Here is a 56,628-nt window from a genome sequence, read left to right as displayed (position 1 = left end):
GGATCGGCATCAAGCCGAACTTCAGTGGTGCTCTCACCGAGAATTCCACCGGCACGTTCCACGTGATCGGTGTCGGGCCGGATGGCGCGCGCAAGGCGATGCCGGGCCTGACGTGGAAGCTCATGAGCGTTGAGCGGCAGTACCAGTGGTATCGCGAAGGTACGGCGTGGCGCTACGAGCCCATCCTGTCGACCAAGCTTCTGTCGAACGGCACGGTCGATGCCGGGACTGATGGTGGCACGGTCAGCGTTCCCGTCACCTGGGGCCGTTTCCGGCTGGAGGTTGCGGGTCCCGGCGGCGATCCCGTTTCGAGCGTCGAGTTCGATGCCGGCTTCTACGTCGCGGCGACCTCCACCGAGACGCCCGACGGCCTGGAGATCGCTCTCGACAAGAACAGCTACAAGGTTGGGGAAACCGCGACCCTCAACGTCTCGCCGCGATTTGCCGGCGAACTGCTGGTCACCGTCGGTTCGGAAACCCTGATCGCCACCAAAACCGTTTCCATTCCCGCGACCGGCGACAAGATCGCTTTGCCGATCACTGAGGCGTTCGGTGCCGGCGCCTATGTCACGGCGACGCTTTATCGGCCGGGTGACGCGCAGGAAAGCCGGATGCCGATGCGCGCCATCGGCGTCAAATGGCTGTCGGTCGATCCAGCCGAGCGCAAGCTCGACGTGTCCCTGACACTGCCGGATAAGACGCTGCCGCGGCAGACGCTGAACATCCCCGTGACCGTTGCCGGCGCCGGTGTCGGCGAGGAAGCCTATGTGACGCTTGCCGCCGTCGATGTCGGCATTCTCAACCTCACGCGCTACCAGGCGCCGGATCCCGATGGCTGGTACTTCGGCCAGCGCCGCCTCGGCCTCGAGATCCGCGATCTCTACGGCCGCCTGATCGATGGCTCGCTGGGCGCGACCGGACGTCTGCGCACCGGCGGCGATGGCGGTGCCATGGCGCTGCAGGGCAACCCGCCCACGGAAAAGCTGGTCGCCTTCTTCTCCGGTCCGGTCAAGCTCGATGCCGAGGGCAAGGCCATTATCGGTTTCGACATTCCGCAATTCAACGGCACCGCGCGCGTCATGGCCGTGGCCTGGACGAAAGCGGGCGTGGGCCATGCGAGCGCCGACGTCGTCATCCGCGATCCTGTCGTCGTCACCGCCAGCCTGCCGAAGTTCCTGGCGCCCGGCGACAGCGCCGAACTGCGCCTCGATATCGCCAATACCGATGCCCCGGCCGGCGATCTCACGATCACGGTCGAGGCCGATCCCTCGCTCTCCGTCGATATAGCGTCGCTCGCCCAGAGCTTTGCCATTCCGGCCGGCTCGAATATCGATGTGACCCTGCCGCTGAAAGGCGTGCATCCGGGCGATGGAACGTTTACCGTCAAGATCGCCGGGGCCGATGGATTGTCGCTCGACCAGACGCTGTCGATCCCTGTCCGGCCCGCCTCGCTTCCGGTCACCACGCGTCTGCCGGTCGAGCTGAAGCCCGGCGCGAGCCTCGTCGTGGACGAGGGCCTGCTTGCGGAAAGTCAGCTGCGCGGCGCGTCCGTCAGCCTCAGCGTCAGCAGGGCTGCCGCCTTCGATATCCCGGCGCTTCTGATGGTGCTCGACCGCTACCCCTATGGCTGCGCGGAGCAGACGACGAGCCGCGCTTTGCCGCTTCTCTATCTGAGCGAACTCTCTGCCCAATCCGGTCTTCCCGAAGACGGCGACGTGCGCACGCGTGTTCAGGATGCCATCCACCGAGTCCTCTCTTACCAGTCGTCGTCGGGCAGCTTCGGCCTCTGGGGTCCCGGTTCCGGCGATCTCTGGCTCGACAGCTACGTGACCGAGTTCCTGACCCGCGCTCGCGAAAAGAACTTCGACGTGCCGGAGCAGGCCATGGTGCAGGCGCTCGACAACCTGCAGAACTCGCTTTCCTACGACGTCAACGTGACCGAGCAGGGCAATGGCATCGCCTACGCGCTCTATGTTCTCGCCCGCAACCGCAAGGCCGCCATCAGCGACCTGCGCTACTACGTCGATACGAAGCTCGGCGAATTCCCGACGGCCCTTTCCAAGGGTCACCTGGCTGCCGCCCTCTCGCTTTATGGCGATGCGAACCGAGCGGAGAGCGTGTTCTCGCAGGCAGCGACGATGTCCGAGGATGCGAAGATCTCGGAGCTTGCCCGGTCGGACTACGGCTCCGCCCTTCGCGACGATGCGGCGGTTCTGACGCTTGCGGCTGAAAGCCGCCCTGTCCCGACCATCATTCCTGCGCTCGCAAGGAAGGTCGCGGCCGCATGGGACCGCACATCAACCACCAGCACCCAGGAGCAATTGTGGATGCTGCTCGCCGCTCGTGCCGTGTCGGGCGGAGATGAAGGCCTCGCCTTGACGGTGGACGGCGTGGTGTCATCCGGCGCCTTTGCTGCCCGCAAGACCGGCGACGAGATCCTTGCCCGTCCCGTCACCATCGCCAATGCCGGCAAGGAGCCGGTAACGGCGACGGTGACGACGGTTGCCGCTCCCGCCTTCCCCCTACCGGCCGGCGGCAACGGCTATGCCATCGAGCGGACCTACTACACGCTCGACGGCGAACCCGCGAATGTCAGCCAAGCCCGCCAGAACGAACGCTATGTCGTGGTGATCAAGGCGACCGATCTCAACCCCGGCCCGGCCCGTATTCTCGTCACCGACCTTCTGCCCGCCGGGTTCGAGATCGACAATCCGACGCTGGTGGACAGTGCCAAGCTGTCGAATTTCGAATGGCTGGGCGAAATGCAGGCGGCCCATAGCGAGTTCCGCAGTGACCGCTTCGTCGCCGCCTTCGACCATGCCGCCGGCGATACGAACGAGATGACGGTTGCCTATGTCGTGCGTGCCGTCACCCCCGGCACCTACGATCATCCCGCGGCAACGGTCGAGGACATGTACCGCCCTCAATTCTCCGCGCGCACGGCAACGGGCCGCATGGAGGTTCAGGCGGTCGAGTGATGCGTCCGTCGTTGCGCCCATCCGTCCTTTCTGGCGGTCTCGTCCGAACGTTCGCCGCCGGCCTTGTCGGCGGCGGCATTCTGGTTGGCCTTGTCGTCGGCGTCGTGTTTGCTATCGATGCGGCGGATCACGCCTATCCGCCACCGCTCGAAGGACCGGCGCTTTCGACCTCGGCCGAAATGGTCGATCGCGATGGCCGGCTGTTGCGGGCTTTTGCGACCGCCGATGGCCGCTGGCGCCTGCGGACCACGGCGCAGGATGTCGATCCGCAATTCGTCCGCATGCTCATCGCTTACGAAGACCGGCGCTTTGCCGAGCATGGGGGCATCGATGTCCGCGCGCTCGCCCGCGCTGCCGTGCAGTTCGTCACCCACGGCCGCATCGTTTCGGGCGCCTCGACGCTTTCCATGCAGGTCGCCCGCCTGATCGAGCCACGCGAAAGCCGTTCGATCGGTGCCAAGCTTCGACAGATAGCCCGCGCCTGGCAGCTGGAGCGCCGGCTGACCAAGGCGCAGATTCTCGACCTCTACCTCACGCACGCGCCCTATGGCGGCAATCTGGAAGGCGTGCGCGCGGCAAGCCTTGCCTATTTCGGCAAAGAGCCGAGGCGGTTGACGGTTGCGGAGGCGGCGCTTCTCGTCGCCCTGCCGCAACTGCCCGAGCGCCGGCGTCCCGACCGGCACCCAGAAGCGGCGGAAGCCGCGCGTGCCCGCGTGCTGGAGCGCGCCGCCGTTGCCGCTGTTATCGGCGAGGGCGAGGCGGAGCGGGCAGCCGTCACGCGTGTGCCCGAAAGCCGTCGACCGCTACCAACGCTCAGCCCGCACCTCGCCGAAACCGCACGTCGCAAGGCGCCGGCCGCACCCACGCTTCATACCACGCTCGTCGCGCCCGTTCAGGCTGCGCTGGAGGCGGTGGCGAAGAGTGCGGCCGAGCGCGCCGGTCCGCGCATCTCGGTCGCCATGGTCATGGCGGACGCCGCGACCGGGGAAATTCTCGCGGAGGTGGGATCGGCGGATTACCTCGATTCGAGCCGCAAGGGCTGGATCGACATGACCCGCGTGCCGCGCTCGCCGGGATCGACCCTGAAGCCCTTCATCTACGGACTGGCCTTCGAAGAGGGGCTGGTGTCGCAGGAAACGGTGATCGAAGACCGGCCGGCCGACTTCTTCGGCTACCGCCCACGCAATTTCGACATGACCTACCAGGGCGACGTCACCATCCGGCAGGCGCTGCAACTGTCGCTGAACGTCCCGGCCATCCGGCTCCTGGATGCGGTCGGCCCATCCCGCTTGATGCTGCGTATGCGGCGCGCGGGCATCAACCCGATCCTGCCGCCGCAGGAGACGCCGGGCCTTGCCATCGGGCTCGGCGGTCTCGGTGTAACGCTGCGCGATCTGGTGCAGCTCTATGCCGGACTTGCCAATGAGGGCCGGCCCGTGCGGCTCGGCGACGGGGTCGACTCGGTGCCCGGGCCCATCGCCGGCGAACCCATGCTGGACCCGGCCGCGACATGGCAGATTGCCGATATCCTCTCCGGCGTCCTGCCGCCGACCGGCAGCGCCCGCCGTGGGATCGCCTACAAGACGGGCACGAGCTACGGCTACCGCGATGCCTGGTCGGTCGGATATGATGGCCGGACGGTGCTCGGCGTCTGGGTCGGGCGCGCCGATAACGGCGCCGTGCCCGGCATCACCGGTTATGCGACGGCGGCACCGGTCCTGTTCGAGGCCTTTGCCAAATCGGGCATTGCGGGCTTACCGCTGCCGCGCGCGCCGGCTGGCGCCGTGCGTATCGCGGCGCAGGACCTGCCGATTAGCCAGCGCCGCTTTTCCATGACAACGAGCGGCCTCCTGCGCGCCAACATCCGCGAAGCCGCACCGCAGATCGTCTATCCACCGGAGGGTGCGCGCGTTGATCTCGGCAAGGATGTCGCCGGCGTGCCGCTGCCGCTGATGCTGAAACTTCAGGGTGGACGGGCGCCATTTCGCTGGCTGGCCAATGGCCGACCGCTGGCGGATCTCACCCGGCGGCGCGTCAACCAGTGGGTGCCGGATGGTGCCGGCTATTCCACGCTGACCGTCATCGACGCTGCGGGCCGGGCCGCCAGCGTTCGCGTGTTCCTGCAATAAACCCAGAGCCACGACCCTCAGGTCGAGAACTCGAGCCTGCTGCTCTCTCAGTTCTTTTCGTCAAGTGCCTTCAAGACGCGCCGCAGCAGCTCCTCTTCCTCAAGGACCCCGTGACGATAGAGCGTGAGGACAAGAGCTGCGACAGGGTTGCTGGCATCGCTGTCAGGCGCGATCTTGCGCTTCTTGCGAGCAGCGTCGTAGACGCGCTGACAGAGATCGACATGCTCGGGCAGCATGGGTTGGTTACGCCAGGACATCGGTTCAGTCTCTTCTCTTTACGGCTGCTGGTCGAAGGGCAGCCAGTTCAGACATTTGGGATATGGCTCAGAGGAAAATAGGGCTGTTTGAGAAAAAGTGTAAAACCTCATTTGGTCGGTTTTACGGAAAAACAATGGCTCTCGTGAAAAAAAGGAATGTGTAGAGCGCAAGAACTCTCCAAACGCACGCAGCCTCTAAACGAGAATGCGCCTTGAAGAGGCAGCGAAGAGTCCTGTGTTTTTACGAAGCTGCTCCCGCTCCATACTACAACCTTCACGACATATTGAAATAGCCGGGGAGAACGTTACCTCACAAACGGAGGATAGCGCGTAGAGGCGGCGCCCTGACGAAGGCGAGCGACATAAGGCTCGCGCCGTCTTCAGGGAAGACGGTTTACGCCTCATTCGCCAACAGAGGCTGCTGCATGGCAGCCGGGAGCACGTCATGCTGGGTTCGTATGTTTTTCAGGAAGGCACCGTCATCACGCCGACGGAAATGGATATGCTCTTTCGCGTCTTCCAGCGCCTCTGCGATCATCGCCAGATTCCCAGTACCGGCCCGAAGGCGGAAATCGAGGCTGCCTATCTCGTGGCCCTGTTCAGCGATGGCCTGAACACGGAGGAGCTCCTGTGGAGCGTGGTTGCCGCGGAGGCGTGAGGCCGCCGCCGCAGGAAAACGTCCGCTGAACCGCGTCTATCCGCGTTTACGGTCGCAAAATCAGGCCGAAGGTCCCCGCCGGGCTGCTGCCTTGATGGCCGCTTCCAGCCCGTCCGCATCATAAGGTTTGCGCAGCAGCACTGCATCCGGCGGCGAACCGTCCGGTGCCCGGTCGTTACCTGTTGCAAAGACGATGCCGAGCGCGGGGTTGATCGCCAGCGCTTCCGCGGCAAGTTCTGCGCCCGATGCGTCGGGAAGGCCGAGATCGGTCACGAGCACATCGACCGATGCGCCGGCAAGCTTCTCCCTCGCCTCCTGCGCATTGCCCGCTTCGATGACGGCATGGCCGAAATTCTCGACGAGCTCCACGGTGTTGGCCCGGATCAGCGGATCGTCCTCGACGACGAGAACCGTCAGCGGTGCCGGCGCGGGCGCGGGCGTGACGATCGGCGCAGGCAAGGCCGTCGTGGCCGGGCCGGGTGGGACAGTGCCGGCGACCCGCGTGTTCACGGCGGAACGCTGTTTCTGATTGGCGATGACATGGCGGATTTTGCGCGCCAGTGCTTCGCGGGTATAGGGCTTGGAGAGAAGCTCCACGCCTGCATCCAGCCGTCCGCCATGGACGATGGAGTTCTCCGTGTAGCCCGAGGTGAAGAGCACGGCGATATCCGGCAGGCGCTCCTTGGCCTTGCGCGCCATGTCAACGCTTTTCAGCGGTCCGGGCATGACGACGTCGGTGAAGAGCAGGTCGATGGCGAAGCCGCTTTCCACCACGCTGAGCGCATTCTGCGCATTGGTCGCCTTCAGCACGCCGTAGCCGAGATCGCTCAGCATCTCCACGACCGTGTTGCGCACCTCGTCGTCATCCTCCACCACGAGGATCATTTCCGTTCCGCCGACGACGGGTCCGGACTGGATCGTCACCTCGCGGTCTTCGCTGGCCGTGGCGCGGGGCAGGTAGAGCTTGACCGTCGTGCCGTGCCCGACCTCGCTGTAGATCTTCACATGGCCGCCCGACTGCTTGACGAAGCCGTAGACCATCGACAGGCCGAGCCCGCTGCCCTTGCCCTCGGCCTTGGTGGAGAAGAACGGTTCGAACACCTGTTCCAGCACTTCCGGCGCAATGCCCGATCCCGTGTCGCTGACGGACAGCACGACATACTGGCCCGCCTCGACCTCGGCATGGTTGCGAACATAATCGTCGTCGAGATAGGCATTGCCCACCTCGATCGTCAGCTTGCCATTGCCCTCCATGGCGTCGCGCGCATTGATCGCGAGGTTCAGCACCGCGTTCTCGACCTGCACCGGATCGACGAATGTGTTCCACAGTCCGCCGGCGACGATGGTTTCCAGCTCGATGGCCTCGCCGATGGAGCGCCGCAGCAGATCGTCCATGCCCGACATGAAGCGCCCGACATTGATGACCTTCGGCTCCAGCGCCTGCCTTCGGCCGAAGGCCAGAAGCTGGCTTGCCAGCTTGGCGCCCCGGCTGACGCCGGCCAGCGCATTGGCGACCCGCCGCTCGGCGCGTTCGTTGCCGGCCACGTCTTTCGCAAGCAGCTGCAGATTGCCCGAGACGACCTGCAGCAGATTGTTGAAATCATGGGCGACGCCGCCGGTGAGCTTGCCGATCGTCTCCATTTTCTGGGCCTGTTGCAGCGCCCGCTCCGCCTGCCGCCGCACGGCGATCTCTTCGCCGACGCGGGCCTCCAGCGTCTCGTTGAGCAGACGCAGCTGCTCCTCGGCGCGCTGGCGGTGGCGGACCTGGCGCTCCAGATGCACGGCATGCCGGCGCAGTTCGTCCTCGGCCTGCCGCTGCTCGCTGATATCCGTGTGAACGCCGACCCACTCAGTGATATCGTCCTGCTCGTCGAAGATGGGCACGCCGCGAATGGCAAACATCCGCCAGACGCCATCATGCCGCCGCACGCGATGTTCCCAGATGAAGGTGCGCCGGTCGGCGACGGCAGCATTCCACGCTTCGACTGTCGCCTGGCGGTCGTCGGGATGCACTGCGTCCGCCCAGCCGTAATCCTGATAGGCCTCGTAAGGCTGCCCGGTCAGCTCGGCCCAGCCCGGCTGCTGCCCGATCATCCGGCCATCGGCGCTGTTGGTCCAGAGAACGCCGTGCACGGCGTGAACTGCGGCCCGAAACCGGTTGTTGCTGGCCAGAAGTTCCTTTTCGGCGCGCTTGCGATCCTCGATGTCGATCATCAGGATGTAGATACCGTCCACCGTGCCGGCATCCGTCAGGCGCGGCATGTAGCGTACTTCGGCGGTCCGATGGTCGCCGCCCGGTCTGCGGATCACCGTATCCGTAATGACGGGCTCGCCGGCAAAGGCGCGTTCGAGATAGGAGATGCGTTTGCGATAATAGTCCTCGCCGATGATCTCGCGGATGTGCCGGCCGATGACCGCGTTCGCGGGATGGCCGAACCATTCGAGATAGCCCTTGTTGGCGAACCGGTAGACATGATCGACATCGAGGAACCCGACGAGAATGGGAAGCGCGTCGGTGATCCGGCTCAGTTCCGCCTGGCTTTCGGCCAGCGCCCGCACGGCCCGCACCCGGTCGGTGTTTTCGAGCACCGTGCAAAGCACGCCATCGACCCCACCCTCGTCATTGTAGATCGGCGTATAGAACAGGTCGAAGACGATCTCTTCCGGCCGGCCGTTCCGGTGCAGCACCATGGGCTGGTCGCGAAAGCTCTGGACCTCGCCCTTGAAGCCGCTCTCCAGGATGCGGCGGTTCCAGTCCCAGATTTCCGGCCAGATCTCCGGCACCTTGCCGCCGAGTGCCCGGGGGTGATAGCCGCCGGCGATCTCGCGGTAGGCGTCATTGTAGATCATCACATGATCCGGACCCCACATCAGTACTTGCGGGATCGGCGAATTGATCAAGGAATTGACCTTGATTCGCAGATTGGCGGGCCAGGTGCCGATCGGACCGAGCGATGTCGAGGTCCAGTCAAAATCCCGGATGCGCTGACCGAGCTCGCCGCCGCCGAAAGGCCAGGCTGCCTTGCTGGAACCAATGCTCATGATACTCGTATCTCGCCGGGTGCGCGTAAGGGATCGGGACGGGGTGAGTTCTACTTCATTTCCCCGGAAATCGGAATCATTTCTGGGCAAAAAATCCTGCGATAGCTCAACGCGTTAGAGCAGCGTCGCCGTCCATGGGCTGTCCATCCCCGGCTGCCCGGCCGGTCTGACGGCCACAGGCATTCACGGCCTCTTTACGGCCGGAAACCGGGATCGATAGCGTGGCAGAAGACGCAAATAACCGGTGGTCCCGCCCGCCCGAATTTCTTGCGGGATATTGATCTGGCGAACGGAACCAATATTCGGCATCAGTGTTCTCTAAAGCTCGGTCCTCAGCCGCGCGATCAGCGGGTTTTGGAGAGACATGTGAGCACGAAAGCGACCGTTAACGCGCCTCTTCGCAAGGCGGACCTTTACCCGCCGCACGACCCCAATACGCGCAACAAGCTTTCGGGACACGTTATCCTCATATTGCTCGGCGCCACCGTCGTTCTCAAGGTGGGGCAGGAAATCTTCGTTCCGCTCGCGCTGTCCCTTCTTCTCACCTTCACGCTCGCCCCGATCGTCTCCTTCCTGCGCCGCCGCTCGGTGCCGAAGATCGCTGCGGTCATGATCGCGGTCGCCTCGGCCTTCTGCGCCATCGCCCTCTTCAGCGTCGTCGTCGCCAGCCAAGTGTCGAACCTCGCTCAGAATATTCCGGCCTACCAGCGCAACATCGTCGTCAAGGTGCAGACGCTGGCCCAGGCCGGGTCCGGTGATGGCATCATGAAGCACCTGAGCGGTATCGTGGAGCGGGTGGGCGAGGAGATCCAGACGCGGGCTGTCGAAAGCCAGGAAGATTCGGCGGCTGCCGTGCCCACATCGCGCGAACCCATGCCGGTCGAGATCGTCACGCGCTCGAACCCCATCCAGACGCTCGGCAACTTCATCCTGCCGCTGATCAGCCCTTTCGCCACGGCGGGTCTCGTGATCGTGCTCGTCATCTTCATGCTCTTGGAGCGCGAGGACCTGCGTGACCGGTTCATCCGACTGGTCGGCCTCAACGATCTCCACCGCACCACTGAAGCGCTTCAGGATGCTGGCAAGCGGGTCGGCAAGTATCTGCTGATGCAGCTGGTGGTGAATGCGCTCTACGCCTTTCCGATCACCATCGGCCTCTGGATCCTCGGCATTCCCAATGCCATCCTCTGGGGCCTTCTGACACTGGTCCTTCGTTTCGTGCCCTATATCGGTCCGGTCATCGGCATGATCCTGCCGCTGTTTCTGGCGCTAGCGATCGCACCCGGCTGGTCGCTCGTGCTCTGGGTCGGCGCCTTGTTTCTTACGACCGAGTTGATCAGCAATAATGTCGTCGAACCTTGGCTCTACGGGTCGCATACCGGCCTTTCGCCGCTCGCCATCATCATCTCCGCGATCTTCTGGTCCTGGCTCTGGGGACCGCTCGGGCTGATGCTGTCGACCCCGCTGACCGTCTGCCTCGTCGTCCTCGGCCGCTATGTGCCGCAATTCAGCTTTCTCGACGTGCTGCTCGGCAACGAGCCTGTGCTGGAGCCACATGAAAAGCTCTACCAGAGGCTTTTGGCAGGCGATCCGGACGAAGCGACGGCCAATGCGGAAGACTATCTGGAAGACGAGTATCTGCTGGACTATTACGAAAAGGTCGGCATGCCCGCGCTCCTTCTCGGCGAAGTCGATCGGCAGCGCGGCGTAATGACGGAGGCGCAGATCGAGCGCTTTTCGGGCAGCGTTCGCTCGCTGGTCGATAACCTCTCGGAGATCGCCGACGAGGAGGAAAGCGAGGAGGACGTTCCAACCAATCCGGAAGCCAGTGACGGGACGGACAAGGCAGGCGACGACGTCGATCTGCCGGACGGCACCGGACATTCGCTGCTCTGCATCGGTGGACGCGGAGATATCGACGACGCGGCCGCCGCCATGCTGGCTCAGCTCCTCGAGATCCAAGGCGCCGATGCCACCAGCATCGCGCATTCCATGACCGATCTGCGTATGCTCAAGGATAGCGACACGATCGACACCGTGGTCTTCACGTTCCTCAACGGAAACTCGAAGACCCATGCCCGCAATCTCGTGCGTCGCCTGAAGCGCATGAAGCCGGGCTTGCGGGTCGGCCTGTTCGTGCCTCTCGCCAATGGCCAGGACCATCCGCGCATGACGCTGGAGGACACCAATGCCGACTTCATCACCCTGACGCTGGTCGAAACCGTCCGCTCGGCGCTGACCGAGACCGGCCCGGTGCCGCTGATGACGATCACCCGCAAGCTCGGCCGTCCGCGTATTCGTCTGGCAAAGACGGCCTGACACGCGATCGGCGCTGTGGTTACGGCGAAAGCCCGGCGCAGCGCGCGGTGTTGCGGATATGCGCTTCCATTTCCTGGCGCGCCGCTGCGGCATCGTTGTTCCGGAGTGCTGCGATGATCCGGCGATGTTCGGCGATTGAATGGCGCATGCGTTCCGGGTCGGTGATCGGGATCGGCTGGCGTTGCGTTTCCGTTACCTGATCGCGCACCGTCTGATAGAGCGCCTTCAGCATGGCGTTCGAACAGGCCGAGACGATCGTGCCGTGAAAGGCGAGGTCCGCTTCCACATTGGACAGGAGATCCTGCCGCGCCCAGCATTCCTCCATGGTCTGCGTCGCCATCTCCATCCGGTCGAGCTGCAACTGCGTCAGGCGACCGGCCGACAGTCGCGCGATCTCGCCCTCCAGCAGGATCCGCGTCTGGAAGACGTCGAACACGGAATAGCTGTCGGAATAGCGCCATGGGGCCATATGGCCGGAGGCGCCCCCTGCACCCTCTGTCGACACAGTCACGAAGGTGCCTCGCCCTGCTTCCGTCTTCAGAAGACCCAGCGTTTCCAGTGTCAGAAGCGCCTCGCGCAGAGACGCCCGGCTGACGCCGAGCGTCTGCGAAAATCCGCGCTGAGACGGGATTTTCTCGCCCGCTTTCAACGTGCCGTTCTGGATCATCGCCTGGATCTCGCGGGCGACCGATTGCGGGACGAGCGTCTTGTTCAACATGAAAACCCCACTCCGCACCTCAAGCACTTGGCGATAGGCGCTGGCGCCCCAGCTCTTGCCGCCGACATATCAACTCCTGCCGTATCCGGGTCAAAAATCCGAGAAACAGGCGCCCAATCTATTTTGTTCGCGGCCATTGCCAAGCGGAAAGCATCGTGCTTTTTTGGCCTGACTGGTCTGACCAGTCAGGCCACTGTAGATTGAGTCATGTTCAAAAAACAAGGGGAACTCTCATGACACGAACGAACACTCTCAAAACAACGCTTCTTGCCGGCGTCCTCGCGATCTTTGGCACGGCCAGCGCTCTCGCCGCCGATCTCACGGTCGGTGCCAATATCGGCAACGTGCCGTGGGAATTCGAAGATGCGAGCGGCAAGGTGACAGGTTTCGAAGTCGATCTCGTCAACGAAATCGCCAAGCGCCTCGGCAAGACGGTCGAATTCGTCAACACGCCGTTTAACGGCCTCTTCCCGGCCGTCCAGTCCGGCCGCATCAACATGGCAGTCTCCTCGATCACCATCACCGAGAAGCGCCTGGCCTCCGTCAGCTTCGCCCAGCCCTATTACGACAGCGACCAGTCGCTGACCGTGACCGCCGCCTCCGGCATCACCGGCCTCAAGGACATGGGCGAAAAGGTTGTCGGCGTCGATACCGGCTCCACCGGCGACATGTGGGCGGACGCGCACAAGGCCGAGTACAAGTTGGGCGAGATCCGTCGCTTCGAAGGCCTGCAGCCCGCCATGCTCGACCTCGTCGCCGGCCGCGTCGATGGCTACATCTCCGACATTCCGGCGCTGCTCTACTACGTCAAGGACAAGCCGGAGCTGAAGGTCGTCGAGCGCATCCCGACCGGCGAAAAATACTCGATCATGTTCAACAAGGGCGACCCGCTGGCTGCCGAGGTCAACGACGTCATCACCAAGCTCAAAGGCGAAGGCTTTATCGCCAAGCTTCACGAGACCTGGTTCGGTGCCAAGGCCGAGGATACGACCTCGACCGTTGCCGTCATGGACATGCCCAAGGCCAAGTAAGCCGCAACCGCACCGGCAGGACCGCAAAGGTCTTGCCGGATGCCAGGGAGCCGTTTCGGCCATGAATCTCATCAATACCTTCTTCAACATGCAGGTGCTGGCCGATAGCCTGCCGCAGCTCATGTGGGGTCTTGTGGTCACGCTGCAGATCGGCGTTACCAGCATTCTCTGCGGTCTTGCGGGCGGCCTGTTCCTCGCCATTGCGCGGCTCTATGCGCCGGCTTTCTTCAAGCTGCTGATCCGTATCTATATCGATATCTTCCGCTCGATCCCGCTCCTCGTTCTGCTGATCGTCGTCTATTACGCGCTTCCTTTCGTCGGCATCCGCCTGTCGCCCTTCCTCTCTGCGGTCACGGCCCTGTCGCTGGTGTCCGCTGCCTATACGGCCGAAATCTTCCGCGCCGGCATCGAGGCCATTCCGCATGGTCAGTTCGAGGCGTCGGCCGCGCTCGGCCTCTCCAACAGGCACACGATGGTTGACGTGATCCTGCCGCAGGCTGTCCGCATCGTCATTCCGCCGCTTACCAACAATTGCATCAACGTCATGAAGGACACGGCGCTCGCCTCCGTCGTCGCCATGCCGGACCTTCTGAAACAGGCGACGCAGGCGCAGGCGCTCTCGGCCAACCCGACGCCGCTGATCGGTGCCGCCATCATCTACGTCCTGCTGCTCTGGCCGATGGTCGCCGTCGTCGCCCGCCTCGAGAAACATTTCGCACGGGGGAAACGCTGATGAGCACGCCCATCACCACGCCCGTTCCCGCGATCATCTCCATCCGCGGCCTCACCAAGGCCTATGGTACCTTCACGGTCCTCCACGGCATTGATCTCGATATCGCCGAGGGCGAGGTCGTCTGCGTCATCGGCCCGTCCGGCTCCGGAAAATCGACGCTGATCCGCTGCATCAATCATCTGGAGGCTTTCTCCGCTGACAGCACGATCACGGTCGATGGCATCCGCGTTGCACCCAGCAAGGCGCTGGCAAAGGTGCGGGCCGAGGTCGGCATGGTGTTCCAGTCGTTCAATCTCTTCCCGCACATGACCGTGCTGAAGAACGTCATGCTCGCGCCCATGCGGGTGCGGGGTACGGGGAAGGTCGAGGCCGAACGCAAGGCGCGAGACCTGCTCGCCCGCGTCGGCATCGGCGAACAGGCGGAGAAGTTTCCGGCCCAGCTTTCCGGCGGCCAGCAGCAGCGCGTCGCCATTGCCCGCGCGCTGGCCATGGAGCCGCGCGTGCTGCTCTTCGACGAGCCGACATCCTCGCTCGACCCGGAAATGGTGGGCGAGGTGCTGGATGTGATGCGCAAGCTCGCCGGCACCGGCGTGACCATGATCATCGTCACGCACGAGATGGGCTTTGCCCGCCAAGTCGCCGACCGCGTCATCTTCATGGACAGCGGACGGCTGGTGGAGGCCGGCACGCCGGAGCAGATCTTCGACAGCCCGAGGCAAGAGCGCACGCGCAGCTTCCTGCGCGCTGTCCTCAACCACTGAACAAGAAAATACGGAGGACAACACGGATGGCCACCACGACGCCGCTCGATCTCGATTATGTGCGCAGCCAGTTTCCAGGGCTCGCCAAAGGCTGGGCCTTCTTCGACAATGCCGGGGGATCGCAGATCCTCAAAGGCGCGCTCGACCGCATCAACACGTTCCTGATCGACAAGAACGTCCAGATCGGCGGTTCCTACGACGTGTCGCAGGAGGCGGCCCGCGCGCTCTACGAGGCGCGCACGGCGGCGATGCATCTGGTCAACGCCAGCCGACCAGAAGAAATCGTCTTCGGCAGCTCGACTACGGCGCTTCTGCAGAATCTCGCGCGCGCCATGCAGAGCCAGCTGTCCCCGGGCGACGAGATCGTCATCACCGTCAGCGATCACGAATCCAATATCGGCCCCTGGGACCGGCTGCAGGTGGCGGGCATTACGCTCAAGATCTGGCCGCTGAACACGGAAACGATGACGCTCGATCTGGCCGATCTCGCGCCGCTGATGACCGAGCGCACGAAGCTCGTCTGCGTCACCCACGTCTCCAACATTCTCGGCTCGGTTAACCCGATCCGCGAGATCGCCGATTTCGTGCATGCGCGCGGCGCGCTGATCTGCGTCGATGCCGTCGCCTATGCGCCGCACCGGGCCGTGGACGTGCAGGCCTTCGATGCCGACTATTACGTCTTCAGCCTCTACAAGACCTACGGGCCGCACTACGCGCTGATGTACGGCAAATACGATCTGCTGCTGGAGCTCGACACGCTCTACCACTACTTCTACGGCAAGGACAAAGTGCCCGGCAAGCTGGAGCCCGGCAACCCGAACTACGAGCTCGCCTATGCCACCTGCGGCATCGTCGATTATCTCGCGACGCTCGGCGAGCAGGCCGGCGAGAGCGGCACGACGCGGCGGAAGATCGAGGCCGCCTTCTCGGCTATCACGGCGCAGGAAAATGTGCTCGTCGAGCGGCTCCTCGCCTATCTCCGGGCACGCAACGACTGCCGCATCGTCGGTCAGGCTACCAACCGGAACGATACCCGCGTGCCGACCATCGCCTTCCGCTTCGATGGCCGTGATGCCGGCGAGCTTTGCAAAGCGATGGATGCCGAGAAGATCGCCATGCGGTTCGGCGATTTCCACTCGCGCCGCCTTGCCGAATATCTCGGCCTCACCGACCATGGCGGCATGCTGCGCGTCTCGATGGTCCACTACAACACGTTGGAAGAGGTCGATCGCTTCACGGGAGCCCTCGACCGCATCCTTGCCGGCGATGCCGGGCTTGCCAAGGCGAGCTGAACAGGCCGCGTTGAACATAGGGAAAAGGAAAGAACGATGCGTTTCGACACGGTGATCCGCCATGGAACGGTGGTGACGGCCTCCGATACGTTCAAGAGCGATATCGGCATCCGCGACGGCCGTATCGTCGCACTCGCGGCGGAGCTGACCGACGCCGACGAGATCATCGATGCGACCGGCCTTCTCGTCCTTCCCGGCGGTATCGACAGTCACGTGCATCTCGATCAGCCCTCCGGCGACGGCATCGTCATGGCGGATGATTTCGACAGCGGCACCCGCTCGGCCGCCATTGGCGGCAACACGACCGTCATGGCCTTCTGCATGCAGGAGAAGGGCCAATCACTGCGCGAGGCCCTGAAAATCTATCACGCGAAGGCGCAGGACAAATGCCATGTGGATGTGTCCTTCCACATGGTCATTACCGACCCGACGCCGGAGGTGCTCGGCCAGGAAGTGCCGGCGCTGGTCGAGGATGGCTATACCTCGATGAAGGTCTTCATGACCTATGAGGGCCTGCGGCTGCGCGACGACGAGATCCTCGCCACGCTCGACACGGCGCGGCGCACCGGTGCGCTCGTCATGGTCCACTGCGAGAACGAGGATGCCATCCGTTACCTCATCGGCCGTCACGAGGAGGAGGGCAAGTTCGCGCCGAAATTCCACGCGACGGCCCGTCCGGTCGCGGCCGAACGCGAGGCGACCCACCGCGCTCTGTCGCTTGCCGAAATCGTCGATGTGCCGATCGTCATCGTCCACGTTTCCAACCGCGAGGCGATGGAGGAAATCCGCCGTGCCCGCCAGCGTGGCCAGAAGATCGCAGGCGAAACCTGCCCGCAATATCTGATGCTGACGGCCGACGATCTCGATCAGGATGCGCTCGAGGGGGCGAAATACGTCTGCTCGCCGCCGCCGCGCGACAAGGCCAGCCAGGAGGCCTGCTGGGAGGGCCTCGAACAGGGCGTGTTCGACCTGTTCTCCTCCGATCATTGCCCCTTCCGCTTCGATGACCCGGAAGGCAAGCTGAACGAGAAGGGCAAACGCCATTTCCGCTGGATCCCGAACGGTATTCCGGGCGTCGCCACGCGCCTTCCTATCCTCTTTTCCGAAGGCGTGATGAAGGGCCGCATCGACCTCAATACGTTCGTCGCGGTCACGGCCACCAACCATGCCAAGCTCTACGGGCTCTATCCCCGCAAGGGCACCATCGCCATCGGCGCGGATGCCGACCTCGCCCTCTGGGACCCCGAGAAGCGCACGACGCTCACCAACGACCTCCTCCATCACGGCGCCGACTACACGCCTTACGAAGGCCTCGACATCCAGGGCTGGCCCACCCGCGTGCTTCTGCGCGGCCGGACGATCGTCAACGACGGCAAACCCGCCGAGAGCGACACGCCCACGGGCACATATCTTCCGAGGGGCAAGTCCGCGCTGATCTGGTAGGTGGAGACTAAGTGTTTAGTCACACGACGCGTTCGGCCGCGTTTCGGAGCATATGGTCGGATCGGCTCAATGATCGCGGTTGGCGACGAAGGCGGCGGCGTCCATCAACGTTTTCGCGGCGTCGCCATATGGCGCGAGAAGCGCGCTGGCCTCTGCGACAAGACGTGCGAGTTCGGCTTCGGCCCAGTCGGTGCCGCGGCGAGCGACCAGTGTCGCCTTGCCGCGGGCTTCGTCCTTGCCGGTTGCCTTGCCCATGGTCTCAGCATCGGCCTTGAGGTCGAGAAGGTCGTCCGCAAGCTGGAAGGCGCGGCCGATGCGTTCGCCGAACTGGCGCAGGCGCGCACGGTCTTCGGCACCCGTGCCGGAGACGATGGCGCCGGCTTCGCAGGCAAACCGGATCAGGGCGCCGGTCTTCATCGCCTGCAGGGTGACGATGCCCTCTTCGTCGGGTGCGGTCGTTTCTGCTGCTAGATCCAGCGCCTGTCCGCCAGCCATGCCACCGAGGCCGGAGGCGCGGGCGAGCGCCAGCACGAGCGCCGTCTTCACGGCATCGGGTAGCCCCGTCTCTGGCCCTGCCAGAATGTCGAAGGCGAGGGTCAGCAGGCTGTCGCCGGCGAGAATGGCATTCGCCTCCCCATAGGCGATGTGGACGGTCGGCTGGCCGCGGCGCAGGTCGTCGTCGTCCATGGCCGGCAGATCGTCGTGGACGAGGGAATAGCAATGCACGCATTCGAGGGCAGCGGCCACCCGGATGGCAGCTTGCGCATCTCCGCCGAACAGCGCCGTGCTTTCCATCACCAGAAAGGGGCGCAGTCGCTTGCCGCCGTTCAGCACGCCATGGCGCATGGCGGCGAGCAGTGCGGGCGGGCGGGCGATCTCGTCGGGCGCGACCGTGCCGCTCAGGAGCGCTTCGAGGCAGGCCGTAACCTGGTCGGCACTCTGCCGGAGTCTGATATCGAAGGTCTGGGCAGCTGCGTTCATGGCGGCTCTTTGGCATGCGCGTGCGGCGCGTTCAATAAATTTCACCGGGAAGCGCGTCTCTACCGGGGACAGCGGTGAAAAGGACGTTCAAATCCCCTCGATCTTAGACTATGACGGAGGGCGCGGATGGGGCGACGGACGGGTTGATCAGTCGGGACGATCAGAGTTGGGATATCGTACCCGAACCACGTGAGCCAGAATCGCGGGGGCCAGACCTCCGTAAGCTCCCGGTCGATATGCCAAGCGAGCACGATGCCGCTGAGGTCCGTGCTTCGAGCCCTGAGCAAGGGATAAACGAGGTTCGCGCCGAAGATGTATCCTTGCGCGACGACGTCCCTATGGTTCCTGCCAGACTGGATGCGGCAAGTCAGGACGTGCGTGGTCCGGACACAGGTGGAGATGAGGAACTGCCGTCAAACGCCAAACGAGGCATGTTCGCGCGGATCAGGCGCCGGTGGCGTCAGCTTCTCGTCGTCGCGGTCGTCCTCCTGTTGCTGCCCTACGCCCTGATCATCCTCTATTCGCCGAATTTCGTGCATCCGGTGTCCTCGCTCATGCTGCGCGATCTGGCGCTTCTCCGTGGCTATGATCGGCAATGGGTGCCGTTCGAGAAGATTTCGCCCAATCTCGTGCAGTCGGTGATGATGTCGGAAGACGGACAGTTCTGCATGCATGCCGGTGTCGACTGGGTGCAGATGCGCGGTGTCGTGGATGACGCGCTGGAGGGCGAGCAGACGCGTGGCGCGAGCACCATTCCCATGCAGACGGCCAAGAACCTGTTTCTCTGGAACGGCCGCTCCTTCGTGCGCAAGGCCATGGAGCTGCCCTTGGCGCTGGCGGCCGATTTCGTCTGGACCAAGCGACGTCTGATGGAGATCTATCTCAATATCGCCGAATGGGGGCCGGGCATCTATGGCGCGGAGGCCGCAGCCCAGCATCATTTCGGCGTGCCGGCCTCCAAGCTGACGCGACGGCAGGCGGCTCTTCTGGCGGTTTCCCTGCCAAATCCGATCGACCGCAATGCCGGCAAGCCGGGCCGCGGGCTGAGACGGCTAGCCTCCATGATCGAGCGTCGGGCAGGGGCGTCCGGCGGATACATCAAGTGCCTTTATCCGTAAAATCACGCCTTTTGATTGGATGGGTTCTGAAGGGTCTGCTCTAACGCCGGGACCGTCACCGGAGATCCAGCATGAGCGACCTCGTCCTTTACGTCGGCAACAAGAACTATTCCTCCTGGTCGCTACGGCCGTGGCTCGCTCTCAAAGGCTGCGGCGTGCCCTTTACCGATGTCGTCATTCCCTTCGATTTTCCGAACGGCAATCCGCGCTTTCGGGAGATCTCGCCGACGGGCCGGGTTCCGGTGCTGCATCATGGTGCGGTTCCGGTATGGGAATCGCTCGCGATCATCGAATATGCCGCCGAACTCTTTCCCGAGGCCGGTCTATGGCCCGAGGATCTCGTCGACCGGGCCGTGGCACGCAGCATCTCGATGGAAATGCTGGCGGGGTTCCGTGCGCTTCGCGGGGCCTGCCCGATGAACATTCGCCGGCCGGTCGGCGCGATCGCGTTGCCCAAAGGTGTGATGGAGGATGTCGCGCGGATCGAGACCATCTGGGCGCAGGCGCTGGCCAAATCCGGCGGGCCGTTCTTGTTCGGCCGGTTCACGGCTGCGGATGCGATGTTCGCACCGGTCGTCAACCGGCTGGAGATCTATGCGCTGACGCAAGATCCGGTGTCGCTCGCCTATATGGCCGCCGTCAAGGCGCATCCGGCCTTTCTCGCTTGGCAGACCGATGCGCTGGCGGAGACTTGGATCGTGCCGGAAGACGAAGCCTGAGCGTGCCTTTTCGAAAGTTCGCAATGCCTGGGCAAAAAAAACCTGTGGGGTCTGGCCAAGATGGCATCCTGCATGTATAAGCCCGGCCAATTCCGAGATTGAAACGCCTTCATCCCGGCCCGTTCAACGGTCCGCAGACTGGTGGTTTCCCCCGATACGTGGAGTGTTTGAAATGGCTGTTCCTAAGAGAAAAACGAGCCCGTCGAAGCGCGGCATGCGCCGTTCTGCTGATGCGCTGAAGATCCCGACCTACATCGAAGACAAGAACTCCGGTGAACTGCGTCGCCCGCATCACATCGACATGAAGACTGGCATGTACCGCGGTCGTCAGGTTCTGACACCGAAGGCAAGCTGATCGTCTTGCCGTCCGGCAGGCACGCCCTTGGGCGATGTTGCGGACGGATGGTCGAGAAGATCGAGATCACGGAAAAGGCTGGCCATTGCGCTGGCCTTTTCTGCGTTTCGATGATGCCGTATCTTGCCGGTCGGCTGGGCGTTGCCTTGATTGTCGCACATCGCTGGTTCATACCCGAGGCGAGGCCTTTTTCGAGGGCCAGACGATTTCGCCAGCCAGGAACCATGCCATGCTCGCTTCCATCCCGCTCCTGATCCTGCCGTTCGCGCTCTACAACCTCGCCATGACGGGGGCTCTCGGGGCGGGCGGCGTCGCCGTGTTCGAGGAGACCGTGACGAGCCTCGCGATGCTATCGGGAGCGACATGGAGCATGAGCGTCGGCGATCTCCTGATCGTCGGCAGCCTCGTCCTCCTGTTCGTGGAGATCCTCAAAGCCACCCGGACGAGCTCCAAGACGCTGGTCGATCACATCCTGTCGATGGTGCTCTTCATCGTCTTCCTGATCGAGTTCTTGGCTGTGGCGGGGGCTGCGACCGACGTCTTCTTCATCCTGATGGCAATCAGCTTCATCGACGTCATCGCCGGCTTCACCATCTCGATGCGCACGGCCGGGCGGGACGTCTCGATCGGGCTCTGACGGCTCCGTCGTAAAGGATGCAGGGGACGGGAATGGCGGCCTTCTGGAGCCGCTGTCCGTCCCGGCACGAGGCGTGACCTCAGGTCAGGTTCTCGAGCTTGCTCTGGAGCGCGCGCAGCTGCTCCTTCAGCTCATCGATGTCCTTGGCCTCGGCCTTTCGCGGTTCGCGCGCCTGCGGGGCGGCGGCCATGAAGGGCGAGAACATTTGCATGGCCTGGTGGAACATCTCGGTGTTGCGCTTCACCTGTTCCTCGACCAGTTGCAGCGGCACCTGAAGGTTCTTGCTCAGAGGCGTATCGCCGAAGGCCTTGCCGATCTGCTCGCGCATCTGCACCTGCTGGTCGGTGAAGGCCTGCATGGAATGTTCGAGATAGCTCGGCACGACCGCCTGCATCTGGTCGCCGTAGAAGGCGATGAGCTGGCGCAGGAAGGAGATCGGCAGGAGCGTATTGCCCGTCTTGCTTTCCTGCTCGAAGATGATCTGCGTCAGGACGGAATGGGTGATGTCGTCCCCGCTCTTGGCGTCCTGAACGTTGAACTCCTCCCCCTTCTTGACCATGACCGCGAGATCGTCGAGCGTGACGTAGGTGCTCGTTCCCGTGTTGTAGAGCCGCCGGTTGGCGTATTTCTTGATAACGATCTGCCCGTCCTGCTTCGCCATCAGGGTCTCCTCCCCAAATTGCTGTTTTTATAGCATTTCATGAGGATATGCGGAAATCGCGCCATAAGACAATCTCTTTGTGCGCTGCAGTGATCACGCTCGCGTAACGACGTGCAGGTTTCTCCCACTTACACTTTGACTTGCGCGAGAACCTCGTTCAGTCTTGCCTCATCAAGGGGTCTCGCCAGCCGGATCCGATTGCATTCTCAGGGAGGAGACCGTGATGAGCACACCATCCATCGTCATCGCCAGCGCGGGTCGGACCGCCGTCGGCGCGTTCAATGGGTCCTTTGCCAATACGCCGGCGCACGAGCTGGGCGCCGCGGTGATCAAGGGCGTATTGGCGCGCGCGGGCCTCGAGGCGGCCGAGGTGGACGAGGTCATCCTGGGGCAGGTGCTTTCGGCAGGCGAGGGGCAGAACCCGGCGCGTCAGGCGGCCATGAAGGCGGGCGTGCCGCAGGAAAAGACGGCCTGGGGCATGAACCAGCTCTGCGGCTCCGGCCTGCGGGCAGTCGCGCTCGGCATGCAGCAGATCGCCACGGGCGATGCCTCGATCATCGTGGCCGGCGGTATGGAGTCGATGTCCATGGCACCGCATTGCGCGCATCTGCGCTCGGGCGTGAAGATGGGCGACTTCAAGATGATCGACACCATGATCAAGGACGGCCTGACGGACGCATTCCATGGCTACCATATGGGCGTGACGGCCGAGAACATCGCCAAGACGTGGCAGTTGTCGCGCGACGATCAGGACCAGTTCGCGCTCGGTTCGCAGAACAAGGCGGAAGCCGCCCAGAAGGCCGGCCGCTTCACCGACGAGATCATTCCCTTCGTCGTCTCCACGCGCAAGGGCGACGTGACCGTCGATAGCGACGAATATATCCGCCATGGCGCGACGATCGAGAGCATGGCGAAGCTGCGCCCGGCCTTCGACAAGGACGGTACCGTAACGGCCGCCAATGCGTCCGGCCTCAATGACGGGGCGGCGGCAACGCTGCTGATGAGCGAGCAGGAAGCCGCTCGTCGCGGCATCACGCCGCTCGCCCGTATCGCCTCCTGGGCGACGGCCGGCGTCGATCCGCAGATCATGGGCACAGGCCCGATCCCGGCTTCGCGCAAGGCGCTGGAAAAGGCCGGCTGGTCCGCCTCCGACCTCGACCTCGTGGAAGCCAACGAGGCCTTTGCCGCGCAGGCCTGCGCCGTCAACAAGGATCTCGGCTGGGATACCTCGATCGTCAACGTCAACGGCGGTGCGATCGCCATCGGCCATCCCATCGGCGCCTCGGGCGCGCGCATTCTCAACACGCTATTGTTCGAGATGAAGCGCCGCGGCGCCAAGCGCGGCCTCGCCACGCTCTGCATCGGCGGCGGCATGGGTATCGCGCTCTGCGTCGAGGGTCTTTGAGGAAGGATCTTGGACAGAGGCCGGCGCTGAGCCGGCCTTTTCATTTTCACCAATGTCGGCTGGGACGACACGAAATACCTTGAAGAAAAGAACGATTGAGGGAGGACGAGCATGAGCAGGGTTGCCTTGGTAACGGGTGGAACGCGCGGCATCGGCGCTGCCATTTCGATTGCGCTCAAGGGTGCGGGTTACCGCGTGGCCGCAAACTATGCCGGCAACGAGGAAAAGGCGCAGGCCTTCTCCGACGTCACCGGCATCCCGGTCTTCAAGTGGGATGTCTCGGACTATGCAAGCTGTGCGGCAGGTGCCGCCACGATCGAGGAAGCGCTCGGTCCGGTCGAGGTTCTGGTCAACAACGCCGGCATCACCCGCGACGCCATGTTCCACAAGATGACGCCGTCGCAGTGGAACGAGGTCGTGAACGTCAACCTGAACGGCCTTTTCAACATGACGCATCCGGTCTGGTCGGGCATGCGGGACCGCAATTTCGGCCGCGTCGTCAATATTTCCTCGATCAACGGGCAGAAGGGCCAGATGGGCCAGGTCAACTATTCCGCCTCCAAGGCGGGCGACATCGGCTTCACCAAGGCGCTCGCGCAGGAAGGTGCCGCAAAGGGCATCACCGTCAACGCCATTTGTCCCGGCTATATCGGCACGGAGATGGTGCGTGCAGTCCCGGAAAAGGTGCTGGCCGAGCGTATCATTCCGCAGATTCCGGTCGGTCGGCTCGGCGAGCCCGAGGAGATTGCGCGTTGCGTGGTGTTTCTGGCGTCCGACGATGCCGGGTTCATCACCGGATCGACGCTGTCGGCGAATGGCGGGCAGTTCTTTGCTTAGGGAATTACGGGTCTTCACCTGAGAAATCGGTTTCCTCTCGTTGCGACGGTCGGTCTTTTTGCCGGCGTGGCCTTGTGTTTCCCACGCCGCGTGGTCATGTGTGTCGCGCTGCGGACGCTTTGCCGTTTGCCGCCCATACAATGCGCAAGGTCTGAAACGTGCCTGACCAACCGATGATCTTGAGTGGCCGCGGCGTGATCGCGGTCCTCGGCCCGACCAACACCGGCAAGACGCATTATGCGATCGAACGCATGGTCGCGCACGAATCCGGCGTCATCGGTCTCCCCTTGCGTCTTCTCGCCCGCGAAGTTTACACGCGCGTCGTTGAGCGGGTGGGCGCGCACAATGTCGCGCTCATCACCGGCGAAGAGAAGATCACGCCGCATCTCGCCCGCTATTCCGTCTGCACCGTCGAGGCGATGCCGCGCGAGACCAAGGCGGCCTTCGTCGCTATCGACGAGGTCCAGCTGGCAGGCGATCTCGAGCGCGGCCACATCTTCACCGACCGGCTGATGCATCTGCGCGGACGGTCGGAAACGCTGCTGCTCGGCGCATCCACCATGCGGCCGATCCTCGAACATCTCCTGCCGGGCATCACCATCGTCGAGCGTCCGCGCCTGTCGCAGTTGCTTTATGCCGGCTCCAAGAAGATCACGCGCCTGCCGCAGCGCTCGGCCATCGTCGCCTTCTCGGCCGACGAGGTCTATGCGATCGCGGAGTTGATCCGTCGCCAGCGCGGCGGTGCGGCCGTGGTGCTCGGTGCGCTCAGCCCCCGCACGCGCAATGCGCAGGTCGCGCTCTATCAGGAAGGCGAGGTCGAATATCTCGTGGCGACCGATGCGATTGGCATGGGTCTCAACCTCGACGTGGACCATGTCGCCTTCGCGCAGGACCGCAAATATGACGGTTACCAGTTTCGCAACCTCAATCCTGGCGAACTCGCACAGATCGCAGGCCGCGCCGGGCGCCATCTGAGAGATGGAACATTCGGGGTGACCTCGCGCGTGGAGCCGTTCGACGACGAGCTGGTCCATCGCATCGAGCAACACCAGTTCGACCCTGTACGGGTTCTGCAATGGCGTTCCAAGGCACTCGACTTCACGTCGGTGGCGACGCTGAAGAAAACGCTGGAGGCACCGCCTGCCGTTCACGGCCTGACACGGGCGCTTCCGGCGGTCGATCAGCAGGCGCTCGAATTCCTGACGACGCTTCCCGAAGTCAAGGCGCTTGCGACGAACGCGCGGACGGTGGAAAAGCTCTGGGAGGCCTGCGCCCTTCCCGATTACCGTCGGATCGCGCCTGCGCAGCATGCCGATCTGATTGCGAATATTTACTCCGACCTCGTCCGGCGTGGCACCGTCAACGAGGATTTCATGTCCGAGCAGGTGCGCCGGGCAGACCATACCGACGGGGAAATCGACACGCTGTCGGCGCGAATCGCGCAGATCAGAACGTGGACCTATGTGTCGAACCGGCCGGGTTGGCTTGCCGATCCGACACACTGGCAGGAAAAGACGCGGGAAATCGAAGATCGATTGTCCGACGCGTTACATGAACGGTTGACGAAACGGTTCGTTGACCGCAGGACATCTGTGCTCATGAAGCGGCTGAGAGAGAATGCGATGCTGGAAGCGGAAATCAGTGTGAATGGCGATGTCTTCGTGGAAGGACATCATGTGGGACAACTCACCGGTTTCCGGTTCGTGCTGGCCACCACGACGGACGGGCTGGATGCCCGCGCCGTGCAGGGGGCAGCCCAGAAAGCGCTGGCGCTGGAGTTCGAAGCCCGCGCGGCACGTCTGCACGCTGCCGGCAATGCCGACTTGGCGCTGTCGTCCGACGGCCTCGTCCGCTGGCTGGGCGACCCCGTCGCGCGGCTCGCGGCCAGCGACCACATCATGCGGCCCCGCGTCATCCTGCTGGCCGACGATCAGCTGCAGGGTGCGGCCCGTGATCATGTGTCCGCCCGCATCGAGCGCTACGTCAACCACCACATCGCGACCGTGCTCAAGCCGCTCGACGACCTGTCGCGCGCCGAAGACCTGCAGGGTCTTGCCAAGGGTCTCGCCTTCCAGCTGGTCGAAAGCCTCGGCGTCCTCTTCCGGCGCGATGTCGCCGAAGACGTGAAGTCGCTCGATCAGGAAGCGCGCGCTTCCATCCGCCGCCACGGCATTCGCTTCGGCGCCTATCACATCTTCATGCCGGCGCTCCTGAAGCCGGCACCGGCCGAACTCATCACGCTGCTCTGGGCGCTGAAGAACGACGGCCTCGACAAGCCCGGTTACGGCGACCTCATTCCGGTTCTCGCGGCCGGTCGTACGTCGATCGTCACCGATCCGTCCTATGAGCGCATGTTCTACAAGCTTGCCGGTTTCCGTTTCCTCGGCAAGCGCGCGGTGCGCATCGACATTCTCGAGCGCCTTGCGGATCTCATTCGCCCGCTCCTTCAGTGGAAGCCGGGTACGACCGTGCGGCCGGAAGGCGCCTATGACGGTCGCCGGTTCACGACCACGACGGCCATGCTGTCGATCCTCGGCGCAACGCCTGACGATATGGAAGAGATCCTGAAGGGTCTTGGCTATCGCGCCGACAGCGTGAAGCCGGAAGAAGCCGCAGCGTTCCTGGGTGCGCAGGCACCGGCAACCAGCAACGCCGCGCCGAAGGCAGAGACCCTGACGTCCGACGCCGAGATAGCTGAGTCCGAGACGAGCGATGCCGCTGCATCGGACGATGCCACGGCAGTGGAAGAGGCTTCCGACGAAGGCACCGCCGGTGATGTCGCGACCGAGGAGACATCTGTCGACGTGGTACCTGCCGCTGAGACCGAAGCCGTTTCGGATGCGCCGGTCAACGACATTGTGCCTGCCGCCGAAGAGACGCCCGTTTCTGAAGATGCGGCCGAGCCTGCACCGGTTGCTGCAGCTACCGACGCTTCGGACGCTGTGGCAAGCGAGGCTCCCGAAGCCGAAGTGAAGCCCGTGCTTCTCTGGCGTCCGGGTGGGCGCAGCGACAACCAGCGTCAGGGCGAGCGTCGTCCCGGCCAGCGAGATGCCCGCAATGGCGATCGCCGTGGCGGCAACCGTCCTGGACAGGACAAGACAGCAGCCGCACCGACCGACGGTACCGCACCCGCCGAGGGTCGCCCGCAGGGTCGTCGCGACGAGCGTGACGGCGAGCGCAAGGCTGGCGGCGGTCGCGCTGACGGTGGACGTCCGGACCGCAATCGCGGCCGCGACGGCAAGCCGGCAGACGGCGCACGTCCCGATCATAAGGGCGACCGTGGCGAGCGCCGCGATCGCAACGACCGGCCGGGTGGCAAGCCCTCCGGCAGCGGCCATGGCAAGTCGCAAGCTCCTGCCACCTTCGAGGCCCGCCCGCCGCGCAAGGACAAGCCGATCGATCCGGATTCGCCCTTCGCCAAGCTCGCTGCTCTCAAGGAGCAGATGAAGAAGTAGGGAGCCGCGACGTCATGGCCGAACAGGAGATCACGCCAGCAGAGGCTGCCTCCCGCCAACGCCTTGACAAGTGGCTGTTCTTCACACGCCTCACGAAGTCCCGCTCGATCGCCCAGAAGGCGATCGAGGGCGGCAAGGTTCGCGTCAACGACCAGCGTGTCACGCAGCCCTCGCATGCTCTGAAAGGCGGCGACGTGGTGATGTTGTCGCTCGACCGGCGAGACGTCACGGTGCGCATGCGCAGCGGCGGCAGCCGGCGCGGCCCTTTTGAGGAAGCGCGCTTGCTCTATGACGATCTCACGCCTGTGCCGGTTCCCGGAGAGCGGCTGACGCCCTTCGAACAGGCGACGCGGGAGCCGGGAAGCGGCCGTCCGACCAAGCGCGAGCGCCGGGAGATCGACCGGTTGCAGGACGGATGGGATATCGGCGGTGAGGAGTAAAATCCTCCGTTTCCACGCCTCCGATTGGAACGCAAGAGCCTTGCAAAGGTTGGTCAAAGCCGTTACCTCACGCAACAACACCTGGGAATGCCAAGGGCGACGTGCGCCGCGGCCCGACGATCGGGCTCAAGCCACGAAAGGCTCACGCAGGCCCTGGCTGCAGGCCGGCGCAACGAGGCACCGGACCGTGCGGTTCTTCTGAAGATCGGGCCCATCGGGCCGAAGCTGTATGATCCTCGCTCACCCCAAGGCTTCCCAAGCGCCCGGGTTCGAGACGAGACCGACTGGAGTGAGAGCATGACCTACGTCGTCACCGACAATTGCATTCGCTGCAAGTACACCGACTGCGTCGAGGTGTGCCCGGTCGACTGCTTTTACGAAGGCGAGAACTTTCTGGTCATCCATCCGGACGAATGCATCGACTGCGGCGTCTGCGAGCCGGAATGTCCGGCTGGCGCGATCAAGCCCGATACGGAGCCGGGCCTCGACATGTGGCTCAAGGTGAACGCCGACTTCGCGACGCAGTGGCCGAACATCACGATCAAGCGCGACGAGATGCCGGAAGCCAAGGAAATGGACGGGATCGAGGGGAAGTACGAAAAGTTCTTCTCGCCCAACCCGGGTCAAGGTGACTAAGGTCGCCAAGCCACGCTCTCCGTAGCGTGTGATTCGATAACGGTCTCCTCAAGGGAAACCGGCACGCCGTTTTTAACGACACGCGGCGAAGCTTGCCTGTGGCTTAAGCAAAACATTGATTTCGGCAGATTTTTGTGGTAGGGTCTCGATACTGATCCACATCGTGGCACTTTTGTGTGCCCGAAACCATCACGAAAGCAAATTCTCCTTCGTCACGGTTCATGTCTCCATGCAACGTCCGTTGCTTGCGTGTGATCTGTTTGCCGAAGCGTTTGAATTCGTCTGGTGCGTTTCAGTAAGGAGTGACCCGCAGGATGCCCGTCCATCCCGGGCCTGACTGACCCGACCCCGGCCCATGCCGGGAGCGTAACAGGGAGTTTTTGAAACGAATGACGACCCAGCAGAAAAAATCCTCCACGCGCCATGGCTTCAAAATCGGTGAATCGATCGTTTATCCGGCTCATGGTGTTGGACAAATCGTCGCTATCGAAGAGCAGGTTGTGGCCGGCATGTCGCTCGAACTGTTCGTGATCGATTTCGACAAGGACAAGATGCGTCTGAAGGTGCCGGTTGCCAAGGCCGTCAGCATCGGCATGCGCAAGCTGTCGGAAACGGATTTCGTCGAGCGTGCGTTGAAGGTCGTCCAAGGCAAGGCTCGCGTCAAGCGGACCATGTGGTCGCGCCGCGCGCAGGAATATGATGCCAAGATCAATTCCGGCGACCTGATCGCCATCGCGGAAGTCGTTCGCGACCTTTACCGTGCCGAGAACCAGCCGGAACAGTCCTATTCCGAACGGCAGCTCTATGAAGCCGCTCTGGACCGCATGGCCCGCGAAATCGCCGCCGTCAACAAGATGTCCGGCACCGAGGCCGTGCGTCTCGTCGAAGCAAACCTTGCCAAGGGTCCCAAGCGCGGCAAGACGGTCGATGAAGACGAAACTCAGGAAGAAGAAGCCGCGTAAGCGTCTCACTTTCTTCTGTTCAAAAACCCTGCCTTGCGAGAGGCGGGGTTTTTTTATGGCTTGAGGTTGGGGGCGTCACTGAGCGACGTGGGGAGGATGCCCCTCTTCCTGCCGCCGTCACCTTCCTCTCACCTATCAAGCAGAAGAGGTCTCTGTGGCCTCTCGGGAGCTTCTGAAGAGGATTCTGTGTGCCTTGGCATAACGGATCACTGGATGTGGTCTCGATGGCTTGTGCCGGCCTCAGCTGGGTGCGTTGAGGAGAGCCCTTTAGCATCGGGCACAAAAAAGCCCCGCCTTTTGCAAGGCAGGGCTCTGGTCGTCAGATGGGGTCTGAGGCCTTAAGCGGCGGCGCCCTTGCCGCCCTTGCCGAAGCGCTTGCGGTCGTTGGCGTCGAGGTAGGTCTTGCGAAGACGGATGTTCTTCGGCGTGACTTCCATCAGCTCGTCGTCCTGGATCCAGGAGAGCGCGCGGTCGAGCGTCATGCGGATCGGCGGCGTCAGGCGGACGGCTTCGTCCTTGCCGGCCGAACGGATGTTGGTGAGCTGCTTGCCCTTCAACACGTTGACCTCGAGGTCGTTGTCGCGAGAGTGAATGCCGATGATCATGCCGGCATAAACCTTTTCGCCGGGCTCGATGATCATCGGGCCGCGGTCTTCCAGGTTGAACATCGCGTAGGCCACGGCTTCGCCCGACTGGTTGGACAGAAGAACGCCGTTGGTGCGGCCGCCGATTTCGCCCTTGAAGGGCTGATAGTCGTGGAACAGACGGTTCATGATCGCGGTGCCACGGGTGTCCGTCAGCAGTTCCGACTGGTAGCCGATGAGGCCGCGCGTCGGTGCGAAGAACTTGAGACGGACGCGGCTACCGCCAGAGGGACGAAGCTCGGCGAGTTCGGCCTTGCGCTCCGACATCTTCTGCACGACGACACCGGAATGCTCCTCGTCGACATCGATCACGACCTCTTCGATCGGCTCCAGAACATTGCCGTCTTCATCCTTGTGCATGACGACGCGCGGACGCGACACGGCAAGCTCGAAGCCTTCGCGGCGCATGGTTTCGATCAGAACGGCCAGCTGCAATTCGCCGCGGCCCGAGACGAAGAACGAATCCTTGCCTTCGGATTCTTCGATCTTCAGGGCAACGTTGCCTTCGGCTTCCTTGAACAGGCGATCGCGGATGACGCGCGAGGTGACCTTGTCGCCTTCGGTGCCGGCGAGCGGGCTGTCATTGACGAGGAAGGACATGGTGACGGTCGGCGGATCGATCGGCTGCGCTTCCAGCGCTTCGGTCACGGACGGATCGCAGAACGTGTCGGCAACCGTGCCCTTGGACAGGCCGGCAATGGCGACGATATCGCCTGCATGGGCTTCATCGATGGCAGTGCGCTCGATGCCGCGGAACGCAAGGATCTTGGAAATGCGGCCGGTTTCGACCACCTTGCCGTCCTGGCTCATGACCTTGACCGACTGGTTCGGCTTGATCGAGCCGGAATGGATGCGGCCGGTGATGACGCGTCCGAGGAAGGGGTTTGCTTCCAGCAGCGTGCCGATCATGCGGAATGCACCGTCTTCGTCGCCGACGCTCGGCTCCGGCACGTGCTCGAGCACGAGGTCGAGCAGCGGCGCGAGGCCCTGATCCTTCGGGCCTTCCGGGTTGACGTTCATCCAGCCGTCGCGGCCCGAACCGTAAAGGATCGGGAAGTCGAGCTGCTCGTCGGTCGCGTCGAGATTTGCGAAGAGGTCGAAGACTTCGTTGATGACTTCTTCATGACGGCCGTCCGGACGGTCGATCTTGTTGATCGCGACGATCGGGCGAAGGCCGACCTTCAGCGCCTTGGAGACCACGAACTTGGTCTGCGGCATCGGGCCTTCCGAGCTGTCGACCAGAACGATCGCGCCGTCCACCATCGACAGGATACGCTCGACTTCGCCGCCGAAGTCGGCGTGGCCGGGGGTGTCGACGATGTTGATGCGGACGCCCTTCCACTCGATCGACGTCGCCTTGGCGAGAATGGTGATGCCACGTTCTTTTTCGAGATCGTTGCTGTCCATCATGCGCTCGACGGTGCGCTGGTTGTCGCGGAACGAGCCGGACTGCTTCAGAATTTCGTCAACAAGGGTCGTTTTCCCATGGTCGACGTGTGCGATGATCGCGATATTCCGCATTTTCATGGTTTTGGGTATCCGGGGGCTCGGGGCGTGTCTTGGGAACGCCGCAACTGCATTGCCCGGGCTCTTACATGTTTTTTTGCAAATGCGAAAGAGGGTGCCCGGCGCTCGGTTGGATGAGCGCCGGTTCGGGCCTTTTCAGGCGTCGCTGCCTGAGAGCTGCTCGGTCACGCCGAGGCCCTTTTTCCGCAGCATGGCGTCCGGGCTCGGCAGCTTGCCGCGGAAGGCGGTGTAGGCGTCCTCCGGATCGATCGATCCGCCGACGGAATAGATATTGTCCCGCAGGCGTTTTGCCATGGCCGGATCGAACGGATTTCCAGTTTCCTCGAAAGCCGAAAACGCGTCTGCATCCAGCACCTCAGACCACATGTAGGAATAGTAGCCCGCTGAATAGCCGTCGCCCGCGAAGATGTGCTGGAAGTGCGGGGAGCGGTGCCGCATCGTGATCGACTGCGGCATGCCCAGGCGCTCCAGCACGGCGGCCTCGAACGCTGCGGGGTCTTCGACGCTCTCGGCGGTGTGGTAGGCCATATCGACCAGGGCAGACGAGGTGAACTCCACCGTGTTGAAGCCCGCGTTGAAGGTGCGGGCAGCCATGACCTTGTCGAACAGCGCCTGCGGCATCGGCTCGCCCGTCGCTTCATGCACGGCGTAGCGCTTCAGGATCTCGGGCACGGTCAGCCAGTGCTCGTAGAGCTGCGAGGGAAGCTCGACGAAGTCGCGGGAGACGCCCGTGCCCGAAACGGACGGGTAGGTCACATTGGAGAGCATGCCGTGCAGGCCGTGTCCGAACTCGTGGAAAAGCGTGCGGGCATCATCGAGCGACAGCAGCGCCGGCTTGCCGTCGGCAGGTTTTGCGAAGTTGCAGACATTGTAGACGATCGGCAGCTCGCCCTTTGCACCATTCGGCAGGGGCAGGCGGTGCTGCGACTGGAAGGCGCTCATCCAGGCGCCCGAGCGCTTCGACGACCGGGCGAAATAATCGCCGAGAAACAGCGCGACGAGCGTACCGTCGGCATTGCGGATGTCGAAGACGCGGACATCCGGGTGATAGCCCCGGACGCCGGTCTTTTCCGTGGCAGTGATGCCGAACAGGCGGTGTGCGACATCGAAGCAGGCCTCGATGATGCGGTCGAGCTGCAGATAGGGCTTCAGTTCGCTCTCGGAGAAATCGAAGCGCTCAGAACGCAGCTTCTCGGCATAATGGCGCCAGTCCCAGGGCATGACCGGGTGGTTGCGCCCCTCACGGGCGATCAGCGCTGCAAGATCGGCTTCTTCCCGACGGGCTTGGGCGACGGCCTTTTCCCAGACGGCGGTCAGGAGGCCGTTCACGGCTTCAGGGGTTTTAGCCATGGTGTTGTCGAGTTTCAGGGCGGCGTAATTGTCGTAGCCGAGCAGTCGGGCTTTTTCGGCACGCAGAGCCAGGGTCTCGCGGATCACGGCGCCATTGTCCGTCTCGCCGCCGTTTTCGCCCCGGGACGACCAGGCACGGAACGCTTTTTCTCGAAGGTCGCGGTTTTCGGAGAAGGTCAGGAAGGGCTCGACGATCGAGCGGGAGAGGGTGACCGCATAGGTGCCCTCGGCATTGCGTTCGCGCGCTGCGGCCGCCATCGCATCGCGCAGAAAGCCGGGAAGGCCAGCGAGATCCGCCTCTTCCTTCAGGAGCAAGGACCAGCTCTTCTCGTCGGCCAGCAGGTTCTGGCCGAAAGCGGCGCCGAGGCCGGCCAGACGTTCGTTGATGGCGGCGAGGCGCTCCTGCTCGGGCTTGGCAAGCTGGGCGCCCGATTTGACGAAGCCCTTCCAATGCCGTTCGAGCACGCGGGACTGTTCCAGCGACAGGCCAAGCGTGTCGCGTGCATTCCAGAGCGCGTCGATCCGGGCGAAGAGAGCGACATCCATGCCGATCTTCGAGTAATGCCGCGACATCTTCGGGGCGATCTCGCGCTCCAGTGCCTGGATCGTCTCGTTGGTGTGAGCGCCCGCGCGGTTCCAGAAAAGGGCAGACACGCGGGACAGGCTGTCACCGGCGATTTCGAGCGCGACAATGGTATTTTCGAATGTCGGAGCATCGGGATTGTGGGCGATGCCGGCGATATCGGCGTCGTGCTCGGCAAGGGCGGCGTCGAAGGACGGTGCGAAATCCGTGTCTGCGACCGCCTCGAAGTGCGGGAGCCCGTCCGGGCCTGTCCAGTTTGTCAGAGCGGGGTTGAGATCGGGCGTTGCCATCGTCGAAATCCTTCGGGAATGTCCTGCGGTGATGAAATGCGTGGTGTCAGGCGATTCAGAACTTGGTTAGAAAGGTAGCACTGCGAGATGGCGCTTAGCAAAGTCCGCTTCAAGGGATGACGGTTGTCTGACCTTTCTGCAAATGATAAGAAATGCTTACTGCATTCATGCTGAAACAGGAATGCTTTTAATGCGTTATGCAGCGGCGATCCTGGCCGGTCACGACCGACGCGGCGGCGCATAAGGGAGACTTCATGACCGTCCGATTGGAAGCCGATACCGTTGGCATGCTTCTCACCGATGTTTCACGCCTGCTGCGCAGTGCGTTCGACAGACGAATCAATGCGGCAAACCTCGGCGTGACGCCCGGCGAGGCGCGGGCTCTCATTCAGGTCGCGGTCAACCAGCGCATCAAGCAGGCGGATATCGCCATCCGCATGGGCATCGAGCCGATGACGCTTTCGACCTATCTCGACCGTCTGGAGGCGCTCGGTTTCGTCGAGCGTATTCCCGATCCGTCCGACCGCCGCGCGAAAAACGTGGTGGCGACACCGGCTGCCGATGGTGTGCTGCTGGATATTCGCACCCATGTCCGCGCACTGATGGACGAGGTGACGGCGGGGCATGATGCGGCGGAGCTCGAGATCCTACGACTCAGCCTGAAGATGATGCGAGACAACCTGCATGACCTCGACCGCAACCCGGCGCAGGCGCCGCCGCCGGGGGTGTCACAAGCCCAAGGGACGGCACAGGCAGATCGAACGTCCTCATGAAAGCTGCGATGCGCGGGCGCATGAGCGAGCGCCGCACCAGCATTCTGGGCGCGTTGCTGGCAACGCTCGGGCCGATTTCCATGTCGATCTACACGCCGGCCATGCCGCAGCTGGTCAGCGCCTTTTCCTCAACCGAATCGATGATCAAGCTGACGCTGACGGTCTACTTCGCCGGTTTCTCCGTGGCGCAGCTGGTGTCGGGCCCGTTTTCGGATGCTTTCGGCCGGCGGAACGCGACGCTCGTGTTTGTCGGCATCAACGCCCTCGGCGGCCTGATCTGCGTGCTAGCGCCCGATGTGACATGGCTGCTCGCCGGGCGGCTGGTGCAGGGCATCGGTGCATCTGTCGGCATCACGGTGGCGCGCGCCGTCGTGCGCGACCAGTTCACGGGTGCCGAGGCGTCGCGGATCATGAACCTCATCGGCATCATGCTGGCGATCGGCCCTGCCATGGCGTCGGCGATCGGCGGGTTGCTCCTGGTCGCCTTCGGGTGGCACGCGATTTTCGTGATGCTGATCGGGTTTTCACTGACGATCATTCTTTCCGTGCTGGTCTTCATGCGGGAAACGGGACGGCCGGATCCGGCGCTGGCCCGGCCGAGGCGGGTCGCTGCGTCCTACCGGGAGGTGCTCCGCGATATCAGGTTTCTCGCCGCCACGGGCGTGCTCGGCGGCGCGATCGGCTCGCTTTATGCGCAGGCGACCATGCTGCCGTTCATCCTCATCGACCGGGTCGGCCTGTCGCCGACGGCGTTCGGGCTCGGCATGCTCATGCAGTCCGGGTTCTATTTTCTCGGATCGGTGTGCCTGCGGCTGACGGCGGCCCGGCTCGGGGGCGAGCGATCCGTCCGGGTGGGGCTGGCGATGCTCGCCTCGGGCGGTGTGCTGATCGCGCTTTCCACGCATCTGCTGCCGCCGACCTATCTCTCGGTCATGGCGCCCGTCGCCTTTTCGAGCTTCGGCATCGCGTTCCTCACGCCGCATATGACGACGGCGGCGCTGCAGTCGTTCCCGCATATTGCGGGGTCTGCTTCCGCCATGCTCGGGTTCATCCAGATGGCGAGCGGGTTTCTCGGAGGCCTGGCGGCAGCGCTCGTCGGCGTGCCGCTGTTTGCGTTCGGCACGATCATTCCGCTGATGTGCCTCGGGGCCGTTGCGTCCTATGTGACGTTCGTACGCCTGACGCAGAGCGCCGTGGAGACGCCTGCGGAATAGATCTGCGGCCGGTTGCCCGGCCGCAGCTCGTCTTCTTATTTGATGCGGTTGCGGGCCGCGAGCGTGCGCAGGCGCAGCGCATTGAGCTTGATGAAGCCGGCAGCGTCCTTCTGGTCGTAGGCGCCCTGGTCGTCCTCGAAGGTGACGAGCTTGTCAGAGTAGAGCGACTTGTCGCTCGTCCGGCCGATGACCATGACATTGCCCTTGTAGAGCTTCAGCGTCACTTCGCCTTCCACATGCTCCTGGCTCTTGTCGATCAGGGCCTGAAGCATGTCGCGCTCGGGCGAGAACCAGAAGCCGTAATAGATCAGTTCCGCGTAGCGCGGCATGATCTCGTCCTTGAGGTGGGCAGCGCCCCGGTCGAGCGTGATGCTTTCGATGGCGCGATGGGCGGTCAGCAGGATGGTGCCGCCGGGCGTCTCGTAGATGCCGCGTGACTTCATGCCGACGAAACGGTTTTCCACCAGATCGAGACGGCCGATGCCATTGTCGCGGCCGAGTGCGTTCAGGGCCGTGAGGATCGAGGCAGGGCTCAATTCCTTGCCGTCGATCGAGACGGCGTCGCCCTTGCGGAAGCCGATCTTGACGGTGGTTGCGACATCAGGCGCTTCCTCGGGCGAAATCGTGCGCATGTAGACGTAGTTCGGGGCCTCGACAGCCGGATCTTCCAGAACCTTGCCTTCGGACGAGGAGTGCAGAAGGTTGGCGTCGACGGAGAAGGGGGCCTCGCCCTTCTTGTCCTTGGCGACGGGGATCTGGTGCTTTTCGGCGAACTCCAGAAGATCGGTGCGGCTCTTGAAGGACCAGTCGCGCCAGGGTGCGATGATCTTGATGTCGGGGTTGAGCGCATAGGCCGAAAGCTCGAAGCGGACCTGATCATTGCCCTTGCCGGTCGCGCCGTGAGCGATCGCGTCGGCGCCGGTTTCCCGGGCGATGTCGATCAGGTGCTTGGAGATCAGCGGGCGGGCGATCGACGTGCCGAGCAGGTAGACGCCTTCATAGACGGCATTGGCGCGGAACATCGGGAAGACGAAGTCGCGCACGAACTCCTCGCGGACATCCTTGATGAAGATGTCCTTGATGCCCATCATCTCGGCCTTCTTGCGCGCCGGCTCCAGCTCCTCGCCCTGGCCGAGATCGGCGGTGAAGGTCACGACCTCCGCGCCGAGTTCCGTCTGCAGCCACTTGAGGATGATGGAGGTATCGAGCCCGCCCGAATAAGCGAGCACGACCTTCTTGACGTCTTTGGGAAGTGCCATGGTGATCCGTTCCGTCTGGATAAATGGGAGTAAGGGGGTAAACGGCGGCAGAATGCGCCGTATCTCTTCGAAATGGCGGAACTCTTACTGCATATTCCGGAAATTCGAAATCCCGCACCGGGAGAAAATCGCGAGCAGTCAGACGCGCGTCAGGTAAGATCGAGGCCCATCTGCCAGAAATCGGCTTCCAGCCGGGTCGCCTTGCCGAAAATCCCGGAGAGGCACGAGATGGCTGTTTCGTCGAGGCTAGCAAGCCGGCGGTCGAGCCAGTCGATCTCGCTTCGGACGAGGGCCTGATAGTCGGGGCTCGCATACATCTCGATCCAGGCCGTGTAAGGGTTGCCGTCCCTTTTCAGGAAGGGCTGGGCCTGAAGCCACAGAGCAATCTCGCCATAGCCGATGATGCAAGGCGCAAGCGCTACATGGAGGTCGGTAAGGTCGCCGTGCAGGCCCTTTTCGAGGACGTAATCGGTATAAGCAAGGGTTGCGGGCGATGGTGGCACGTCGGCAAGGTCTTTTTCCGAAATGCCCCATTCGGCGCAGTATCCGACATGCAGGCCGATCTCGACCTCGACGATGGCCTTCAGACTTTCCAGCCCTTGGCGGATTTCATCGAGATCGCGGCTCTTGTAGACGGCAAGGCCCCAGGCGCGGGCAAACTGGACGAGAAAGAGATAATCCTGCTTGAGATAATGGCGGAAGGCCTCTTCGGGCAGCGTTCCCGCGCCCAGCCGGCAAACGAAATCATGTTCGCGATAGGCCTGCCATTCCCCGGCATTTCGGATTTTCAGCATTTCGAAAGACGATGTCATACGGGAGCCCTTCAGCGAGGATGGGGAGGTTCTTGCCTTGCCTGGGAATAGCTGCAAAAGCTGATGAAGCACAGAACCCTTCTGCGAGACGATGTCATGGACTTCATCCCCAGCCTGCCGACCCTGCTGGCCTTTGCCGCTGCAAGCCTTCTGCTTGCGATCACGCCCGGACCCGACATGACGCTCTGGATCAGCCGGGCGCTGAGCCAAGGGCGGGCGGCAGCGTTTCAAGTCAGTCTGGGGACCAATCTGGGCTGCCTGGTGCACACATTCCTCGTCGCCTTCGGCGTCTCGGCGCTTGTCACTGCGTCACCGACCGCTTTCTTCGTGCTGAAGACCGGGGGTGCGGCTTATCTGCTCTACATCGCCATTCAGGCGATCCGCTACGGATCGAGCCTTTCGGTCAAGCGCATGGCGGCTCCGAAGGCTTCGCCAGTGGCGAACATCCTGTCCGGACTGTCTGTCAATCTGCTCAATCCCAAGGTCATCATCTTCTTCATGACCTTCCTGCCGCAATTCGTCACGGCCGGTGATCCGAATCTTCGAGCGAAGCTGATCGTGCTCGGATTGACCCTGATTGCCGTGTCCCTGCCGATCAACATCGCGGTCGTGCTGACGGCGGACCGGCTTTCCGGATGGCTCCAGGCACGGCCGGGCGTCATGCGCACCATCGACTACGTTTTTGCGGGGGTGTTTTCGCTGTTCGCGGTGAAGATCGTGCTGACGCAGGCGAGATAGGCGTCACTTACCGGGATTGTTTTCCGGCCTGCGGTCTTTGCGTGTCACGAAAAGCATCAGCGCTCCGATCAGCAAGCCGCCGATCGGCATGATCAGCATGGTCAGGAACTGTTCTGTGCTCATGGCTTCAGTCCTTTCAGCACGGATCGTTCAATGAAATGTAGGCCTACCGAACTGGAAATGCAAACGAGGCACACGATGGCCACCGTCAGGCCGGGCGCGGCCCCGGTATTCAGCCAGCCGATTGCAGGCGCAAACCCTCCAACGGCGAAGATGGCGATGGCAACGCCATTCAAATAGGTCGCCGTCAGCTTCGTTCGCTCGTTGTGGATCAGGCTCATCTCAATCGTCGGCGCCGTGATTGGCGATCATCATCGCTTCGAAAGCCATGCGATCGACCTTGCGCATGCGCTCGGACTCCGACTTCAGCTGGCCGCAGGCGGCGAGGATGTCTCGGCCGCGCGGGGTGCGGATGGGCGAGGCATAGCCGGCGGCGTTGATGAAATCGGCGAACTTTTCGATCTGCTCCCATTGGGAACACTGGTAGTTCGTGCCCGGCCAGGGGTTGAAGGGGATGAGGTTGATCTTGGCAGGCACGCCCTTCAGGAGTTTCACCAGCTCCTTGGCATCCTCAAGGCTGTCGTTGACGCCTTCCAACATGACATATTCGAAGGTGATGCGGCGGGCGTTGGAGACGCCGGGATAGGCGCGGCAGGCGTCCATCAGGTCCTTCAGCGGATATTTCTTGTTGATCGGCACCAGCATATCGCGCAGGTCGTCCCGCACGGCATGGAGCGAAATCGCCAGCATGACGCCGATTTCCTCGCCGGTGCGATAGATTTCCGGAACGATGCCCGAGGTCGACAGCGTCACGCGGCGCTTCGAGAGCGACAGGCCATCGCCATCGGTCGCGATCAGCAGCGCGGTCTTGACGCTTTCGAAATTGTAGAGCGGCTCGCCCATGCCCATCATCACGACGTTGGAGACTTTGCGGCCTTCGGCCGGCGCGATCGTGCCGGGGGGCGTGTCGCGATCCGGGAAGTCGCCGAGGCGGTCGCGGGCGAGCAGCAGCTGGGCGAGGATCTCTTCTGCCGTCAGGTTGCGCACGAGCTTCTGCGTGCCCGTGTGGCAGAAGGAACAGGTCAGCGTGCAGCCGACCTGGCTGGAGATGCAGAGCGTTCCCCGGCCTTCCTCCGGAATATAGACCGTCTCGATCTCGACCGGGCGACCGGCACCGCGCGCCGGAAAGCGCAGCAGCCACTTCCGCGTCCCGTCGGTTGAGATCTGCTCCTCGACGATTTCCGGCCGGGCAATGGTGAAATGCCGCTTCAGGGTCTCCCGCATATCCTTGGAGACGTTCGTCATATGGTCGAAATCCGACACGCCGCGAACGTAGAGCCAGTTCCAGAGCTGGCTGACGCGCATCTTCACCTGCCGCTCGGCCACGCCGACGTCGGCCAGCGCCCTGCCCATCTCCTCACGCGTGAGGCCGATGAGGGAGGGCATTTCCTGCAGCGCTGCCGGCCGGGCGGTCGGGCGTGCGGGGCGGTCGAGGGAAAGGATATCGGTCATCACACAATGTTCCTGTCGCAGCTTTGCCCGCAACGCCGAACGGTTCCCGGTCGGTTGGACGAAAGGGACGGAAGGGCGAAACGGGAGCAGGCACTATAAGGCGCACGGGGAGCGTCTCACCCGTGCGGCATGTCGTTGATGCGGCGTCTAGCACGAAATTGGCCGGGCGTCACCTCCTGCAGGGTGATGCCGTACGGCCGAAACGACGAAGGCCGGCGGGGCCGGCCTTCGATCCATTCCCTCTGCAGAAGTGCTTACTTGCAGCTTTCGATCTGCTTCAGCGCGGCCGAGATGCCGGACAGCGAGTAGGAATAGTTCGTCTGCGTGCCCTTGCGCGACTTTGCGACGACGGACATGGCTTTGCCGACCTTCATGGCTGCCACCAGAGCCGGCTCTTCGGCAGCGTTCTCGACCCAGGCGGAGTTGCCCTTGGTAAACAGCGTGAAGTTCTTGGCGTCGATGGTCACGGTGACCTTGGAGTTTTCCTGAAGGGCGTAGCCCATCATGGCCTGCGGCTCGTAGGAGATGTTCTGTCCCGGTCGCTGCGAGACCAGGAAGAAGATATCGCCGTGATCGACATTGGCGGGGCTCTTTTCCTTCGGCACCGACAGAACGTAGCAGACCTTCGACTTGCCCGACTGGTAGGAATAGGCCCCCCAGGCATTGAACTGCTGGATGCGCGTCGGAGACTGTGCCGAAGCGATGCCTGCGCCAGCGAGAAGGAGTGCGAGTGCGGTTGAGAGCTGTCTTACAAACATCTTGTCCTGCCGGTTGTCTTGCTGCCAGCGCCCGTCCGATGCCGGGCGATGCATGGTCGCGATTACGATTATTGTGACTTCATTCAGGTTACCAAACCGTCAACACCACAAGAATAAGGCGGGAACGTGCGGAAACGATACGCTCTGGACGTGCCGTGCATCGTTCACGACGACCGGCGTCGCTGCCGGATCTCCGTCGCCTCGTCCTGGATGTCGCTCTCAGACAGCCTGTTCGTCCTATCGGGGCTCTAAGGGTTCGAAGCACCGTCGGCATCCGCAGTTTACGGCTGTTCGTGCGTTTCGATTGGGTCAGGTCGGATCGGAAACGGTCCGAATTCGCGATAACGTCACCCCGATGAGCCGCTAATGTCACAAAGAATCGGGCAACAGTTTGACGTTTCTCGAATGAGCTTTACCTGTTGTTTCACATACACCAAATCTTGGGCACGGAGGCCCTGAAGGCAGGCATGACAGGGGACGCGAGACAGCATTTCGCAGGGCTGGCGGATGCCGTCGCGAAAAAGCGGGACCAAGCCGCCTTCGCCGAACTGTTTCATTTTTTTGCCCCCCGGCTGAAATCGTTCCTGCTGCGACAGAACACGCCGTCCAACGAGGCGGAGGAGATCGTGCAGGAGGTGATGATCGTCCTCTGGCACAAGGCCGCTCTCTACGATGCCGAGAAGTCCTCGCTGTCCACCTGGCTCTTCAGAATCGCGCGAAACCGGCGTATCGACGCCGCGCGGCGGCAGTTGACGCGGAAGCTGGATGAGAAGGATCCGCTTCTTTTGCCGGCCGCACCGCCTGCGCCGGACGAGCTGGTTCAAAGCGGCGATCGGGAGGATGTGGTGCGCACGGCGCTTGCCAAGCTTCCGAGCGAACAGGTCAAGCTGATCCAGCTCGCCTTCTTCTTCGGGCAGTCGCATTCGGAAATCGCCGCATCGACCGGTTTGCCGCTCGGTACGGTGAAGTCGCGGATCAGGCTTGCCTTCGGGAAGCTGCGCACGCTTCTTCACGATGACGGCATCGACGGGACGGAGTAGGCGTTTCCGGCTTCATTGTGTCAGGCGGCGAGGCCTTCCTCGCCTAGCGCCGTGTCCGCCTTGTCGTAATGGTTTTCCTTGATCTGTCCGCTGATGGCCGCGAAGGCCGCCGTGAGGACCGCGATGTCGTCGGAAAAGCCGACCACGGCGAGGACGTCGGGCAGGACATCGAACGGCATGACGAAATAGGCGAGCGCCCCGAGCAGGATGCCGCGGGTGCGCAATGGCGTCGCGGGGTCCATCGCGCAATAATAGGCGGCGACGAGATCGCGACTGAAGGGAACCTGGCGCACGGCCCGCTTGAGCGTCGGCCAGAACCGGCGGCGAACCTTCTGCGCCTTGGACTCCTGCTCGCTGCGGTCGCCCGGCAGGAGGATTTCGCCGATCTTGACCTCGTCCATCGTCGTTTCCGCTTTCATGCGCCTGACCTCGCCTGTTTCTCAATCCCTGATAGGGTCTGATATGGGAAAACATTCGAGCAATTCAAACGGCCGTCATGGACGTGCGGGAGATGCTGCCGCCTCCATGCGCGCGGCGAGCGTAAGGTCGAGCGCCGTCACGCCCTTCGCCGTATGCGTCGTCAGTTTCACATCGACGCGGTTGTAGACGTTGAACCATTCGGGGTGATGATCGAGCTTCTCTGCGGCCAGCGCGCTCTGGCTCATGAAGCCGAAAGCCTCGACGAAGGATTTGAAGCGGTAGGTCTTTTCGATGGACAGCCCGTCTTCGGCCAGCGACCAGCCGGGAAGATCCGTAAGACCTGCGGCGATGTCGTCGGCGTTCAATCTGTCGCGCTTGGTCATACCGGTCACCTTATGTCTTGCTTCGGCACCAACAGGTGCTGTGCGGTCATAGCATGCCCTTGGCCGACTGTTGCTCAACGCGTGCGAAGCCGGACGAGCGGGGCTCGTGGAGCTGGAACACGTCTTCCGTGAGGTAGGGGCCGCCGCCGACGGAGTCGCGCGAGGACAGGAGCACGAAGCGCGAAACAGTGAACGGGTTGGTGTAGAAACCGCCGCGTCCCGAAAGGTAATGAACGACATCGTCCACCCGCGAGGCGCGCAGGCGCGCCAGCGTGACATGGGGCGTGAATTTACGGGGATCGGCGGGAAGGCCCAGCCGCTGGCAGATGCGCTCGATCTCAGCCTGCAGGGCTATCAGTTCCGGCGGGTTGGTGACGCCGGCCCAGACCGAATGCGGCTTCTTGGAGCCAAAGGCGCCGGTTCCCGTCAGTTGAAGTTCGAATTCCGGTCGCTCGATCCGGTCGAGGCGATCGACGATCTCGTCGGCCGTGCGGTTATCGACGTCGCCGATAAAACGGAGGGTGATGTGGTAGTTCTCTACGTCGATCCAGCGCGCGCCGGGAAGGCCCCCGCGCAGAAGGGACAGGCTCATCGCCGCATTTCGCGGGATTTCGAGGGCGGTAAACAGTCTCGGCATGACGAGCTCCCCGAATCTTGCAAAAACCTCTTGCAGACATCCCAGCCGACCACGACGCGCCGCGGCAGGCAACTACAAATTCGCACCTGCAATATTTGTCCAACGGTGATTGACGGCCAATGGGCGACTACGCACTCCCGACGACGGCAGAACTGGGTGCAACAGTCTTGCCAGCTCGGTGTCTCTGTTCATTTCGGCAATCCCTGAACGAAGGTCTCGACCACGGGCAGCATTCGTTCCACCATGACGCCGACGCCCTTGGGGTTGGGGTGCATGCCATCTTCGATCTTCAGGCCCGCATCCTCTACGACGCCATCGAGGAAGAAGGGGTAGAGCGGGACGCCATAGGTCTTGGCGAGCTCAGGATAGATCGGGTTGAAGCGATCGGCATAGTCGCCGCCCATGTTCGGCGGTGCGAGCATGCCAACCAGAAGAACACCGATGCCCCGCGCCTTCAGCTTCTCGATCATCGCGACAAGATTCTTGCGGCTCTCCTCCGGCGGAATGCCGCGCAACGCATCATTAGCGCCGAGTTCGAGGATGACGCCCTTGGTGCCGTCCGGGACCGACCAGTCGATGCGGGCAAGCCCGCCCGACGTCGTGTCGCCGGAAACGCCGGCATTGGAGATCGACACGTCATGGCCCTTGTCGCGCAAAGCCTTCTCCAGCCGTGCGGGAAAGGCGTCGTCGGGCGGCAATTGATAGCCTGCCATCAGGCTGTCTCCGAAGCCGACGAGCTCGATGGGGGCAGCATAAAGCGGGCCTGCCGCGATCAAACCTGCGAGAGCAGCCAGGAAAAGCGCCCCGAAACCTTTCATTCGCATCAAGCCGCTCCTAAATCCGGATGTGAGCAATTGCAGCATAATCCTTATATAGGGCGGACCCCGTGGCAAAAACCATGATCGAACTGAAAAATGCGGATCTGACCCTCGGGCAGGCCGCAGCGTCCGTCCATGTGCTGAAAGGCATGAGCCTGGAGATCGATGCCGGGCAATCGGTCGGCATCGTCGGCCCCTCCGGCTCGGGCAAATCGACCCTGCTGATGGTGCTTGCCGGACTGGAACGTCTGGACAAGGGCGAAATCGTCATCGACGGGACGCCGCTGCAAGGGCTGAGCGAGGATCGCGTGGCCGATTTCCGCGGCCGCAACATCGGCATCGTCTTCCAGTCGTTCCACCTCATTCCCAATATGACGGCGCTCGAGAACGTCGCCGTGCCGCTTGAGCTTGCCAATGTGCGCGATGCCTTCGACATCGCCCGTCGCGAGTTGACATCGGTCGGGCTCGGCGAGCGGCTGTCGCATTATCCGGGACAGCTCTCGGGCGGCGAGCAGCAGCGCGTGGCCATCGCCCGGGCGCTCGCGCCCTCGCCGAAACTGCTGATCGCCGACGAGCCGACCGGCAATCTCGATACCGAAACCGGGCGCCAGATCGCGGACCTGATCTTTTCCAAGCAGGCCGAGCGCAACATGACGCTGATCCTCGTCACCCACGACAACAGCCTGGCTGCGCGCTGCTCGCGTCAGATCAAAGTGCGTTCCGGCATCATCGTGGATGATGGGCGCACGACAGCGGGTCTCGCACCGTCAGCGGTTTCGGCATGATGGCGTCCTTGCGCCTGCCGGATCTTTCGCTCGCTTTGCGGCTGGCCCTGCGCGAAATGCGCGGCGGCCTTTCGGGCTTCTACATCTTCCTTGCCTGCATCGCGTTGGGAACGGCGGCGATTGCCGGCGTCAACTCGCTGTCGCAGGCCATCACCGGCTCCATCGCCTCCCAGGGGCAGGCGCTGCTGGCGGGCGATATCCGGTTCGAGCTGAACAACCGGCTGGCCAATACCGAGGAGAAAAGCTTTCTCGACGGTGCCGGCGATGTGTCCCTTACATCGGGATTGCGCTCCATGGCGCGGCTTCCCGATGGCTCGAACCAGGCGCTGGTGGAGCTGAAGGCGGTGGATGCCGCCTATCCGCTCTATGGCACGCTGGAAAGCGCACCGCAGGCGCCACTCGCCTCGCTTCTCTCCGTCGATAACGGCACCTATGGCGCGCTCGCGGCCCCTCTGCTTCTCGATCGTCTCGGCGTAAAGACGGGCGATACGCTGCTCATCGGCAATGCGCGGGTGAAGATATCCGGCACGCTGGTGCGCGAGCCGGATGCGCTGTCGGACGGGTTCGGTTTCGCGCCGCGGCTGTTGGTGTCGCAGGAGGCGCTTGCGGCCAGCGGTCTCGTGCAGACCGGAAGTCTGGTGGAGCATGCCTACAAGCTGCGCCTTGCCGACCCTAAAGGAGTACCGGCCGTGCGCGCCCAGGCGGAGCAGCAGTTTCCGCAGGCGGGATGGTCCATCCGCTCCAGCCAGAACGCCGCGCCGTCGCTGACGGCGAACATCACGCGCTTCTCGCAGTTCCTGACGCTCGTCGGGCTGACGGCGCTGATCGTCGGTGGCGTCGGTGTCGCCAATGCGGTTCGCGCCTATCTCGATGCCAAGCGCAGCGTCATCGCGGCGTTCAAGTGCCTCGGCGCGCCCGGCGCTCTCGTCTCCACCATCTATCTCATCCAGATCCTGCTGATCGCGATGATCGGCATCTTTATCGGCCTCGTCATCGGCGCGATTATTCCGCTGGTTGCCGCCCGGTTTCTCGCCGATATCTTGCCAATATCAACGGATCTCCAGCTCTATCCCTCGGCGCTCGGGCTCGCTGCTCTGTTCGGCCTGCTCACGGCACTGGCCTTTGCCTGCCTGCCGCTCGGCCGCGCGCGCAGCGTGCCCGCAACCGCGCTCTTCCGCAATCAGGACTTCGACCGAAATCGCTGGCCGACCTGGCCCTATCTGGCGGCCGCGGCCTTGAGCCTTGCGGCACTTGGCGGTCTCGCCATCTTCACGGCCTACGACCGGATGATCTCGCTCGTCTTTCTCGGCGCCATCGCCTTTTCGTTCGTCGTGCTGCGCGGCGTCTCCGTGCTGGTTGCGGCCCTTGCGCGACGGAGTCCCCGGGTGTCCTCACCCGCTCTGCGGCTCGCCATCGGCAATATCCATCGGCCGGGTGCACTGACGCCTTCCGTCGTTCTCTCGCTCGGCCTCGGGCTTGCGCTTCTCGTGACGTTGGCGCTGATCGATGGAAACCTGCGGCGGGAGCTGACGGGGAACCTGCCGGAGCGGGCGCCCAACTTCTTCTTCGTCGACATCCAGGACAGCGAGATCGAAGGGTTTCGCTCGCTGTTGAACACGGCCCTGCCGGCGGGCAAGGTCATCGAGGTGCCGATGCTGCGCGGCCGCATCCTTGCCTTCAACGGCGAGGACGTCGCCAAGCGCGAGGTTGCGCCGGCCGGGCGCTGGGTGCTCCGGGGCGACCGCGGCATTACCTATGCGAAGAACCTGCCGGAGAATTCGCGTCTCGTCGAGGGCACATGGTGGCCGGACGGCTATAGCGGCGAGCCGCTGGTGTCCTTCTCCGAGCAGGAGGCGCGCGAATTGAACCTGAAGGTGGGCGACACCGTCACCGTCAACGTGCTCGGCCGCAACATCACGGCGCGCATTTCCAACTTCCGCACGGTCGAATGGGAATCGCTGTCGATCAATTTCGTCATGGTGTTTTCACCCAACACATTCGCCGGTGCGCCGCATGCCTGGCTTGCGACCGTCATCGACCCATCGGCCACGGCCGAGCAGGAGGCGGCGGCATTGCGCCAGATCACCAACACCTATCCGACCATCACGAGCGTGCGGGTGAAGGATGCGCTCGACATCGTCAACGGCCTGCTGGGGCAGTTGGCCACGGCCATCCGTGCTGCGGCCGGCGTCGCGCTCGTTGCCTCGGTTCTCGTGCTCTCCGGCGCGCTGGCCGCCGGCAACCGCGCGCGCATCCATGATGCGGTGGTGCTGAAGACGCTGGGTGCGACCCGCGCGACGCTGATCCGGGCCTTCTGCTACGAATACGCGATCCTCGGCCTTTCCACCGCGATCTTCGCGCTGCTGGCCGGCGGCGTGGCGGCGTGGTTCGTGGTGGCCCGCATCATGACGCTGCCCTCGTCCTTCCTGCCGGATGTGGCTGTGCTGACGATCGTCGTCGCCCTGGTCATGACGGTCGGCATCGGGCTTGCGGGGACATGGCGCGTGCTCGGGCAGAAGGCAGCGCCCGTTCTGCGCGATCTCTGACAGGCAGCGGACGGCCCCTCAGGCGCCCCCACGCATTACAATTGCGTCATGCGTCAGCACCGCCCTTGAGAATGGGGCGGTTCCGCATCATATTGTCTTCAGGCTTGCTGAAGCTCCGCAGCGGTGCCCGGTCCGATTTTCGTCGCGACCTGTCCGTCACTTCGAGCTGATAAGAGGATAAGAATGTCCGATCCCAGAAACTTTCGCATGCAGACCGCCGGCGCGCGCGCTGACGCTGCTGTCGACCAGGGCCTGCGCGCTTACATGCTGCGGGTCTACAATCTCATGGCGCTCGGCGTTGCCATCACTGGCGTCGCCGCGTTTCTCGCCTTCCAGTTCGCCTTTGCCGATGGTCAGTTGACCGCGTTTGGCCAGGCGATCTATGTCAGCCCGCTGAAGTACCTGATCATGCTCGCGCCATTCGGCATGGTGCTGTTCCTGAGCTTCCGGATCAATTCCATGAGCGTTTCGGCCGCCCAGACCACGTTCTGGGTCTATGCCGCGCTGATGGGCCTGTCGCTCTCGTCGATCATGCTGATCTACACGGGCCAGAGCATCGTGCGCACGTTCTTCGTGACCGCGGCCTCCTTTGGTGCATTGTCGCTCTACGGCTACACGACGAAGCGCAGCCTGTCGGCCATGGGCTCGTTCCTGGTCATGGGCCTGTTCGGCCTGATCATCGCCTCGATCGTCAACATCTTCTTTGCGTCGTCGGCTCTGCAGTTCGCGATCTCGGTTATCGGCGTGCTGATCTTCGCAGGCCTCACCGCCTACGATACGCAGCGCATCAAGGAAATGTACTTCGAAGGCGATGGGTTTGAGGCTGCTGGGCGTAAGGCGATCATGGGTGCGCTGACGCTCTATCTCGACTTCGTCAACCTGTTCCTCTTCATGCTGCGCTTCCTCGGAAACCGCAACTAAGCACAAGACAGGTCTCCACCTGATCATTGGGAAAGGCGGCTTCGGCCGCCTTTTTTCGTGCGCAGGCGCTACCGTCTTGATCGGGCTGGGGGAATGTGGAAGGAACTTGCGGACACCGATGTCTTTTGAGATTCTGCCATGTCCTTCACTTTGCGCGATGCCTCCCTTGCCGATATTCCTGCCATTACGGACATCTACAGCGAGTCCGTTCGCAACGGCGTCGCGACCTACGAGATCGCCGTACCCGACCAGGCGGAAATGACGACGCGCTTCTCCACGATCACCGGCAACAACTATCCCTATATCGTCGCAGAAGACGCGGACGGGGTCGTGATCGGTTATGCCTATGCCTCGGCTTTCCGCACGCGCAGCGCCTATCGGTTTCTCGTCGAGGATTCGATCTATCTCGCGCCGGAGGCCCGGGGACGCGGTGTCGGCAAGGCGCTTCTGACGGAACTGATCGCGCGCTGCACGGATCTCGGCTTCCGCCAGATGGTGGCCGTCATCGGCGGTGCGCATCCCGCGTCGATCGCCGTCCACCGGTCCACCGGGTTTGTCGATTGCGGCACGGTGAAGGGGAGTGGGCTGAAGTTCGGCCGCTGGCTCGATACCACGTTCATGCAGTTGGCGCTCGGCGAAGGCCTCGACTCGGTGCCGGCCGATGGCGTCTATCCGGATACGCTCTACGGGGCCTGATCCCGCTTTCCGCAGAGGCCCTCAAGGCCACCGCCCGCAAGCTCAGCTCTTCACGACCTTCAGCAGCTTGTCGAAAATTTTCAGAACTTGCTGCAGCTCGTGCCCGCGCTTCAGGATCATGCCGTGGGTGTTGACCACGGCATAGGCGCCCTGCTTGGCGGCAAGCTTCGGCACCTTCTCCACACGGTAGAGCGGCTGTTCGCCCGAGCGCTTGAAGACGGAGAAGACCGCCTTGTCGCGCATATGGTCGAGCGCATAGTCGCGCCACTCGCCTTCTCCCACCATACGGCCATAGACCCACAGGATCTGGTCGAGTTCTCGGCGATGGAACGTCACGGGAAGAGGATCTTTGGCATGTCGATAGTCGCTGAGATCGACGACCACGCTTTCAGATGCCTTGAGGGTTTGGCGACCTTGCAAATCCGTCTGATCGGTCATGCACATTCCGGCCTTTTGTTATGACAGGACGGTAACAGTGTGCCTGAGTACGGCTGAAAATCAAGCTTGAATGGCATGCGCGCAAGGGCGGATGGGTATTGCTGTAGCGACGGCTTTTTTTGCACCGCCGCATTGCGGTCAAACCGGTGCCTGATTTCGGCGGTTAACTCTGCCCCGTCGCCGCTGCTTCGATTTTCCGAAGTGCCGCGCGCCGCCCGGCCGGTCGATCAGCGTCTCTTGTGTCGCCGGCTTGGGATCTCCGTGCCTCTCGTCCTGTCCGACCTCCGGTCACGCGAGAGCATGGATGGTCATACCGGGATCGGCCTCAGGCCGGTGCCACCCTGACCGCCCGGTCCGGTGATATCGAAACCCTCAGCCCCCAGCCCTCGATATGCCGGACCGGGCAATTCTCTGGCGTCTCGCGGCACGTCTACTGCGCTGCCATCAGCGTTGCCGCCCCGACGATGGCGCCGGGGGTTTCCGCGTCCTTCATCTGCTGCAGCAGGATCGCGCAGCCGCTGTCCTTTTCCTGGTCGAGCACAGAGGCGGGCAGCACGAAGCGGGCGGACTTTCCGTCCCACATGCCGATCGTCTGAATGTCGCGCACGGCGTGCCAGTAGGACATCTTCTTGCCGCTGTTTTCGCCCTTTTCCACGTCCACCACCTTCTGACGGTTGAAGTAGACGATGACGACATTGGCCTTGCCGTTACCTTCTCCGATGGTGATGTCGATCTCGTCGTCCTTGCGCTCCGCCGAAATCGGCACCTTCATGCCCGCGTCCGCACCACTGAGCGCGATCAGACGTCCCTTGATGCCCGAGAGATTGGCGCCGTTCACCTGATCGCGGCCGTTCAACACGGCCTGAGGCGTGTAGACGCCGTTGCGGCCGAACATCTTGGCATAGGCATACTGGCGTGCGGTGTTCTCCTTCGAGGCGAGCGTGTCTGCCCAGCCAAGGTAATTCCAGTAATCGACGTGATAGGAGAGGGCGACGATGGAGCCGTCGTCGATCAGGTGCTTCAGCGCAGCGTCGGCGGGAGGGCAGGAGGCGCAGCCCTGGCTCGTGAACAGTTCCACGACGCCCTTCGGCTGCGTCACTTCCAGCCCGCTGTCCGCTGTCTTCACCTGCGTCGTCTGCGGCACTGCTTCCCGTGTCGCTTCCTCAGCTGCGGCCGGAAGGGCTGCCAGCAGGAAGAGACTGCCGATCAGGCTCAGGCGAGAGGTCTTGGAGGCGGGCATGCAGGGTCCACTTCGGGCAGATTCCAATTCGGGCAGGATTGCGGCAGCCGGAAACCGCTCTTTCATACGCCGCAGCGTCCTCAACACAAAGTCACGTTGGAGTGAAATTTCGGCGAAGGCGGCAGAGGTACCGTCGGACATGCAGAAGGCCGGAACGGGGTTCCGGCCTTCGCGTTTTTTCAGGTCATGGCGCCTTAGGCTGCGAGGTCGCGCAGAACCGTCTGCAGAATGCCGCCATTGTTCATGTAGGTGACCTCATCCAGCGTATCGATGCGGCAGATCAGCGGGACCTCCTTCACCGTGCCATCGGCATAGGTGATGACGGCCGTGCGCTTTTCGCGCGGCTGGACGTTCGTCAGGCCCTCGATGGTGACGATCTCGTCGCCCTTGAGGTTCAGCGAAGCCCAGGTGGTGCCGGCCTCGAAGACGAAGGGCACGACGCCCATGCCGACGAGGTTGGACCGGTGGATACGCTCGAAGCTTTCCGCGACCACGGCCTTGACGCCTAGCAGGTTGGTGCCCTTGGCCGCCCAGTCGCGCGACGAGCCGTTGCCGTATTCGCCACCGGCGAAGATGACGAGCGGAACGCCCTCTTCCTTGTACTGCATGGCCGCGTCGTAGATCGACATCTCTTCCTTCGACGGATAGTGGAAGGTGTAGCCGCCTTCCTTGCCGTTCGGGCCGAGCATGTGGTTGCGGATGCGGATGTTGGCGAAGGTGCCGCGCATCATCACTTCATGGTTACCGCGACGCGTGCCGTACTGGTTGAAGTCGGCAACGCCGACGCCGTGGCCCGTGAGGTAGGCACCGGCAGGCGATGCCGCCTTGATCGAACCGGCCGGCGAGATGTGGTCGGTCGTGATCTTGTCGCCGAAGAGACCGAGGACGCGGGCGCCCTTGATGTCGGAGATGCCGGAGCCTGTCTTGCCCATGCCCACGAAATAAGGCGGGTTCTGCACATAGGTTGAATCGTCGTCCCAGGCATAGGTCTGGCCCGCAGGAATCTGAACGGCCTGCCAGTTGACGTCGCCCTTGAACACGTCGGCATACTTGCTCTCGTACAGCTCGCGCGTGACGTATTTCAGGATGAATTCCTGGATCTCGTGCGAGGTCGGCCAGATGTCCTTGAGGAACACCGGCTGCCCGTCCGAACCGATGCCGAGAGGCTCGGTCGTCAGGTCCTTCTGGACCGTGCCGGCCAGCGCATAGGCCACGACCAGCGGCGGCGAGGCGAGGTAGTTCGCCTGGACGTCCGGCGAGATGCGGCCTTCGAAGTTGCGGTTGCCCGAGAGGACGCCGGCCGTGATCAGGCCCTTGTCGTTGATGGTCTTGGAGATCTGCGCCGGCAGCGGGCCGGAGTTGCCGATGCAGGTCGTGCAGCCGAAGCCGACGAGGTTGAAGCCGAGCGCGTCGAGGTCCTTCTGGAGGCCCGACTTTTCGAGATATTCGCCGACGACCTGTGATCCCGGAGCGAGCGAGGTCTTGACCCACGGCGCGCTCTTCAGGCCCTTGGCGACGGCGTTGCGGGCGAGAAGGCCGGCAGCGATGAGAACCGAGGGGTTCGAGGTGTTGGTGCAGGAGGTAATGGCGGCGATCGCCACGTCGCCATGGCCGAGATCATAGTCCGTGCCTTCGACCGGGTAGCGGTTTTCCAGCTGGCCGGGCTTCTTGTAGTCGGCTTCGAGCGACTTGGCGAAGCCGGGCGCGATGCCTTCGAGGGCGATGCGGCCTTCGGGACGCTTCGGGCCGGCCATGGACGGCACGACGTCGCCGAGGTCCAGTTCCAGCGTGTCGGTGAAGACCAGTTCGGCGCCGTCACCATTGCGCCACATGCCCTGCGCCTTGGAATAGGCTTCGACCAGCGCGATCCGGTCCGTCGTGCGGCCGGACATGGTGAGGTAGTTGATGGTTTCGCCGTCGACCGGGAAGAAGCCGCAGGTCGCGCCGTATTCCGGGCCCATGTTGCCGATGGTGGCGCGGTCGGCCAGCGTCATCGAATCGAGGCCGGGGCCGAAGAATTCGACGAACTTGGAGACGACGCCCTTCTTGCGCAGCATCTGCACGACGGTGAGCACGAGGTCGGTCGCGGTGACGCCTTCCTTGACCTTGCCGGTCAGGCGGAAGCCGATGACTTCCGGCAGGAGCATGGAGACGGGCTGGCCAAGCATGGCCGCTTCCGCTTCGATGCCGCCGACGCCCCAGCCGAGCACGCCAAGGCCGTTGATCATCGTGGTGTGGCTGTCGGTGCCGACGCAGGTGTCGGGATAGGCGATCGTTTCGCCGTCCTCTTCCTTGGTCCAGACCGTCTGGCCGAGATATTCAAGGTTGACCTGGTGACAGATACCGGTTCCCGGGGGAACGACGCGAAAATTCTTGAATGCCTGCTGGCCCCACTTCAGGAAGCGGTAGCGCTCGCCGTTGCGCTCATATTCGAGCTCGACGTTGCGGGCAAATGCGTTCGGCGTGCCGAATTCGTCGACGATGACGGAGTGGTCGATGACGAGATCGACGGGCACCAGCGGGTTGATCTTTTCCGGATCGCCACCGAGCGCCACCATGGCGTCGCGCATGGCCGCGAGATCGACCACGGCGGGAACGCCGGTGAAGTCCTGCATGAGCACGCGGGCCGGGCGGTAGGCGATTTCGTTTTCAGCCGTGCCCTTGTCGTTCAGCCAGGCGGCGATGTTGAGGATGTCCTGCTTGGTGACGGACCGGCCGTCTTCGTTGCGCAGCAGGTTTTCCAGCAGGACCTTCATCGAGTAAGGTAGCCGCGAAATGCCGGCGAGACCGTTCTCTTCGGCCGTGGGCAGGCTGAAGTAGACATAGTCGGCGCCGTTGACCGTGAGGGTCGAACGACAATTGAAACTGTCTAGGGACTTGGACACTGAGATACCCCGTTCCGTCTGATCGCCATAAACTGACGTGCGAACGCCCGAGCGCCTGAAGGCGCAGATTGGGATGCGGGTACGGTCATTTCCGCTGTCCGCACGTGGAAAATCTTCCATGTTCGGCGCTAGGATGAAATTCACGCCGACCGCTGGCGTGTTGGGCGCGTTATAGATAATTTCGCCAAAACGTGCCAGATCGAACGCCGTCAATTCGAGACAATTTTTTTCAATGCGACCAACGTCGTAAAAGGACGATGAATGCCAATTCGCCTGCGCGTGGACGGGCTGGGTGCCAGCCGCGGCGAAGACCCGATCTTCCGGGAGGTTTGCCTCGTTCTCGATGCTGGCGGCGCCTTGCTCGTGACCGGTCGAAACGGCACCGGAAAGTCTACTTTTCTGCGAACGCTCGCCGGTCTTCATCCGGCCGACAGCGGTACGATCCTGCTGGAAGGGGTCACCGACCCCACGGCGCCGGTGCGCGAATCACTTCATTATCTTGGACATCGCAATGCGATGAAGCGCGATCTGACGGTTGCGGAAAATCTCGTGTTCTGGTCACGCTTTAGCGGGCAGGCGAGGGATCGCGAACAAGATGTCCATCCCCTGCCCAATGCAGATGATGCGCTGGAGGCGGTCGGTCTCGGCGGTCTCGGTCATCTTCCGTTCGGCTATCTCTCGGCCGGGCAGCAGCGCCGTGCGGCGCTCGCCCGGCTTCTGGTCGCGCACCGTCCCGTCTGGCTCATGGACGAGCCGACGGCAGCGCTCGATACGGCGAGCGAGCGGATGGTCGAGGCGCTGATCGCCAGACATCGCGCCACCGGCGGCATCGTCATCGCCGCCACGCACCAGGCTCTCGACGTGCCCGGTGCGCAGACGCTGACCATGTCCGGCTTCGCGGTGCCGGCATGAGGCTCGGTCGCAGCTTTTTCTCTCCCATATCCGTTCCCAGGTGCGGGCCATGATGGCGCTCTACCTGCGCGACCTGAAGCTTGCGACGCGGGCGGGCGGCGGTGCGCTGACCGGCATCCTGTTCTTCATGGCCGTCGTCGCCGTCGTGCCCTTCGGGCTCGGGCCGGACCTGAAGCTTCTGGCGCAGGTGGGGCCGGCGATGCTGTGGATCGGCGCGCTGCTCGCCTCGCTGCTTGGGCTCGACCGCCTGTTCCAGGCTGAGCGCGAGGACGGCGCTCTGGACGTGATGCTGATGCAGGAGACGCCGCTGGTGCTCATCGTCTTCGTCAAGTGCCTTGCCCACTGGACGGCCTCCGGTCTGCCGCTGGTGCTCGTATCCCCGTTGCTCGGCCTCTTCCTCAACATGCAGCCGACCGCGATCTTTGCCACCATGTTGACGCTTCTGGCGGGAACGCCGGCGATCACGCTGATCGGCGCAATGGGGGCGGCGGTCGCGGTGGCCTTGCCGCGCGGCGGGCTTCTGGTGTCGATCCTCGTGCTGCCGCTGGTCATTCCCGTGCTGATCTTCGGTGTCAGCGCGGCTTACGCGGCGGTCGAAGACCCCGCGCCCTTCCTGCCGCCGTTCATGATCCTCACGGCCATCACCCTGTTCTTTGCCGTCATCGGCCCGGCGGCGGCCGCGGTGGCGCTCAGGGCCTCCTCGGAATGACGCAAAGGTGACCATGCCGGTGGCCGCGACGTTCATTGAAGAGGTCTCGCGAACTTGGTAGAGAGGTCGTATGCGTGAGAGAAGCCTTGCCATTCGCAGCTTTACCGACCTTGCCAATCCGACGCGCTTCGTCGCGCTGGCCGGGCGCCTGCTGCCATGGCTGGCCAGTCTCACGGCGCTGCTTTTTGCGGTCGGCCTGACGCTCTGTTTTACCACCGCGGCCGACTACCAGCAGGGCGAGACCGTGCGGATCATGTATATCCACGTGCCCGCCGCCTGGCTGTCGATGATGGGCTATACGGTCATGGCGGCATCCGCGCTCGGCACGCTCGTCTGGCGGCATCCGCTGGCCGACGTCGCGGCGAAATGTGCGGCCCCTATCGGGGCGGGCTTTACGGCGCTGGCGCTCGTCACCGGCTCGCTCTGGGGCAAGCCGATGTGGGGAACATGGTGGGTGTGGGATGCGCGGCTGACCTCAGTCTTCATTCTGTTCCTGATGTATCTCGGCCTGATCGCTCTTAATCGCGCCATGGACGATGCCGGACGGGCGGCGAAGGTCTCGGCGGTGCTGATCCTCGTCGGCTTCGTCAACATCCCGATCATAAAGTTCTCCGTCGATTGGTGGAACACGCTGCACCAGCCGGCAAGCGTGCTGCGCCTCGGCGGTTCGGCCATCGATCCGGAGTTCCTGCGCCCGCTGCTGGTGATGGCGCTCGCCTTCACTTGCCTGTTCTTCACGCTGCATCTAGCCGCGATGCGCACGGAAATCTGGCGGCGGCGCATTGCGGCCATGCGCCGGCAGGCCGCGCGCGGAGCGGCGTCGGCATGAGCGCGCATCTGGCTTATGTCGCCGCCAGCTATGGTGCAGCCCTCGTCGTGGTTGCGAGCCTTATTTGCTGGGTGGTTCTCGACGCACGCGCCCGGCGCCGCGAATTGCAAGCGCTGGAGGAAGCCGGCATTCGCCGCCGCTCGGCCGGCGGAGGTGCTCAGTGAGCGACCTGCCGGAAAACCGCGCGACGACGAAGGGCCGCCTCGCGCTCGCGCTGCTGCCGCTGACCGTCTTTGCCTGCCTTGCCGCCGTGTTCTGGAGCCAGCTCGATTCCGGTCGCGA

The 56,628-nt window shown here is 63.2% G+C and carries 51 protein-coding genes (2 of these 51 running past the window's edge); 32 read left to right on the top strand and 19 right to left on the bottom strand.

The features are described from left to right. Positions 1-2,978: the 3' portion of an alpha-2-macroglobulin family protein gene (locus C8J33_RS15295; RefSeq protein WP_132664820.1), read on the top strand. Its footprint begins 2,464 nt before the window's first position; only the last 2,978 of its 5,442 coding nucleotides appear in the window; the start codon falls outside the window, past its left edge; it ends in the stop codon at positions 2,976-2,978. Beyond that, positions 2,978-5,107, top strand: a complete 2,130-nt coding sequence (gene pbpC, locus C8J33_RS15290; protein ID WP_132664819.1) for a penicillin-binding protein 1C — start codon at positions 2,978-2,980, stop codon at positions 5,105-5,107. Before C8J33_RS15295 ends, pbpC begins: the two co-directional genes overlap by 1 nt. 47 nt (positions 5,108-5,154) lie before the next feature. Here the strand turns inward: pbpC and C8J33_RS15285 are convergent, their stop codons facing one another. Further along, on the bottom strand, positions 5,155-5,364 hold the full coding sequence (locus C8J33_RS15285; protein ID WP_132448759.1) for a hypothetical protein: 210 nt from the start codon (positions 5,362-5,364) through the stop codon (positions 5,155-5,157). 445 nt (positions 5,365-5,809) lie between these two features. On the opposite strand from C8J33_RS15285, the gene C8J33_RS15280 reads away from it, so the two are divergent. Next, positions 5,810-6,022, top strand: a complete 213-nt coding sequence (locus tag C8J33_RS15280) for a hypothetical protein (protein ID WP_110729813.1) — start codon at positions 5,810-5,812, stop codon at positions 6,020-6,022. A 60-nt stretch (positions 6,023-6,082) separates the two neighbouring features. Here C8J33_RS15280 and C8J33_RS15275 read toward each other — a convergent pair whose 3' ends face one another. Then, positions 6,083-9,064 (bottom strand): PAS domain-containing protein, encoded by a 2,982-nt coding sequence (locus C8J33_RS15275; protein WP_132664818.1) that lies wholly within the window; start codon positions 9,062-9,064, stop codon positions 6,083-6,085. A gap of 366 nt (positions 9,065-9,430) precedes the next feature. Between C8J33_RS15275 and C8J33_RS15270 the strand changes: the two genes are divergently transcribed. Next, positions 9,431-11,383 (top strand): AI-2E family transporter, encoded by a 1,953-nt coding sequence (locus tag C8J33_RS15270; RefSeq protein ID WP_132664817.1) that lies wholly within the window; start codon positions 9,431-9,433, stop codon positions 11,381-11,383. A gap of 19 nt (positions 11,384-11,402) precedes the next feature. On the opposite strand, the gene C8J33_RS15265 is transcribed toward C8J33_RS15270, so the two are convergent. After that, the gene (locus C8J33_RS15265; RefSeq protein ID WP_132664816.1) at positions 11,403-12,101 is read right to left on the bottom strand and encodes a FadR/GntR family transcriptional regulator; all 699 of its coding nucleotides are present in this window, start codon (positions 12,099-12,101) and stop codon (positions 11,403-11,405) included. A 233-nt stretch (positions 12,102-12,334) separates the two neighbouring features. Between C8J33_RS15265 and C8J33_RS15260 the strand changes: the two genes are divergently transcribed. The 5 genes from C8J33_RS15260 to hydA all read left to right on the top strand — a co-directional run bounded on the left by C8J33_RS15260 (position 12,335) and on the right by hydA (position 17,361). Beyond that, positions 12,335-13,132: an ABC transporter substrate-binding protein gene (locus tag C8J33_RS15260; protein WP_132664815.1), complete on the top strand. Its 798-nt coding sequence runs from the start codon at positions 12,335-12,337 to the stop codon at positions 13,130-13,132. A 61-nt stretch (positions 13,133-13,193) separates the two neighbouring features. Continuing rightward, on the top strand, positions 13,194-13,865 hold the full coding sequence (locus C8J33_RS15255; protein ID WP_132664814.1) for an amino acid ABC transporter permease: 672 nt from the start codon (positions 13,194-13,196) through the stop codon (positions 13,863-13,865). Next, positions 13,865-14,626 (top strand): amino acid ABC transporter ATP-binding protein, encoded by a 762-nt coding sequence (locus C8J33_RS15250; protein ID WP_132664813.1) that lies wholly within the window; start codon positions 13,865-13,867, stop codon positions 14,624-14,626. The genes C8J33_RS15255 and C8J33_RS15250 overlap by 1 nt, the downstream gene beginning before the upstream one ends. A 26-nt stretch (positions 14,627-14,652) precedes the next feature. After that, complete coding sequence (locus C8J33_RS15245) at positions 14,653-15,918, top strand: cysteine desulfurase-like protein (RefSeq protein ID WP_132664812.1); 1,266 nt, start codon at positions 14,653-14,655, stop codon at positions 15,916-15,918. Between the two features lie 36 nt (positions 15,919-15,954). After that, positions 15,955-17,361: a dihydropyrimidinase gene (hydA, locus tag C8J33_RS15240; RefSeq protein ID WP_132664811.1), complete on the top strand. Its 1,407-nt coding sequence runs from the start codon at positions 15,955-15,957 to the stop codon at positions 17,359-17,361. Between the two features lie 66 nt (positions 17,362-17,427). Here the strand turns inward: hydA and C8J33_RS15235 are convergent, their stop codons facing one another. Beyond that, positions 17,428-18,342, bottom strand: a complete 915-nt coding sequence (locus tag C8J33_RS15235) for a polyprenyl synthetase family protein (protein ID WP_132664810.1) — start codon at positions 18,340-18,342, stop codon at positions 17,428-17,430. Positions 18,343-18,773: 431 nt separating this feature from the next. Here C8J33_RS15235 and mtgA point away from each other — a divergent pair, with 431 nt between their 5' ends. The 4 genes from mtgA to C8J33_RS15215 all read left to right on the top strand — a co-directional run bounded on the left by mtgA (position 18,774) and on the right by C8J33_RS15215 (position 21,171). Next, the gene (gene mtgA, locus C8J33_RS15230; protein ID WP_110729823.1) at positions 18,774-19,460 is read left to right on the top strand and encodes a monofunctional biosynthetic peptidoglycan transglycosylase; all 687 of its coding nucleotides are present in this window, start codon (positions 18,774-18,776) and stop codon (positions 19,458-19,460) included. A 71-nt stretch (positions 19,461-19,531) separates the two neighbouring features. Continuing rightward, positions 19,532-20,179 carry a glutathione S-transferase family protein gene (locus C8J33_RS15225; protein WP_132664808.1) on the top strand — a complete coding sequence of 216 codons (648 nt, stop codon included), beginning with the start codon at positions 19,532-19,534 and terminating at the stop codon, positions 20,177-20,179. A 172-nt stretch (positions 20,180-20,351) separates the two neighbouring features. After that, positions 20,352-20,534 (top strand): 50S ribosomal protein L32, encoded by a 183-nt coding sequence (gene rpmF / locus C8J33_RS15220; RefSeq protein WP_110801067.1) that lies wholly within the window; start codon positions 20,352-20,354, stop codon positions 20,532-20,534. Positions 20,535-20,763: 229 nt separating this feature from the next. After that, positions 20,764-21,171: a hypothetical protein gene (locus tag C8J33_RS15215; protein ID WP_132664807.1), complete on the top strand. Its 408-nt coding sequence runs from the start codon at positions 20,764-20,766 to the stop codon at positions 21,169-21,171. A gap of 79 nt (positions 21,172-21,250) precedes the next feature. Here C8J33_RS15215 and phaR read toward each other — a convergent pair whose 3' ends face one another. Beyond that, complete coding sequence (gene phaR / locus C8J33_RS15210) at positions 21,251-21,832, bottom strand: polyhydroxyalkanoate synthesis repressor PhaR (protein WP_092989602.1); 582 nt, start codon at positions 21,830-21,832, stop codon at positions 21,251-21,253. 223 nt (positions 21,833-22,055) lie between these two features. Between phaR and C8J33_RS15205 the strand changes: the two genes are divergently transcribed. The 6 genes from C8J33_RS15205 (at position 22,056) to C8J33_RS15180 (ending at position 29,567) form a co-directional block, all read left to right on the top strand. Further along, positions 22,056-23,237: an acetyl-CoA C-acetyltransferase gene (locus C8J33_RS15205; RefSeq protein WP_132664806.1), complete on the top strand. Its 1,182-nt coding sequence runs from the start codon at positions 22,056-22,058 to the stop codon at positions 23,235-23,237. Positions 23,238-23,348: 111 nt separating this feature from the next. Further along, positions 23,349-24,074 carry a beta-ketoacyl-ACP reductase gene (locus C8J33_RS15200; protein WP_132664805.1) on the top strand — a complete coding sequence of 242 codons (726 nt, stop codon included), beginning with the start codon at positions 23,349-23,351 and terminating at the stop codon, positions 24,072-24,074. A gap of 173 nt (positions 24,075-24,247) precedes the next feature. Continuing rightward, the gene (locus C8J33_RS15195; RefSeq protein ID WP_132664804.1) at positions 24,248-27,529 is read left to right on the top strand and encodes a helicase-related protein; all 3,282 of its coding nucleotides are present in this window, start codon (positions 24,248-24,250) and stop codon (positions 27,527-27,529) included. Positions 27,530-27,543: 14 nt separating this feature from the next. Further along, positions 27,544-27,969: an RNA-binding S4 domain-containing protein gene (locus C8J33_RS15190; RefSeq protein WP_132664803.1), complete on the top strand. Its 426-nt coding sequence runs from the start codon at positions 27,544-27,546 to the stop codon at positions 27,967-27,969. Between the two features lie 297 nt (positions 27,970-28,266). Beyond that, positions 28,267-28,605, top strand: a complete 339-nt coding sequence (fdxA, locus tag C8J33_RS15185; RefSeq protein ID WP_110729830.1) for a ferredoxin FdxA — start codon at positions 28,267-28,269, stop codon at positions 28,603-28,605. A gap of 389 nt (positions 28,606-28,994) precedes the next feature. Next, positions 28,995-29,567 carry a CarD family transcriptional regulator gene (locus tag C8J33_RS15180; RefSeq protein ID WP_092930903.1) on the top strand — a complete coding sequence of 191 codons (573 nt, stop codon included), beginning with the start codon at positions 28,995-28,997 and terminating at the stop codon, positions 29,565-29,567. Between the two features lie 338 nt (positions 29,568-29,905). Here C8J33_RS15180 and typA read toward each other — a convergent pair whose 3' ends face one another. Both typA and C8J33_RS15170 read right to left on the bottom strand, forming a co-directional pair. Then, on the bottom strand, positions 29,906-31,738 hold the full coding sequence (gene typA, locus C8J33_RS15175; RefSeq protein ID WP_110729831.1) for a translational GTPase TypA: 1,833 nt from the start codon (positions 31,736-31,738) through the stop codon (positions 29,906-29,908). Between the two features lie 135 nt (positions 31,739-31,873). Next, positions 31,874-33,961, bottom strand: a complete 2,088-nt coding sequence (locus C8J33_RS15170) for a M3 family metallopeptidase (protein ID WP_165929826.1) — start codon at positions 33,959-33,961, stop codon at positions 31,874-31,876. Between the two features lie 254 nt (positions 33,962-34,215). Here C8J33_RS15170 and C8J33_RS15165 point away from each other — a divergent pair, with 254 nt between their 5' ends. Continuing rightward, complete coding sequence (locus C8J33_RS15165; protein ID WP_110801199.1) at positions 34,216-34,734, top strand: MarR family winged helix-turn-helix transcriptional regulator; 519 nt, start codon at positions 34,216-34,218, stop codon at positions 34,732-34,734. Positions 34,735-34,754: 20 nt separating this feature from the next. Next, positions 34,755-35,948: a multidrug effflux MFS transporter gene (locus C8J33_RS15160; protein WP_132664910.1), complete on the top strand. Its 1,194-nt coding sequence runs from the start codon at positions 34,755-34,757 to the stop codon at positions 35,946-35,948. A 35-nt stretch (positions 35,949-35,983) separates the two neighbouring features. Here C8J33_RS15160 and C8J33_RS15155 read toward each other — a convergent pair whose 3' ends face one another. Both C8J33_RS15155 and tenA read right to left on the bottom strand, forming a co-directional pair. After that, positions 35,984-37,207 carry an argininosuccinate synthase gene (locus tag C8J33_RS15155; RefSeq protein ID WP_110729833.1) on the bottom strand — a complete coding sequence of 408 codons (1,224 nt, stop codon included), beginning with the start codon at positions 37,205-37,207 and terminating at the stop codon, positions 35,984-35,986. 149 nt (positions 37,208-37,356) lie between these two features. Continuing rightward, positions 37,357-38,019: a thiaminase II gene (gene tenA / locus C8J33_RS15150; protein WP_132664801.1), complete on the bottom strand. Its 663-nt coding sequence runs from the start codon at positions 38,017-38,019 to the stop codon at positions 37,357-37,359. Positions 38,020-38,115: 96 nt separating this feature from the next. On the opposite strand from tenA, the gene C8J33_RS15145 reads away from it, so the two are divergent. After that, a complete protein-coding gene (locus C8J33_RS15145) occupies positions 38,116-38,757 on the top strand; it encodes a LysE family translocator (RefSeq protein ID WP_110801197.1) in 642 nt (213 codons plus the stop codon). A gap of 119 nt (positions 38,758-38,876) precedes the next feature. Here the strand turns inward: C8J33_RS15145 and C8J33_RS15140 are convergent, their stop codons facing one another. The 3 genes from C8J33_RS15140 to C8J33_RS15130 all read right to left on the bottom strand — a co-directional run bounded on the left by C8J33_RS15140 (position 38,877) and on the right by C8J33_RS15130 (position 41,087). Continuing rightward, complete coding sequence (locus tag C8J33_RS15140; RefSeq protein WP_245507188.1) at positions 38,877-39,098, bottom strand: amino acid transporter; 222 nt, start codon at positions 39,096-39,098, stop codon at positions 38,877-38,879. A 1-nt stretch (position 39,099) separates the two neighbouring features. Continuing rightward, positions 39,100-40,329, bottom strand: a complete 1,230-nt coding sequence (rlmN, locus tag C8J33_RS15135) for a 23S rRNA (adenine(2503)-C(2))-methyltransferase RlmN (protein ID WP_132664799.1) — start codon at positions 40,327-40,329, stop codon at positions 39,100-39,102. 254 nt (positions 40,330-40,583) lie between these two features. Continuing rightward, positions 40,584-41,087, bottom strand: coding sequence for an invasion associated locus B family protein (locus C8J33_RS15130; RefSeq protein ID WP_092935801.1), 504 nt, complete (start codon positions 41,085-41,087; stop codon positions 40,584-40,586). Between the two features lie 467 nt (positions 41,088-41,554). Between C8J33_RS15130 and C8J33_RS15125 the strand changes: the two genes are divergently transcribed. Then, positions 41,555-42,127, top strand: a complete 573-nt coding sequence (locus C8J33_RS15125; RefSeq protein ID WP_110801054.1) for a sigma-70 family RNA polymerase sigma factor — start codon at positions 41,555-41,557, stop codon at positions 42,125-42,127. A 20-nt stretch (positions 42,128-42,147) separates the two neighbouring features. On the opposite strand, the gene C8J33_RS15120 is transcribed toward C8J33_RS15125, so the two are convergent. The 4 genes from C8J33_RS15120 to C8J33_RS15105 form a co-directional block, all read right to left on the bottom strand. Beyond that, positions 42,148-42,528 (bottom strand): YkvA family protein, encoded by a 381-nt coding sequence (locus C8J33_RS15120; protein ID WP_132664909.1) that lies wholly within the window; start codon positions 42,526-42,528, stop codon positions 42,148-42,150. Positions 42,529-42,621: 93 nt separating this feature from the next. Continuing rightward, entirely contained in the window at positions 42,622-42,930 is a 309-nt protein-coding gene (locus tag C8J33_RS15115) for a 4a-hydroxytetrahydrobiopterin dehydratase (protein WP_132664798.1), read from the bottom strand. A gap of 46 nt (positions 42,931-42,976) precedes the next feature. Continuing rightward, positions 42,977-43,567 (bottom strand): RNA 2',3'-cyclic phosphodiesterase, encoded by a 591-nt coding sequence (gene thpR / locus C8J33_RS15110; protein WP_132664797.1) that lies wholly within the window; start codon positions 43,565-43,567, stop codon positions 42,977-42,979. 188 nt (positions 43,568-43,755) lie between these two features. After that, entirely contained in the window at positions 43,756-44,391 is a 636-nt protein-coding gene (locus tag C8J33_RS15105; RefSeq protein WP_132664796.1) for an arylesterase, read from the bottom strand. A gap of 62 nt (positions 44,392-44,453) precedes the next feature. On the opposite strand from C8J33_RS15105, the gene C8J33_RS15100 reads away from it, so the two are divergent. From C8J33_RS15100 to C8J33_RS15085, 4 genes are all read left to right on the top strand, one after another. Next, on the top strand, positions 44,454-45,170 hold the full coding sequence (locus tag C8J33_RS15100; RefSeq protein WP_132664795.1) for an ABC transporter ATP-binding protein: 717 nt from the start codon (positions 44,454-44,456) through the stop codon (positions 45,168-45,170). Further along, positions 45,167-47,716 (top strand): ABC transporter permease, encoded by a 2,550-nt coding sequence (locus tag C8J33_RS15095; protein ID WP_132664794.1) that lies wholly within the window; start codon positions 45,167-45,169, stop codon positions 47,714-47,716. The genes C8J33_RS15100 and C8J33_RS15095 overlap by 4 nt, the downstream gene beginning before the upstream one ends. 183 nt (positions 47,717-47,899) lie before the next feature. Further along, positions 47,900-48,637: a Bax inhibitor-1/YccA family protein gene (locus C8J33_RS15090; protein ID WP_092989583.1), complete on the top strand. Its 738-nt coding sequence runs from the start codon at positions 47,900-47,902 to the stop codon at positions 48,635-48,637. A 138-nt stretch (positions 48,638-48,775) separates the two neighbouring features. Next, entirely contained in the window at positions 48,776-49,333 is a 558-nt protein-coding gene (locus C8J33_RS15085; protein ID WP_132664793.1) for a GNAT family N-acetyltransferase, read from the top strand. 42 nt (positions 49,334-49,375) lie between these two features. On the opposite strand, the gene C8J33_RS15080 is transcribed toward C8J33_RS15085, so the two are convergent. The 3 genes from C8J33_RS15080 to acnA all read right to left on the bottom strand — a co-directional run bounded on the left by C8J33_RS15080 (position 49,376) and on the right by acnA (position 53,896). Then, positions 49,376-49,771 (bottom strand): DUF2794 domain-containing protein, encoded by a 396-nt coding sequence (locus tag C8J33_RS15080; protein WP_132664792.1) that lies wholly within the window; start codon positions 49,769-49,771, stop codon positions 49,376-49,378. A 430-nt stretch (positions 49,772-50,201) separates the two neighbouring features. Next, complete coding sequence (locus C8J33_RS15075; RefSeq protein ID WP_132448733.1) at positions 50,202-51,011, bottom strand: DUF1223 domain-containing protein; 810 nt, start codon at positions 51,009-51,011, stop codon at positions 50,202-50,204. A 194-nt stretch (positions 51,012-51,205) separates the two neighbouring features. Next, positions 51,206-53,896 (bottom strand): aconitate hydratase AcnA, encoded by a 2,691-nt coding sequence (gene acnA / locus C8J33_RS15070; protein ID WP_132664791.1) that lies wholly within the window; start codon positions 53,894-53,896, stop codon positions 51,206-51,208. Positions 53,897-54,163: 267 nt separating this feature from the next. On the opposite strand from acnA, the gene ccmA reads away from it, so the two are divergent. From ccmA to C8J33_RS15045, 5 genes are all read left to right on the top strand, one after another. Further along, positions 54,164-54,808, top strand: a complete 645-nt coding sequence (gene ccmA / locus C8J33_RS15065) for a heme ABC exporter ATP-binding protein CcmA (RefSeq protein WP_132664908.1) — start codon at positions 54,164-54,166, stop codon at positions 54,806-54,808. Between the two features lie 49 nt (positions 54,809-54,857). Continuing rightward, on the top strand, positions 54,858-55,517 hold the full coding sequence (gene ccmB, locus C8J33_RS15060; protein ID WP_110801046.1) for a heme exporter protein CcmB: 660 nt from the start codon (positions 54,858-54,860) through the stop codon (positions 55,515-55,517). 70 nt (positions 55,518-55,587) lie between these two features. Further along, a complete protein-coding gene (locus C8J33_RS15055) occupies positions 55,588-56,346 on the top strand; it encodes a heme ABC transporter permease (protein WP_110801045.1) in 759 nt (252 codons plus the stop codon). Next, positions 56,343-56,510 (top strand): heme exporter protein CcmD, encoded by a 168-nt coding sequence (gene ccmD, locus C8J33_RS15050; RefSeq protein ID WP_132664790.1) that lies wholly within the window; start codon positions 56,343-56,345, stop codon positions 56,508-56,510. Before C8J33_RS15055 ends, ccmD begins: the two co-directional genes overlap by 4 nt. After that, positions 56,507-56,628 carry the start of a DsbE family thiol:disulfide interchange protein gene (locus tag C8J33_RS15045; protein ID WP_132664789.1) on the top strand. 475 nt of this gene lie beyond the right edge of the window, so 122 of the gene's 597 nt are visible here — the first part of the coding sequence; the start codon lies at positions 56,507-56,509; its stop codon lies beyond the right edge, outside the window. The genes ccmD and C8J33_RS15045 overlap by 4 nt, the downstream gene beginning before the upstream one ends.

The sequence above is a fragment of the Rhizobium sp. PP-CC-3G-465 genome (assembly GCF_004343445.1).
Lineage (GTDB): Bacteria > Pseudomonadota > Alphaproteobacteria > Rhizobiales > Rhizobiaceae > Ferranicluibacter > Ferranicluibacter rubi.
Note: the sequence above shows the minus strand (reverse complement) of the source record. Positions and strands in the feature narration are given on the sequence as shown.

Excerpts from the sequence above, each read along its gene's own strand:
- ccmD (WP_132664790.1), top strand. The coding sequence starts at position 56,343 with ATGAGCGCGCATCTGGCTTATGTCGCCGCCAGCTATGGTGCAGCCCTC.
- C8J33_RS15170 (WP_165929826.1), bottom strand. The coding sequence starts at position 33,961 with ATGGCAACGCCCGATCTCAACCCCGCTCTGACAAACTGGACAGGCCCG.
- C8J33_RS15225 (WP_132664808.1), top strand. The coding sequence starts at position 19,532 with ATGAGCGACCTCGTCCTTTACGTCGGCAACAAGAACTATTCCTCCTGG.
- C8J33_RS15130 (WP_092935801.1), bottom strand. The coding sequence starts at position 41,087 with ATGTTTGTAAGACAGCTCTCAACCGCACTCGCACTCCTTCTCGCTGGC.
- C8J33_RS15155 (WP_110729833.1), bottom strand. The coding sequence starts at position 37,207 with ATGGCACTTCCCAAAGACGTCAAGAAGGTCGTGCTCGCTTATTCGGGC.
- mtgA (WP_110729823.1), top strand. The coding sequence starts at position 18,774 with ATGTTCGCGCGGATCAGGCGCCGGTGGCGTCAGCTTCTCGTCGTCGCG.
- C8J33_RS15145 (WP_110801197.1), top strand. The coding sequence starts at position 38,116 with ATGGACTTCATCCCCAGCCTGCCGACCCTGCTGGCCTTTGCCGCTGCA.
- C8J33_RS15055 (WP_110801045.1), top strand. The coding sequence starts at position 55,588 with ATGCGTGAGAGAAGCCTTGCCATTCGCAGCTTTACCGACCTTGCCAAT.
- hydA (WP_132664811.1), top strand. The coding sequence starts at position 15,955 with ATGCGTTTCGACACGGTGATCCGCCATGGAACGGTGGTGACGGCCTCC.
- rlmN (WP_132664799.1), bottom strand. The coding sequence starts at position 40,329 with ATGACCGATATCCTTTCCCTCGACCGCCCCGCACGCCCGACCGCCCGG.
- C8J33_RS15085 (WP_132664793.1), top strand. The coding sequence starts at position 48,776 with ATGTCCTTCACTTTGCGCGATGCCTCCCTTGCCGATATTCCTGCCATT.
- C8J33_RS15160 (WP_132664910.1), top strand. The coding sequence starts at position 34,755 with ATGAGCGAGCGCCGCACCAGCATTCTGGGCGCGTTGCTGGCAACGCTC.
- C8J33_RS15075 (WP_132448733.1), bottom strand. The coding sequence starts at position 51,011 with ATGCCCGCCTCCAAGACCTCTCGCCTGAGCCTGATCGGCAGTCTCTTC.
- C8J33_RS15125 (WP_110801054.1), top strand. The coding sequence starts at position 41,555 with ATGACAGGGGACGCGAGACAGCATTTCGCAGGGCTGGCGGATGCCGTC.
- C8J33_RS15250 (WP_132664813.1), top strand. The coding sequence starts at position 13,865 with ATGAGCACGCCCATCACCACGCCCGTTCCCGCGATCATCTCCATCCGC.
- C8J33_RS15120 (WP_132664909.1), bottom strand. The coding sequence starts at position 42,528 with ATGGACGAGGTCAAGATCGGCGAAATCCTCCTGCCGGGCGACCGCAGC.
- thpR (WP_132664797.1), bottom strand. The coding sequence starts at position 43,567 with ATGCCGAGACTGTTTACCGCCCTCGAAATCCCGCGAAATGCGGCGATG.
- C8J33_RS15140 (WP_245507188.1), bottom strand. The coding sequence starts at position 39,098 with ATGAGCCTGATCCACAACGAGCGAACGAAGCTGACGGCGACCTATTTG.
- C8J33_RS15205 (WP_132664806.1), top strand. The coding sequence starts at position 22,056 with ATGAGCACACCATCCATCGTCATCGCCAGCGCGGGTCGGACCGCCGTC.
- C8J33_RS15255 (WP_132664814.1), top strand. The coding sequence starts at position 13,194 with ATGAATCTCATCAATACCTTCTTCAACATGCAGGTGCTGGCCGATAGC.
- C8J33_RS15260 (WP_132664815.1), top strand. The coding sequence starts at position 12,335 with ATGACACGAACGAACACTCTCAAAACAACGCTTCTTGCCGGCGTCCTC.
- C8J33_RS15275 (WP_132664818.1), bottom strand. The coding sequence starts at position 9,064 with ATGAGCATTGGTTCCAGCAAGGCAGCCTGGCCTTTCGGCGGCGGCGAG.
- typA (WP_110729831.1), bottom strand. The coding sequence starts at position 31,738 with ATGAAAATGCGGAATATCGCGATCATCGCACACGTCGACCATGGGAAA.
- C8J33_RS15265 (WP_132664816.1), bottom strand. The coding sequence starts at position 12,101 with ATGTTGAACAAGACGCTCGTCCCGCAATCGGTCGCCCGCGAGATCCAG.
- C8J33_RS15245 (WP_132664812.1), top strand. The coding sequence starts at position 14,653 with ATGGCCACCACGACGCCGCTCGATCTCGATTATGTGCGCAGCCAGTTT.
- C8J33_RS15235 (WP_132664810.1), bottom strand. The coding sequence starts at position 18,342 with ATGAACGCAGCTGCCCAGACCTTCGATATCAGACTCCGGCAGAGTGCC.
- ccmB (WP_110801046.1), top strand. The coding sequence starts at position 54,858 with ATGATGGCGCTCTACCTGCGCGACCTGAAGCTTGCGACGCGGGCGGGC.
- C8J33_RS15095 (WP_132664794.1), top strand. The coding sequence starts at position 45,167 with ATGATGGCGTCCTTGCGCCTGCCGGATCTTTCGCTCGCTTTGCGGCTG.
- C8J33_RS15105 (WP_132664796.1), bottom strand. The coding sequence starts at position 44,391 with ATGCGAATGAAAGGTTTCGGGGCGCTTTTCCTGGCTGCTCTCGCAGGT.
- fdxA (WP_110729830.1), top strand. The coding sequence starts at position 28,267 with ATGACCTACGTCGTCACCGACAATTGCATTCGCTGCAAGTACACCGAC.
- C8J33_RS15180 (WP_092930903.1), top strand. The coding sequence starts at position 28,995 with ATGACGACCCAGCAGAAAAAATCCTCCACGCGCCATGGCTTCAAAATC.
- tenA (WP_132664801.1), bottom strand. The coding sequence starts at position 38,019 with ATGACATCGTCTTTCGAAATGCTGAAAATCCGAAATGCCGGGGAATGG.
- C8J33_RS15165 (WP_110801199.1), top strand. The coding sequence starts at position 34,216 with ATGACCGTCCGATTGGAAGCCGATACCGTTGGCATGCTTCTCACCGAT.
- C8J33_RS15195 (WP_132664804.1), top strand. The coding sequence starts at position 24,248 with ATGATCTTGAGTGGCCGCGGCGTGATCGCGGTCCTCGGCCCGACCAAC.
- C8J33_RS15215 (WP_132664807.1), top strand. The coding sequence starts at position 20,764 with ATGCTCGCTTCCATCCCGCTCCTGATCCTGCCGTTCGCGCTCTACAAC.
- C8J33_RS15285 (WP_132448759.1), bottom strand. The coding sequence starts at position 5,364 with ATGTCCTGGCGTAACCAACCCATGCTGCCCGAGCATGTCGATCTCTGT.
- C8J33_RS15280 (WP_110729813.1), top strand. The coding sequence starts at position 5,810 with ATGCTGGGTTCGTATGTTTTTCAGGAAGGCACCGTCATCACGCCGACG.
- rpmF (WP_110801067.1), top strand. The coding sequence starts at position 20,352 with ATGGCTGTTCCTAAGAGAAAAACGAGCCCGTCGAAGCGCGGCATGCGC.
- C8J33_RS15190 (WP_132664803.1), top strand. The coding sequence starts at position 27,544 with ATGGCCGAACAGGAGATCACGCCAGCAGAGGCTGCCTCCCGCCAACGC.
- C8J33_RS15200 (WP_132664805.1), top strand. The coding sequence starts at position 23,349 with ATGAGCAGGGTTGCCTTGGTAACGGGTGGAACGCGCGGCATCGGCGCT.
- pbpC (WP_132664819.1), top strand. The coding sequence starts at position 2,978 with ATGCGTCCGTCGTTGCGCCCATCCGTCCTTTCTGGCGGTCTCGTCCGA.
- phaR (WP_092989602.1), bottom strand. The coding sequence starts at position 21,832 with ATGGCGAAGCAGGACGGGCAGATCGTTATCAAGAAATACGCCAACCGG.
- C8J33_RS15115 (WP_132664798.1), bottom strand. The coding sequence starts at position 42,930 with ATGACCAAGCGCGACAGATTGAACGCCGACGACATCGCCGCAGGTCTT.
- C8J33_RS15090 (WP_092989583.1), top strand. The coding sequence starts at position 47,900 with ATGTCCGATCCCAGAAACTTTCGCATGCAGACCGCCGGCGCGCGCGCT.
- C8J33_RS15080 (WP_132664792.1), bottom strand. The coding sequence starts at position 49,771 with ATGACCGATCAGACGGATTTGCAAGGTCGCCAAACCCTCAAGGCATCT.